Source organism: Rugamonas rubra, assembly GCF_900114705.1.
In the GTDB taxonomy this organism is placed as follows: Bacteria; Pseudomonadota; Gammaproteobacteria; order Burkholderiales; family Burkholderiaceae_D; genus Rugamonas; species Rugamonas rubra.
In genome coordinates this window covers 57,672-104,622 of the sequence record NZ_FOTW01000027.1, presented here as the reverse complement: position 1 = coordinate 104,622, position 46,951 = coordinate 57,672, and the positions used below count along the sequence as shown (strand labels likewise).

Below are 46,951 nucleotides of genomic sequence, written 5' to 3'. Positions count from 1 at the left end.
CCGGCCGTCATTTTGACCGGGTCGTCAAATCAAAGGCACAGCGCTACCCATATAAGAAGTCAAAAGCTTAAGTCAACGGCATTAGGGTCTGACCCTCGTTTTGGGCCGCGCAACACTACATCAACTCCTCCAACACCGCGCGCAACTGCGCCATGTCGTCGACCACGCGCAGCGCGCCGGGAAAATCATAGTGCCGTGTCAGCGCGTTGCGCAGGACGATGCAGCGCAGCCCGGCGGCGCTGGCCGCCTGCAGGCCGCGCGGCGAATCCTCCACCACCACGCACTGCGCCGCGTCCAGGCCGAGCCGCTCCAGGCCGAGCAAATAGGGCTCGGGCGAGGGCTTGCTGTTGACGTAGGACTCGTGAGTCAGCACGAACTCGAAGTGCTGGCGCAGCGGCAGGCGGGCGTGGATGATGTCGAAGTGCTCGGCGCGCGAGCTGGTCACCACCCCCATGCGCAGCCGCGGCGCCAGCGCCGCCAACAGCTCGGCCACGCCGGCGATGGCCGGAATATGCTCGGCCGCCAAACGCTCGCTGTACTGGCGGTTGCGGCCCTCGCGCAGCGCGGCGATCTGCGCCGCCGTGACGCCGCGCGCCGCCAGCAGATGCCAGGCGCCGCAATTGTCGACCAAATACCAGTCGAAGAACTGGCGCTCGCTCAGCACGATCCGGTGGCGCGCGAACAGCTCGCGGTTCGACTCGTAGAACAGCTGCTCGGTGTCGACCAATACGCCGTCGTTGTCCCATAAAACCCCAGCTAACATAGGCGGCATCCCTTCCAGCGCATGGCAAAAACGGCAATTGTACCTGCTCGGCCAGGCATTGGTGGTCTTCGCTTGCCGTGTGTGCAATACTCCGTGCTGTGCTCCAAGAAAACAGCTATATGGCCGTCACAGCGCTCTTCCCCCGCAGTCTCAAATTCCGCCTGACCGGCGTCGTCGTCCTGCTGGTCCTCGCCGCCACCGTGGTGGTGACCTGGGTCGCGTTGATGCTGGCCGAGCACGACATGAAGGCCATCATCGGCGACCAGCAGTACGCGCTGCTGTCGGGCGCCGCCGCCAACATCGACGAGCAGCTCGGCGCCCGCCGCCAGATGCTCGCCGCGCTGGCCGAGTCGGTGCCCGACGCGGTGCGCGACCAGCCCGGCCGCATGCAGGACTTCATCGAGCGCCATCCGACCGCGCGCAAGGCCTTCTACAACCTGGTGGTGTTCGACGCCAAGGGCGAGCTGGTGCACGACGCGCGCCACAACAAAACGGACGCCCCCATCAACGTCGCCGACCGCCAGTACTTCGACGACACCCTGGCGCTGAAGGCCGGCGTGATCTCGGCGCCGTTCCGCAGCCAGTTGTCGAACATGCCGGTGGTGCTGATCACCCAGCCGATCTTCGACCAGCGCGGCGAGGTGGCGCTGGTGCTGGCCGGCAGCATCGACCTGGACAACGCCACCTTCTTCGAACAGATCAGCGCGCAAAAGCCGGGCAAGACCGGCTTCATGTTCATCATGACGGCCGACGGCATCCTGGTGCAGCATCCCACCCGCGCCCGCCTGCTACAACACATCAACGCGCGCGCCGGCCGCAACGACGCCACCGAGATGGCGCTGCGCGGCTTCGAGGGTTGGACCGAGGCCAACAACAAGGACGGCAGCCCCGGCATCTACTCCTACAAGCGGCTCAAATCGATCAACTGGATCGTCGGCGCGCGCTTCCCCTCCGACGAGGCCTTCGCGCCGATGATCGCCATGCGCCACCAGGCCCTGTTGGCGGCCACCGGCTTCGCCGCCGTGGCCGGCGCGCTGGCCTGGCTGGTGATCCTCACGCTGCTGCGGCCACTGGGCCGGCTGCGCCGCCACATCGCCGACATCCGCGCCGGCCGCGCCGCCATCGGCGTGCTGCAGCGGCGCCGGCGCGACGAGATCGGCGAGTTGAGCACCGCCTTCCACGAACTGATGGCCGAGCGCGAGGCGGCGCAGGAGCGCACCCGCATGATCGCCGACTCGATGCCGGCGCTGATCGCCTACCTCGACCGCGACCTGCGCTACCGCTTCACCAACGCCCACTTCCGCGAGATGATGCAGGTGGAGCCGGACAGCATGCTCGGCAAGACCGTCGCCGAGACCTTCGGCGAGCCCTTCTACCAGATGCTCAAGGAGAAGCTCGACGCCGTGCTGCGCGGCGAGCGCGTGCACTACGAGCGCGAGGGCGTCAACCAGGGCCGCGTGGTGCAGCTGATGGGCGACATGCTGCCCGACTTCGGCAGCGACGGCAGCGTGGCCGGCATGTACCTGATGGTGATGGACATCACCGAGCGCAAGAACGCCGAGCTGACCCAGGCCGCCAGCGAGCAGCGCCTCAAGCTGTTGACCGACAACCTGCCGGTGCTGATCTCCTACCTCGACGGCGAGCGCCGCTTCCGCTTCGTCAACGCCACCTTCCGGCAATGGTTCGGCCTCGACCCGGCGCGGCTGATCGGCCAGCACCTGTTCGACGGCATCGGCGCCGAGCACTACCGCAACGCCGAGCAGCACCTCGACCAGGCCTACCGGGGCCGCCGCGTCACCTACGAGCTGAAGGCGCGCATGGCCGACGGCATACACACGCTGGAGACCACCTTCGTGCCCGACCAGCGCGCCGACGGCAGCGTGGCCGGCGTCTACTCGCTGACCCACGACACCACGCGCATGAAGGAGATCGAGGAGCGCCTGATCCAGCTGGCCCGCGTCGACACCCTGACCGGCATCGCCAACCGCCTGATGTTCGAGGAGATCCTGCAGCTGGCGCTGGGCCGCGCGCGGCGCAACCGCCAGCCGATGGCGCTGGCCTACCTCGACATCGACAACTTCAAGACCATCAACGACACCCTGGGCCACGGCGCCGGCGACGAGGTGCTCAAGGAGTTCGCCGCCCGCCTGGTCGGCAACGTGCGCGCCACCGACACCGTGGCCCGCCTGGCCGGCGACGAGTTCGTCATCATCTACGAGCAGGTGCACAACGGCGACGAGGCGCTGCGCCTGGCCGCCAAGATCGTCGAGGCGGTGCGCTGCGACTTTTGCGTGGCCGGCGCGCCGATGCGCATCACCACCAGCATCGGCATCGCCCTGCGCGACAACGACGACGAAACGCCGGCCGCGCTGGTGGCGCGCGCCGACGCCGCGCTCTACCGCGCCAAGCGCGACGGCCGCGACGGCTACGCGCTGGACGGCATGGCCTGAGGCGAGCTAACTATTCGCTGAGGTCGTCCTTGTAATTCGAATTGGGATAAATTGGTTGCGTTGGAGGTGGGGTCGGCACAGGGAAACGATGCTTTACCGCCCATTCCGTGATGTCGTGGATGATGCCCGGCTTTTCGCCAACTGGGCAATCAAGCAGGCATAGCCAAGTTTTTCCTTGCAGGCCAATGATGGGTTTTGGTGGATCGGTGAACCGCGACCAACCGACAAATTTACCGATGAAGCTGCCGCACTTCGAGTAGGAAGTGACATCGATGTAGGGCTGCGCACGATTGTAAAGCTGGGCGGTCCACTCGCGGCAGCCGAAGCTTCCGTGATAGTGGTCATCCTTATCCCACCCGTCCGCGTAGCGCGCATCGTCTATCCTCGTACAAATCGCAGGTGAAAAACTGTCATCGCCGGGGATGCCTTGCGACCAGTCGGCAAGACCATATCCTCGTTTTACAGTTGACCCATCAAATGTGAGAACAAGGCGACCAAGCATGCTAAATTTGGCGGTTAATCGTCTAAGGCGCGCGTTTCCAGACACTACCTTTCCCGATGGATCAAACATGATAAGCACGGCCGCGAGGGACTCTTCACCCGGGACCTCGAACGTGATTGTCGGCTCGAGCAGTTCCGCCCCAAGAAGATACACTTTCTCACGTCCCTTTTTTTCCAGCGCAACATTCATATCGCGGGCAGATCTTGCGCTGTTTCTTACTGACCTAGCTTCGGCCAAGAACACAACATAGCGTATCTCCCACGGCCGGACGAGCCATTCGCGGGAGATGTCACGTCCGAGAACTGGGTTTGCTGATAATGCTTCGTTCGAAGTCGACAACAATGCTGCGGAAATCAAAACCAACTGCCCCCTTAGGTTTGTCATAGTATTTTCGGCTCTTGGATCGTTATGTGGAGATGGTTGTTGTGAGTCTTTTCGTTCGCACTGCGCTGCTCATTTGGCACTGGTGGAGCGCCGCTCTTCGTGTTGACATCCATGTACCACGGATCAAGAACCTGCTTGACATACTCGTTCCCGTGCAGTCTTCCACGCAGGACGCTTATCAAACTTGCCTCATTTTTGTTGCGTTCCTTGTTCCATGAATCATATGCGATCTCCAAGCGCTGATCACTGGTGTCCGTCCGTGATTTAGCAACCCGCAGGCGCTCTTGTAAGCGCGCCTTATCGTCATTATCGTGGCTGCGCGCCAGCTCGCTTTCTATCGACTTCAATTCCTTCTTCCTTACCTCATTTTCTGCCTTCTCTCGCTCGTACTCGGCGTACAGTTCCCGCTCCTTGGCACTGACGTTTTTGTCCGGCTTGGCCTTGGTGTTCGTCAACACCGCGCGGTTGATATTCACGCGCTCCTTGTCCCGCTCGGCGTAGTTGATGTCCAGCCCCAGCCCGGCGCGGTGGACGATCGAGCCGAGCATCGGCCGCCAGCCCGACGTGACGCGCATCTCGGTGATGCCGACGGCGCCCGCCTCGGCCAGCAGCGCCGCGTAGGCGCGCGGGTGCGTGCGCGTCAGCACGCCCCGTACCTCGGACACGTAGGCGGTGTTCTCGCGCACGTTCTGCGCCTCCTCGAAACGCACGCGCAGGGTGTGCTTCGGGGCCGAGTCGCTGGCCGGGAACTCGACCACCAGCTCGGGCGACGGCAGCCCCGCATAGATTCTGCGCACGGCGGCGCGGATGGTCGGCGTGGTGTCGGCGGGCAGCATGGCGTCGGCATCGGCCACCGTGTAGAGATTCGAGACGAGCGTCCAAATGTCGCCGGTCAACGAGGTCTTGTAGATGTCGACCAAGGTCTTACCATTCCTGCGGCAGTCGCACGGTTGGCCCAACTTCCCCTTCAAATGGGTCTCGCTGCGGCCCTTCTTCTCCGTGATGAGAACCTCCACGTCGTTGTCCTCGGCGACCACGGCGTAGACGGGGTAACGCCGGAAATCCGGGTGGACGTCGCTGTTGAGGTAGAGCTCCACCTTGTTGCCCCGAGCGACCGTTACGACGATCTGGCGCTGCTTGGCGCTGAGCGCATGTGGCTTGCCGTCGTCGGCCGGGTGCACGCGGCCGTTGATGGCCACCAGGTAGCGCAGCGCCAGATCGGAATTGGTCGCGCTGGTGTCGAATTGATAGGTGATCTTGCGCATCCCGCTGAGCCTGACGATGGTGAACTTGCCCTCGTCGTTGAAGACACAGGTGGCGGTGATTTCTTTCGCGGCCATCGCTTCGCTCCCTCGGCGCGCTAGGCGCCATCGGACGGCGTGTCGCCGCCCAGCTGCAAGGTCGCCGTTGCCCGTTCGTGCGCGGTCAACGCCATGGTCCTGCCGTCGGCGTCCGTTACGCCTTGCCGGCTGCTGCCGTCCGGCAGAACGATGCTGTATCGAATACCCGACAGGGGTAGGCCCGTGCCTTCGGCGACGACGAGGAAGCTGGCGAGCAGATCGCTGTTCTCGGGCGCGGACGCTTTTTCGGCGGCTGGCTCGCCCCCCTCCCCCGCGCCGTCGTCAATCAGCATCGCATGTTGCGAGGCGATAATCGTTGCACCGCACGCGGCCTTCATGCCGTCGACCACCACCGCGTCGCCGAACATGAAGGAGGCGATGCCGTCGTCGATGGGGAACTTGCCCTTGCACTGGGGACAGAACGTCATGTGGCCGCGCCGCGTAATCGCGCGGCCATCGGTGGTGCAGGTATCGTCGCCTTCGATCACTTCGCCACCGTGGGAGGTGCGATCGCCTTTACAGATTACGGCACGTAACATGATGGGCTCCGTTTGACGGGGGAACAATCACTGTAGGACGCTCACTGTTCAGTCCGTTGACTTGGCGCAAACCGGAATGCGCCGACGACGCGGCTGTGCAATTGCGCGACAGCCGAACGCATTGGCCGCCTCAGGCCGATAGTTGCGACCGATAACGGTATAGTGAGTCGGCAACAATGTGATGGACCAGGTGGTTTGTAGATGAACACCTGAACTCCACCGTATCGAAATCCACTTGCCCGAATTTTAATTCGTGTAAAATGCCTCCCATGAAACCGAAAGACACGGAAAAACTGAGGAAGATCGTCCAGGCCACCTACGCCCTGGTGCAGCAGCGCGGCCTGGCCGCCCTGACGCTGGCGGAGATCGCCCGCGCCGCCGGCATCGCCACCAGCACGCTGTACATCTACTTCGACTCCAAGCAGGCCCTGCTCGACCAGCTCTACCAGGACGCCAAGACAGCCACCTTCGAACGGCTGGTGGCCGATGCCGCGCCGACGCCGCCGCTGAAGGCGCGGGTGCGCAGCATCTGGCTCAACATGCTGGCCAACCGCCTGGCCAACCCGGCCGAGATCATCTTCATGGAGCAGTACACCAGCTCGCAGTTCATGAGCGAGGCCAACCGGGAGCTGGGCGGCCGCCTGGCCGGCTTCTTCCACGCCATCCTGAAAAACGGCCAAGACGAGGAGACGCTGAAGGCGGTGCCGCTGCCCTTCCTGATGGCGCTGTTCCTCGGCTCGGTGCAGGAGACGGCGCGCCTGGTGCGGCAAGGGGTTCTGGCCGACGACGAGCAGACCCGCGCCACCGGTTTTTTGCTGTGCTGGGACGCGATCAAGGCCTGAAGCCGGGCTGGATCGTGTTTTTTTAACTTTTTACCGAATAGGAATTCACTTAAAATGAAAAAAATCGCCCTCATCACCGGTTGTTCCAGCGGCATCGGCCGCGCCGCCGCCACCTTGTTCGCCGCCCACGGCTGGCAGGTGGTGGCCACCATGCGCGATCCGGCCAAGGCCGGCGAGCTGGCCCGCCTGCCCAACGTCAGCATCGGCAAGCTCGACGTGACCGAGCCGCAGTCCATCGCCGCGCTGGTCAAGCAGACCCTGGATACCTGGGGCCGCATCGACGTGCTGGTCAACAACGCCGGCTTCGGCGCCTTCGGCCCGTTCGAGACCGCCAGCGACGCGCTGATCGAGCGCCAGCTGGCCACCAACCTGAAGGGCGTGTTCGACCTGAGCCGCGCCGTGCTGCCGGCCATGCGCCGGCAAGGCGAAGGCGCCATCGTCAACATCGCCTCCATCGGCGGACTGACCACCATGCCGCTCAACGCCATCTACCACGCCACCAAGTACGCCGTGGTCGGCTTCACCGAGGGTCTGGCCTACGAGCTGGCGCCATTCGGCATCCGCGCCAAGATCATCGCGCCGGGCGGCGTGCGCACCGAGTTCGCCGCCGGCTCGTTGGCGCTGACCTTCAGTGACGACCAGCACCCGTATGCCGGCATGGTCGGACGGGTCAGGCAGGCCTTCGCCGGCCGCGCCGGCCAGCACTCCGAGCCGGAGGACATCGCCAAGGTGATCTACCGCGCCGCCACCGACGGCAGCGCGCAGATCACCTACGTCGCCGGCGCCGACGCCGAGGCCCTGCTGGCGGCGCGCGCCAAGCTGGGCGAGCAAGGCTACGTCGCCATGATGAACGAGCGCTTCAACGTGGCGGGGCCGGCGTCGCACTAACGAGACGACGTCCCCCACCCCGCAGAAAAAGGGGTCAGACCCCGTACGGGGTCTGACCCCGGCCTTAGCGCTTTGCGGGGTTATCGGCGAACGGGCCCGCCGGCAGCACGCGCCGCAGCCGCGCCATCTCGTCATACAGCACCGCCATGTGGTTGAGCCGGCCCCAGGACTCGGCGCAGCCGACCATATACAGCCGGCATTTGGCCCGCGTGATCGCCACATTAAGCAGGTTTGGCTTTTCCAGCGCCCAGGCGCGCGCGCCGGCGCCGGCCTTGCCCGCCGCCGTCCCCAGCACCAGGAAAACGATCTCCGCCTCCTTGCCCTGGAAGGTGTGAACGGTGCCGCACTCGACGCCCTTGATGCCGGCCGCCCGCACGCGGCGGGCGCAGGCGTCCTTCACCTTGCGGAACGGCGAGATCACGTAGATCTTCACCGCCCTTGGCTTGCCGTCGGCGCCGCGTTCGCCGGCCACATGCGCCGGCTGGTCCTGCAAACGGCGCAGCAGCTCGACCAGCACATCAATCTCCTCGTCCACCACCGGATGCTGCGCCTTGGCCGCGCGCACGTCGAACCAGGCGCTGGCGCCGAGCACACAACGGAAGTCGACCGCCTCGCCCTGGCCCTGCGGGTCCACCCTGCCCTGCACCATCTGGCCGCCGTAGGCGATGCGGTTGGCCACCGAGAACATCGGCTCGTCGCAGCGCCGGTGGGTGCGCAGCGGCATGCCAGTCCAGATGCGGCGCGGCTCCAGCCCCGGCCCGTCGTCCTGCGCCACCCACGAACCAAAGGCGGTGACGCGGTCGGCCAGCGTCTGCACCGACTGCTCGGCCGGCGACCAGATGGCCGCCACGCCGCGCCGCCGGCGCAGGTCCTCGGCCACCGCCAGCGGCACCGTGAACACCGGCTCGATCTGCAGCGGATCGCCGATCAACACCGCGCGCCGGCTGCGCCAGATGGCGCCGGCGGTCGATTGCGGCGTCGCCTGGCCCGCCTCGTCGACCAGCAACCAGCCCAGCGACTCCTGCCCCATGCCCTGGAACAGGCGGTCGAACGAGGCCATGGTGGTCGACACCACCGGCACGATGAAGAACAGGATGTCCCACAGGATGGGGCGCTGTTCCGGCAGCAGCTTGCCCCGGCTGGCGCCGGTCAGCATGGCGCTGACGGCGCGCAGGTTGCCGATGAAGCGGCCGGCGTTGGCCAGCACGGTGAGCCGGTGCAGCTCCATCGATTGCAGGAATATCTTGGCGCGCAGCGTGTCCAGCGCGGCGCAGACGCCGACCGACAAGCGGTGGCGCTGCTCGGCCGGCAGCGCCCAGAAGCCGGCGTCCGGGAAGTGGCGCACGCCGATCTGGTAGCCGGCCTGCAGGTCCAGCTGGTGCTGGCGGAACTGCGCCTCGGTTTTCTGCTTCTCGGCCGCGTCGGCCTCGCGGCGCTGCCGCTTGGTCTGCGCCACCGCCTCGCAGGACATGGCGGCGCGGGCCAGCTCCGCCAGCGCCTCGCTGGCTTGTGCCAGCGCCGTGGTCGGCTCGTCCAGGCTGCTGCGGCGTGCCGCCATGGCCGCCGTCTCGCGGCCTAGCCAGGCCATCAAGCGGTCCCACAGGCCCGGCCGGGCGCGCTCGCGCAGCTGCTCGAGCAGGGCGCGGCGGCCGTCGATCAGGGTGCGCTGCACGGCCATCGCCTCGCGGCTGGCGGCCAGTTCGACCTTGGCCGCCTCGATCTGCCGGTCCCACTCCTGCAGGCCGGCCAGCTGCGCTGCCAGCCGCCCGCGGCAGGCGTCCAGGCCCAGCGCGGCCTGCTCGGCCTTGAGCAGCAGCGCGCGCTTGGCGTCGAACTCCTCGACCAGTGCGCGCAGGGCATGGCGCGCCTGCTGCCACTCGTTTTGGTAGCGGGCGTAGTCGGCGGTGGCCGCCTCGAGCAGCTGCTTCATCGACGGCGGCGCCGGCTTGGCCGATTCGGCGGCCGCTGCCGCCGGGGCGGACGGCGTGGATCGAGTTGACGGAGTGGCCGGCGCGGACAGCGTGGATGACGCGGACTGCGAGAATGGCGGCGTTTGCGTGGACTGCGCCGCAGGCGTCGCCGGCGTATCGAACAGCTGGCCGTTTGCGCCGCCCGTGGCAGCTTTGGCGGGGTTGGTCGCGTTGGCCGCGTTGGCCGCGTGGGCCTCGGGCTTGCTGAACTCGTCGCGGAAGAAGCCCTGCGCGAACGAGCGGCGGTTGCCGGCGTTGCCCAGCGCCGCCGCCACCATGCCCCAGCAGGCGATAGTCGCGCCGTCCTCGCCCTGCACCTTCTGCGCCGCGAACACGGCGCCGATCACCTCGTCGAAATAGCTGGCCGGGCCGAACTCGGCCGACACCTTTTTGCGCGCCGGCAGCTCCTGCGTGATGTTCTTGACGGCGTTGTTGTTGGTGCTGGCGACGACGATGGAGCTGCCGTCCATGATCTCGGCGCGCAGCGGGAAGACGTTCTTGCCGGCCACCTCGACGGTGTCGGCGAAAACGTCGGCCGGCCGCTGCAGTTCCATCAGGCGCAGCGCGCGCTGCGTGACCACGTCGGCGATCACGTCGCACAGCAGCGTGGTCTTGCCGGTGCCGGGCGGGCCGTTGACGCCGACCACGCCGCCCGCCGGGCCCAACACGCGCAGGATCTGCGCCACCGCCGCCTGCTGCGCCAGCACCAGCGGGAACTTGGCCGGCGCCGGCCAGCGCGCGCGCGGCAGGTGGGCCACGCTGAGCAGGCCGGTCATGGCCGCCTGGTCGGCCAGAATGTCGCGCCGCGCCGCCAACGCCAGCGGCGCGCCCAAATAGGCGCCCAGCGCCTGGCCGAAGGGCTCGCCGCGCTGCGCCTGGCCGATCAGGCGGTCCAGGTCGTCGAGGTAGAAGGAGTTGAGGAAGTCGCCGGCGTTCTGCAGGTCGGCCTCCATGTACTTGCGGTTGACGCGGGTCGAGCGCACCACCAGGCGCCAGTCCAGGCGGGCGTCGTCGGCGCCGGCGCCGATCCGCCGCAGCAGCAGGCCCAGCTCCTCGTCCAGCTCGACCCAGCCGAGGCCACGGGGCTTGGCGGCGCGCGCCTCGGCGCCTGTTGCGGCGGCGGGGCGCCCGGTGGGCGCAATCGGCGCACGGTCGACGGCCGCGTCAGTGTCAACGGCGCCCAGCACCCCGCCCGAAGGCCCGCCTTCGACCGCCGGCGGCCGTTGGCGGCGCTGGGCGAACTCCTCGCGCGCGCCGGCCAGCCGGGCGCTCAGGCCCTCCAGCGCCTCGTCCTTGCGCAGCAGGTCGACGCCGTACACGTAGCTGGCCGCCAGATAGCTGTCCGGCTTGGCCGCGCCGTCCTCGCCGACCACGAAGGCGCCCAGCCAACCGGTGCCGCCGGAGCGCTCGCGTTCGCGCTCGCTCAACTCGGCCGCCTCGCCGCGCGGCGCCATCGCCTTCAGCAGCAGGCCCTCCAGTTGCTCGGTGTCGGCCACGCCCAGGTAGACCAGGTGGATCCAGCCGTGCGTGGCGCTCGGCGCGTACTCGCGGCGGCGCCAGGGCAGCACCTCGCCGCGCCGCAGCGTCAGCACATGGCTGCTGGCGGTCGCCTCGCGCGCGCCGGGCGCGGCGGGAATGTTGAAGATCTCCAGATCGCGCCAAAAACTAAGAATGGGAAGTGGACCAGCTGCCGGATTTGTCAAAAAAATGCCTCGTGGGTGCGGACCGGCGCGGCGGCCGCGCGGCCGGCGCCAAAGTCGAAAGGCGCAATCTTACTCCCAAGGCAAGGCCGCCGTACAGCCGGCGCGCCGCCGAGGCTGCCGCGCCACACTCGCGCCGCGCCGGTGCCGGTGGCGCGGCCGATTTCGCCGGCAAACCCGGCCGTCCCGGGCGGATGATGATTCTGGTCAATATCGGGCGGCGGCCGGCGGGTGACGATAGATGCGGCATTGCAAGAAATTCCGTCCTTCCCGTCCACTCCCGGAGACCGCCGTGGCAAACACCTTCACACTCAAGCAACTGTTCGCCTACCTGTCCGGCCTGGCCGCCGTCATGGGCCTGTGCCTGCTGGCGGCGCTGCTGGCGATAGCGCAGAAACAGGACGAGCTGGCCAAGGTGACCGACACGCGCTACCAGTCCTACCTGCTGGCCGACGAGCTGCGCCAGGGCTCCGACGACCTGACCCGGCTGGCGCGCACCTACGTGCTGACCGCCGACCCCGCCTACGAGCAGCAATACCTCGACATCCTCGCCATCCGCAACGGCAGCAAGCCCCGGCCGCAGCAATACCAGCGCATCTACTGGGATTTCGTCGCCGCCGGCAAGGCCAAGCCGCGTCCGGACGGCGCCACGGCCTCGCTGGCCGAGCTGATGAAACGGGCCGGCTTCACCGAGCAGGAGTTCGCCAAGTTGAAGCAGGCCCAGGCCAACTCGGACGCGCTGGTCAAGACCGAGGTCGTCGCCATGAACGCGGTCAAGGGCCAGTTCGACGACGGCAAGGGCGGCTTCAGCCTCAAGGGCGTGCCGGACCTGGAGCTGGCCCGCAAGCTCATGCACGACAAGAACTACCACCAGTACAAGGCCAACATCATGGCGCCCATCGACGAGTTCTTCGTCCTGCTCGACCAGCGCACCCAGGCCGGCGTCGACGCGGCGGCGCGCGCCGGCGGCCAGGTCTTCGCGCTGGCCGTGGCCCTGCTGGCGCTGCTGTGCGGCGGCCTGGGCGCCGCCCTGCTGCTGGTCTACCGCCGCCTGCGCGGCCAATTGGGCGGCGAGCCGGCCTACGCCGCCGCCGTGGCCGACCGCATCGCCGCCGGCCAGCTGGCCTTCGCCGTCGAGCTGCGCGACGGCGACCGCGCCAGCCTGCTGTTCGCCATGGGCGCGATGCGCCAGCGCCTGGCCGAGATCGTCGGCGAGGTGCGCAACGGCACCGACAGCATCGCCACCGCCGCCGGCCAGATCGCCGCCGGCAACCTCGACCTGTCTAAGCGCACCGAGGAGCAGGCCGGCTCACTCGAGCAGACCGCCGCGTCGATGGAGCGGCTCACCGCCACCGTCAAGCAGAACGCCGACAACGCGCGCCAGGCGCGCCAGCTGGCCGAGTCGGCCACCGACGTCGCACTCAAGGGCGGAGCGGTGGTCGGCCAGGTGGTCGAGACGATGAGCTCGATCAACGACTCGTCCAAGCAGATCGCCGACATCATCGGCGTCATCGACGGCATCGCCTTCCAGACCAACATCTTGGCGCTCAACGCGGCGGTGGAGGCGGCGCGCGCCGGCGAGCAGGGCCGCGGCTTCGCCGTCGTCGCCAGCGAGGTGCGCAACCTGGCGCAACGCGCCGCCGCCGCCGCCAAGGAGATCAAGGACCTGATCGTTGACTCGGTCGACAAGGTCGGCGCCGGCGCCCGACTGGTCGACCAGGCCGGCGCGACGATGCAGGAGATCGTCGCCAGCGTCAAGCGGGTCACCGACGTGATGAGCGAAATCGCCGCCGCCAGCGGCGAGCAGACCGCCGGCATCGAGCAGATCAACCAAGCCGTCAACCAGATGGACCAGGCGACGCAGCAGAACGCCGCGCTGGTCGAGCAGGCCGCCGCCGCCGCCGGCTCGCTGCGCCAGCAGGCCGGCCACCTGGCCGGCGTGGTCGGCGTGTTCCAGCTCGCCGAGGCCGGCCGCGCCCCGGCCCGGCCGGCCGCCGCCGCGCGCGCCGCCGTCGCGGCGCCGCCCGCCGGGCCCGCCCTGGCGAGCGGCAAGCCCGGCGCGCAGGTCCTTGGCCAGCAGGCCGCCGGCAAAGCCGGCGCGACGGCCGGCAGCGCCAAGAAGCGCCGCCCGGCGCTGGCCACTGCGGAGAGCGAATGGGAAGAGTTCTGACAGCGCCAAGTCACGACCGAACGGCCGCGAACAGCGCTCGGGGTCAGTGCCGACAATCGGACATTCACGCGCTGAATGTCCGATTGTCGGCACTGACCCCGCCTGCTATTCTGCGGCTATACTTCCAGCCACTCCTTGCGCACGGCGGCGTCGGCGCGCAGCTGCTGCGGCGTGCCTTCGAAGACGATGGCGCCGTGGCCCATCACGTAGACGCGCTGCGAGATGTCGAGCGCGATGGCCAGCTTTTGTTCGACCAGCAACACCGAGACGCCCTTCTCTTTCAGCGCCTGTAGATACTGCGCCACCAGCGCGACGATCTTCGGCGCCAGGCCCTCGGTCGGCTCGTCGATCATGATCAGGTCGGGGTCGCCCATCAGGCTGCGGCACAAGGTCAGCATCTGCTGCTCGCCGCCGGACAACACGCCGGCGGCCACCTGGCGCCGCTCTTGCAGGCGGGGAAACATCGCGTACATGTCGTCCAAACGCCAGCGTCCAGATTGGACGTTCTTCTTCTGCCCGAGGATCAGGTTTTGTTCGGCCGTGAGCGTGGCAAAGATGTCGCGGTTCTCCGGCACGTAGCCCAGGCCCAGGTGGGCGATCTGGAAGGCCTTCAGGCCGAGGATCTCGGCGCCCTTGAAGCGCACCGAGCCGGTGGCGCTGACCTGGCCCATCGCCGCCTTGACCAGCGTCGAGCGGCCCACGCCGTTGCGGCCGAGCAGGCTGACGATTTCGCCCGCGCCGACCCGCAGGTCGACGCCGTGCAGCACGTGGCTCTTGCCGTAGTAGGCGTGCAGGCCGCGTATGTCGAGCAGATCCGTCATGCCGCCTCCTCGTCGGCGCCGCCCAGGTAGGCGGCCTGCACCGCCGCGTTGTTGCGGATGTTGGCCGGCGTGTCGCAGGCGATCATTTCGCCGTAGACCAGCACGGCGATCCTGTCGGCCAGGCCGAATACCACGCTCATGTCGTGCTCCACCATCAAGAGGGTCTTGCCGATAGTTACCTTGCGGATCAGCTCGACGGCGGCGTCGGACTCGGAACGGCTCATGCCGGCGGTCGGCTCGTCGAGCAGGATGACGTTGGCCCCGCCGGCGATGGTGATGCCGATCTCCAGCGCGCGTTGCTCGGCATAGCTGAGCACGCCTGCCAGCACGGCGCGCTGGCGTTGTAGGCCGATCTGTTCGAGCACGATTTCGACCCGCTCGTGGGCGTCGCGCAGGCCGCCGAGCCGCTGCCAGAAGGAGTATTTGTAGCCCAGCGACCACAATACGGCGCAGCGCAGGTTCTCGTAGACGGACAAATGGACGAACAAATTGCTGATCTGGAAGCTGCGGGCCAGCCCGCGCCGGTTGATTTGGTAGGGTTTCAGGCGCGTGATGTTCTCGCCGTTGAGCACGATCTCGCCGGAACTGGCCGGGAAGCGGCCCGAAATCAGGTTGAACAGCGTCGATTTCCCGGCACCGTTGGGGCCGATCACGGCCAGCCGCTCGCCCTGCGCCACCGCCAGGTTGGCGCCACGGATGATCTGGGCGGCGCCGAATTGCTTGCGCACGTCTTTCAGTTCGAGGGCGTTCATCGGCCGGCGCTCCCTGTTTTCAAGGCGATCTCGGCGTTGGCCGTCTGCCAGGCGCTCTGGAAGGACGGTTGGCAGCGGCGCCAGGCCAGCACGCCGAGCAGCACCATTGCGCCGGCCACGCACCAGGGCAGGGCCGTCGCCGTGTCCGCGTTCAAGCCGAACAGGCGCTTGACGCTGCCGTCGGCCGAGTCCAACGTCAGGTGGTAGAGCATTTCCACGGCGCCGATCAAACCCAGCAGGCCGGGCAGCACGGCCAAGCCCATCATTCCCAGCGAGGGGCCGACCCGGCCCAGCTTGCCGTGCAGCGCAAGCCGCAGCAACTGCATCAACAGGCTGGCCAGCCCGGCCGGCGCGTAGCGCACCAGCAACACGAAGAACAGCCCCAGATACAACTGCCAGGCCGGCGTGAAGTCCGACAGCAACACGGCGAACAGGACGCCGACCACGGCGCCCAGCAAGGGCCCGAAGAAGAAGCCGATGCCGCCGATGAAGGTGAACAGCAGCACGCTGCCCGAGCGCAGGGCGCTGACGTTCTCCGCGCTGACGATCTCGAAGTTGATCGCCGCCAAGCCGCCGGACACGCCGGCGAAAAAGGCCGACAGGATCAAGGTCAGGTAGCGCACCCAGCGGGTGTCGTAGCCGATGAACTCGACCCGCTCGGGGTTGTCGCGCACGGCGTTGATCAGCCGGCCCAGCGGTGTGTGGGTGAAGGCGTACATGGCGACGGTGCAGACGAACAACCATGCGGCGATCAAATAGTAGACCTGGATCTGCGGCCCGAACGTGATGCCGAACGGCGCCGCGCCCATGACGCGGTTGGTGGTCACGCCACCCTCGCCGCCGAAGAAGCCGGGGAACATCAGCGAACTGGCAAACACCAGTTCGACCAGCCCCAGCGTGATCATGGCGAAGGTGGTGCCGGCCTTGCGCGTGGTGACATAGCCGAACACGACGCCGAAACCCATCCCCGCGACGCCGCCCACCAGCGGCACCAGGCTGACCGGCAAGCCGGACCAGACGCCGCCGGAAGCGGCGGCCGCGTTCATCGCGTGGATGGCGAAGAAGGCGCCGAGGCCGGAATATACCGCGTGGCCGAACGACAACATGCCGCCCTGCCCCAGCAGCATGTTGTAGGACAGGCCGAAGATCATCACCGTGCCCATTTGCGACAGCAGGGTCAGCGCGCCGCCCTTGGCGAAGACCAGCGGCGCCAACAACAGCAGCGCGGCGTAGCCGCCCCAGGCCAGGTGGCGGCCCAGGTTCAGCGGCGCGAAGCTGAGCCGGCTTTCGTTGTGACGTTTAACTCGGCCTTCAAGCGGGCCGTCAAGCTGGCTGCCCATGCCGTTTTCGATGTGTCCCGCCTTCATTCCCGCGTCCCCATCAGCCCCTTGGGCCGGAAAATCAGTATCAACACCAACAGCAGGAAGGGCAGAATGGCCGCGCTCTGGGCGATGGTGACGTTGAGCAAGGCGAAGCCGGGCGTGGCCGGCGTGACTTGCGCGCCGAGCCGGCCCAGCACGCTTGCCAGGGAGTAGTCCAGCGCCACCGCCGTCGTCTGCATGATGCCGATCAGTATCGAGGCGACGAAGGCCCCGGCCAGCGAGCCCATGCCGCCGACCACCACCACCACGAAGATGATGCTGCCGACGGTGGCCGCCATGGCCGGCTCGGTGACGAAGGCGTTGCCGCCGATCACCCCGGCCAGCCCCGCCAGCGCGCTGCCGCCGCCGAACACCCACATGAAGATGCGCGGCACGTTGTGGCCCAGCGCCTCGGCCGCCTCGGGGTGGGTCAGCGCCGCCTGGATCACCAGTCCGACCCGCGTGCGCGTCAGCAGCAGGTAGACGCCGCCCAGCATGGCCAGCGCCACCAGCATCATGAAGCCGCGATACTTGGGGAAACTGGTGCTAAACAGCGTGAACAAGGGGCCGTCCAACTCCTTGGGAATGGGATAGTTGAGCGCCGCGCGGCCCCAGACCAGTTGCACCAGTTCGACGATCAGGTAGGACAGGCCGAAGGTGAACAGCAGTTCCGGGATGTTGCCCAGCTTGTGCAACGGCCGCAGGCCGTAGCGTTCGACCAGCGCGCCGAACAGGCCCACGGCCAGCGGCGCCAGCAGCAGCGCCGGCCAAAAACCGATGCGCGCGCTGATGCTGCAGGCGATGTAGGCGCCCAGCATGTAAAAGCTGGCGTGGGCGAAATTGAGCACCCCCATCATGCTGAAGATGAGCGTCAGCCCGGACGACAGCATGAACAGCAGCAGTCCGTAACTGACGCCGTTCAGCAGTGTAAACAGCGTGAATTCCATCGAATGGCGCCCGGTTTAGCCTGGGCGCTTCATCTGGCAGGAGGTCGGCTGGCCAGATACATAGGCGTCGATCTTCTTGTCCAGTTTCCAGCCGTAGCCGGTGTTTTCCTGGTCGAAGCGCACATCTTTGCCGTTGACCTTGCTCCAGGTGCCGATATACAGCGCCTGTTGCAACTGGTGGTCCTTCTTCTGCATCCACACCTCGCCGTTGATCGACTGCACCTTCATGTCCTCCATGGCGAAGGCGACCTTGACCGGATCGGCCGTGCGTGCGGTTTTGATCGCCTGCGACAGTATGGTGATGATGCTATGGGTTTGCGCGGCGTAATAGTCGTCGTTGTATTTGGCCTTGAAGGCGGTGACGATCTCCTTGCCGGCGAAGGTTTCGTTGTTGGCCATCCAGTTGCCGACGATCTTGGTGCGCTCGGCGCCGGCCGCCCCCATGGCCGTCGGCACGCCGGTGGTGATGCCGTAGTAGGTGTAGAAATTGGCCTTCAGGTCGGCGTCCTTGGCGGCGCGGATCAGCAAGGCCAGGTCGGCGCCCCAATTGCCGGTGATGACGGTGTCGGCACCGGCCGCCTTGATCTTGGCGATGTAGGGCGAGAAGTCCTTCACCTGGGCGATCGGGTGCAGGTCGTCGCCGACGATGCGGATGTCGGGCCGCTTGCGCGTCAGGTACTCGCGCGCGGCGCGGGCGACGGCGTGGCCGAAGGCGTAGTTCTGGCCGATGATGTAGACCTTCTTGATGCTGGCGTCCGGCGCCATGAAGCTGGTCAGCGCCTCCATCTTCATGTCGGAATTGGCGTCGAAGCGGAAATGCCAGAAGCTGCACTTGCTGTTGGTCATGTCCGGGTCGACCGCCGCGTAGTTCAGGTAGACCACTTCCTTGCCCGGATTACGCTCGTTGTGCTTGTTGACGGCGTCCAGCAACGCCAGGCCGACACCCGAGCCGTTGCCCTGGGTGATGTAGCGGTAGCCCTGGTCGATCACGCCTTTCAGCTGGGTCAGCGACTCCTGCGGGCTGCCCTTGTTGTCGAAACCCACCACTTCGATCTGCTTGTCGCCCGCCCACTTGCCCTTGTTGGCCATGTCGGCGATCAACTGGAAGCTTTTCAGCTGGTTCTGCCCGACCGGTGCGAACGGGCCGGACAGCGGGTCGATGAAGGCGATCTTCACTGTTTCCGCCGCCGCCGTTCCAATGGCGAGGCAGGAGGTGAACACGGCAGCAAAAGCGGTGGTACGAACAACAACGGCGCGCGAGCATTTCGTCATGGTGTCTCCATTGATTTTGTGGTTGGCCGGGTCGTGGCGCCCGGCCTGGTTTGCTACCGTGCAGCGAAAACTAAATCGTCGGCAGTTTGTGCTCCTTGTACTGGTCGCGCAGCTTGTTCTTCTGGATCTTGCCGGTGCCGCCGACCGGCAGCGCGTCGGTGAAGACCACGTCGTCCGGCAACCACCACTTGGCGATCTTGCCGTCGAAGAAGAGCAGCAACTCCTCGCGGCTGACCTGCTGGCCGGGGCGCAACACCACCACCAGCAGCGGGCGCTCGTCCCATTTCGGATGGGCAACGCCGATGCAGGCGGCCTGCAGCACGGCCGGGTGGGCCATGGCGATGTTTTCCAGGTCGATGGTGCCGATCCATTCGCCGCCGGACTTGATGACGTCCTTGCTGCGGTCGGTGATCTGCATATAGCCGTCCGGATCGATGGTGGCCACGTCGCCGGTCGGGAACCAGCCGTCCTGCAACACGTCGCCGCCCTCCTCCTTGTAGTATTTGGCGATGATCCACGGCCCGCGCACCAGCAGGTGGCCGTAGCCGACGCCGTCCCAAGGCAGCTCCTTGCCGTCGTCGTCGACGATCTTCATGTCCACGCCGTACACCGCATGTCCTTGTTTTTGCAGGATTTTGCGCTGCCCGTCCCGGTCCAGTTCGAGATGCTTGGACATCAAGGTGCAGGTGGTGCCCAACGGCGACATTTCCGTCATGCCCCAGGCGTGCACCACCTCCACACCGAAGTCGTCGATCAAGGTGTTCATCATCGCCGGCGGGCAGGCCGAGCCGCCGATCACCGTGCGGCGGAAGGTGGAGAACTTCAGATTGTTCTGCTTGGCATAGTTGATCAGGCCCAGCCAGACCGTCGGCACGCCGGCGGAGAAGGTCACGCCCTCGTTCTCGAACAGCTCGTAGACCGACTTGCCGTCCAGCGCGGCGCCGGGGAACACCAGCTTGGCGCCGGACAGCGGCACCGAGTACGGCAGGCCCCAGGCGTTGACGTGGAACATCGGCACGACCGGCATCACCGTGTCGCGCGAGGAGACGTTGAGCGCGTTCGGCATCGCCGAGCCGTAGGCGTGCAGCACGGTCGAGCGGTGCGAGTACAAGGCGCCCTTGGGGTTGCCGGTGGTGCCGGAGGTGTAGCACAAGGTGGCGGCGGCGTTCTCGTCGAACTGCGGCCAGCTGTAGTCGTCCGAGTGCGAGTTGATCAAGTCCTCGTAGCACAGCAGGTTGGGGATCTTGCTCTCGGCCGGCATGCGCGCGCGGTCGCACATCAGGATGAACCCCTTGGTGGTCTTGCAATGCGCCGCGATCGCCTCGGCCACCGGCAGGAAGGTCAGGTCGAGCAGCAGATACTGGTCTTCCGCGTGGTTCATGATGTAGGCCACCTGCTCGGGGTGCAGCCGCGGATTGATCGTGTGCAGCACGGCGCCCGAACCGGACACGGCGTAGTAGGCCTCCAAGTGGCGGTAGCCGTTCCAGGCCAGCGTGGCGACGCGGTCGCCCATGCGCACGCCCAGGCCGTGCAGCGCGTTGGCCAGCCGGCGGGCGCGCTGGTGGCACTCGCGGTAGGTGTAGCGGTGCATATCACCCTCCACCCGGCGCGAAACGATCTCGCTGGCGCCGTAGTGGCGGGCGGCGAATTCGAGGATATTCGAAATGAGCAAAGGCTGGCTCATCATCTGGCCCATCAGGGGACTCATCGGTAAAGACGGCATTGATGCTCCTGCAAAGTGAACGAATGCGGCTGAGTTTGGAACGACCGTGCTAAAACCGTCAACTTTTTTCGATGCTGCGCCGCAATAACTGCGCACATTCGAAGAAGTATTTGACAAACATGGCGAAATAACAGTGTTAGCGAGTGTAACGGTACTGCAAAAAACCATTTGCGCCCAATACAATTCGCCCGGTAGGTTAGAATTCCCCATTTGGCCGTTGTGATCGCCGACACCGGCCGCCACTGAAACAGCCTCCGACTGGAACTGCCATTACTGCCGCCACTGCCGCCACTGCCGCCAAACTGCCGCTGGACAACTCCTTCGCGTCCCTGCCCGCTGTTTTCTACACCCGGCTGATGCCGACCCCGCTGCCGGCGCCGTACCTGGTAGCCGTCAGCGACACGGCCGCCGGCCTGCTCGGCCTCGACCCGGCCCTGCTGGCGCGCCAGGACTACCTCGACACCCTGACCGGCAACGCCGTGCCCGAACGCGCGCAACCGCTGGCGGCCGTGTATTCCGGCCACCAGTTCGGCGTCTGGGCCGGCCAGCTGGGCGACGGCCGCGCCATCCTGCTGGGCGAGATGGACGGCCCCGACGGCCCGATCGAGCTGCAACTGAAGGGCGCCGGCCTGACGCCTTACTCGCGCATGGGCGACGGCCGCGCCGTGCTGCGCTCGTCGATCCGCGAATTCCTCTGCTCCGAGGCGATGCACGCGCTCGGCATCCCCACCTCGCGCGCGCTGTCCGTCACCGGCTCCGACCAGGGCGTGATGCGCGAAACGGTCGAAAGCTCGGCCGTGGTGCTGCGCATGGCGCCCAGCTTCGTCCGCTTCGGCTCCTTCGAGCACTGGTTCCACAAGCGCCAACCGGCCCATCTGAAAGTGCTGGCCGACTATGTGATCGCGCGCTTTTACCCGCAGTTGTTGGACGAAGAGAATAAGTACGAGGCCTTGCTGGCCGAAGTGACGCGCCGCACCGCCCACATGATCGCCCATTGGCAGGCGGTCGGCTTCATGCACGGCGTGATGAACACCGACAACATGTCGATCCTCGGCCTGACCTTGGACTACGGCCCCTTCGGCTTCATGGAGTCCTTCGACGCCGAGCACATCTGCAACCACACCGACCAGCAGGGCCGTTACTCCTACGCCATGCAGCCGCAGATCGGCCACTGGAACTGCTACGCGCTGGGCCAGGCCTTGCTGCCGCTGATCGGCGAGGTCGAGGCGGCGCAGGCGGCGTTGGACATCTACCAGGGCGAGTACGCCGCCAAGATCAGCGAATTGCTGCACGCCAAACTCGGCCTGGCCGCCGAGCAGGCCGGCGACCAAGCCCTGTTCGACGCGATGTTCGCGCTAATGCAGGCCAACGGCGTCGATTTCACGCTGTTCTTCCGCCGCTTGGGCAATCTGCAGCGCGACCACGCCGGCGCCGACGAGCCGCTGCGCGACCTGTTCATCGACCGCCCCGCCTTCGACGCCTGGGCGCTGCAGTACCGCGCCCGCCTGCACCAGGAAAGCCGCGGCGACGCCGAACGCAAGGCGGCGATGGACGGCGTCAACCCCAAGTACGTTTTGCGCAACTACCTGGCGCAAGTTGCCATTGAAAAAGCACAGAACAAGGACTTTACTGAAGTGGCGCGCCTGCTGTCGGTTTTACAGCGCCCCTACGACGAACAGCCGGAGCACGAGTCCTACGCGGCGCTGCCGCCGGACTGGGCCAGCGAGCTCGAAGTCAGCTGCTCTTCCTAATACTTCATTCATTCAAGAAAGTCGATCATGACCACCGATAAAGTACATAAGACCGACGCCGAGTGGCGCGCCATGCTCGACCCCATGCAGTTCGAGGTGAGCCGCCACGCCGCCACCGAGCGCGCCTTCAGCGGCCAGTTCTGGGACCACCACGAGCACGGCGTCTATACTTGCGTCTGCTGCAACACGCCGCTGTTCCGCTCCGACGCCAAGTTCGACTCCGGTTGCGGCTGGCCCAGCTATTTCGAAGCGATCAACCCCGACAACGTCGGCGAAATCGTCGACCGTAGCCATGGTATGCTGCGCACCGAGATCATCTGCGCCGTCTGCGACGCCCACCTGGGCCACGTCTTCCCCGACGGGCCGCCGCCAACCGGCTTACGCTATTGCATCAATTCGGCCTCGCTACGCTTCGATCCGCAATAGAGTCCACCACACAATCCCACAATAACTACTCAGAGCACGCAGAATAACCATGAAATTCTTGTTCGACTTCTTCCCCCTGCTGGTCTTCTTCGGCGCCTTCAAATGGGGCGGCGCCAACGCCGAACTGGCCACCAACTATATCAACACCCATCTGAGCGGCATCATCTCCGGCGGCTCGATCACCGCCGACCTGGCGCCGATGATCGTCGCCACCATCGCCGGCGTGGCCGCCACGGCCGCGCAAATCGGCTATCTGCTGGCGCGCGGGCGCAAGGTCGACACCATCTTGTGGATCTCGCTATTGCTGTTCGTGTTCTTCGGCGGCCTGACCATTTATTTCCACGACGAAAATCTGATTAAGTGGAAGCTGACGATCTTCTATTGGGGCTCGGCGATCGCCTTAACCGGCGCGCAGTTGATCTTTAAAAAGAATCTGATGCGCAAGTCGATGGAGGCGATCATGCAATTGCCCGATCCGATCTGGCAGCGCTTGAACCTGATCTGGATCAGCTTCTTCACCTTTATGGGCTTCCTCAACCTGTACGTCGCCTTCGTGCTGTTTAAGGGCGACACGGCGGCCTGGGTCAGCTTCAAGGCCTTCGGCTCGACCGCGATCATGTTCGCCTTCATCATCGGCCAGACTTTCTATTTGTCCAAACACATGAAGGAAGAGGCATGAACAGCGTAAACAACGGCGGCGACGGCCGCATCGAACGCATCCGCGCCGCCCTGCAAGCCGCCCTGGCGCCGCTGGAATTGCTGCTCGACGACGACTCGGCCAAGCACGCCGGCCACGCCGGCGCCGCCTCGGGCGGCGGCCACTACAACTTGCGCATCGTTTCGGCGCAATTTGAGGGGCTCAAACTCGTCACAAGACATCGACTCGTGTATGATTCCGTGCACGATATGATGCATAAAGAAATTCATGCATTGGCCATTACCGCACTGGCACCGTCCGAAGTATGATGTAGCGCAAAGTTTGGCGAATGATTCAGATAGGCCTTAGAATAATCGAACAGATTCGGCCGATGCAGGATCCAAGCTTTTGACTAGCACTTTTCACGAAAACTTTCCCTCTACAGGAATTAATAATGACTTTCAAGCCAGCCCGTTTGCTGATCGCACTTATCGCAGTTGTCGCCGCACCAGCGTTCGCACAAAACATTGCTGTGGTCAACGGCAAAGCCATCCCGACCTCGCGCGTCGATGCTGTAGTCAAGCAAGTAGTTGCCCAGGGCCAGCAACCAGATTCCCCGCAACTGCGTGAACTGATCAAGAAAGACCTGATCGGCCGCGAAGTCATGATGCAGGAAGCGGAAAAGCAAGGTTTCGGCAAGGATGCCACGGTCAAGACGCAACTGGAAAACGCCCGCCAAGCCATCATCATCAACGCCCTGGTGGCCGACTTCGTCAAGAAGAACCCGGTCAAAGACGCCGACATCAAGGCTGAATACGACAAGTTCACGGCCCAGGCCGGCGACAAGGAATTCCATGTCCGCCACATCCTGGTCGAGACCGAAGCCGAAGCCAACGCCGTTATCGCCAAGCTGAAGGGCGGCGCCAAGTTCGAAGAACTGGCCAAGACCTCGAAAGACACCGGTTCGGCATCGAACGGCGGCGATCTGGACTGGGCGACCCCGTCGTCCTTCCCGAAAGCGTTCTCCGACGCCTTCGTCGCGCTGGCCAAGGGCCAAGTCACCGAGAAAGCCGTGCAAACCCCGAACGGTTTCCACGTCATCAAAGTGGACGACATCCGTCCAGCCAAGCTGCCTACCCTGGAAGAAGTGAAACCGCAAATCGCGGAAGCGCTGACCCAGAAGAAGCTGCAAGCCTTCCAAGAAGAAATGGTCAAAAAGGCCAAGGTTCAGTAATGCTGTGATCGCCGGCGCCCCCAGGGGCGCCGGTTTCGATTCGGCCTTAGACTATGCGCCCCCGCCGCGCACTTACTCGTTTTATAGGATCTGATAATGATGTTGAAGCCTGCTCGCCTGTTGTTAGCCCTGATCGCTGTTATCGCAGCACCAGTTTTCGCCCAGAACGCGGTCACCGTCAACGGCAAGGCCATTCCTGCCGCCCGCGTCGACCAGATGGTCAAGCAAGTCGTGGCCCAGGGCCAACAGCAAGACAGCCCGCAGCTGCGCGAGGCCATCAAGAAGGAACTGATCGGCCGTGAAGTGCTGATCCAGGAAGCCGACAAGCAAGGCTACGGCATGCGTCCGGAAGTCAAGTCGCAGATCGAGAACACCCGCCAAAGCGTCATCATCAACGCCATGCTGGCCGACTACGTGAAGAAAAACCCGGTCAAGGACGCCGAGATCAAAGCCGAGTACGACAAGTACAAGGCCGCCATGGGCGAGAAGGAATACCACTCGCGCCACATCCTGGTCGGCACCGAAGCCGAAGCCAAGGACATCATCGCCAAGCTGAAGGCCGGCGGCAAGTTCGAAGAGCTGGCCAAGGTCTCCAAGGACGGTTCCGCCAACAACGGCGGCGACCTCGGCTGGATGGCACCGGGCAAGCTGGTCAAGCCTTTCGCCGACGCCATGGTGGCCCTGAAAAACGGCCAATACACCGAAACCCCGGTCAAGACCGAGTTCGGCTTCCACGTCATCAAGATGGAAGAGTCGCGCGCGACCAAGCTGCCTTCGCTGGAAGAAGTCAAAGGCCAGATCGCCGAAGCGATGCAACAGAAGAAAATCGCCGCCTTCCGCGACGATCTGATGAAAAAAGCCAAGATCCAATAAGATCGCCCTGGCATTAAAAAGCGCTTCCTCGGAAGCGCTTTTTGCATTTATGCGCCGGCGTTTCCACGTCGGCGCTTTTAGGGGCCGGGTTTGGCTAGCGCTCGGTGCCGGCCGCAGGGGTGCGGTAGTCCTCGGCCACCAGATTGTACTTTTGCATCTTGTGGTACAGGGTCTGCTTGGGCAGGCTGAGCACGATGCAGGCCTCGGCGACGTTGCCGGCCACATTGCGCAGTTCGCGCTCGATCAGCGCCTTTTCGAAGCCGTTGACCTGCTCGGACAGCGGCGCCGGCGCGGCGTCGCGCGCCGCCAGGATGCCCTCCCCGCCGCTCGACAAGCCCAGCACGAAGCGGTCGGCGATGTTGCGCAGCTCGCGCACATTGCCCGGCCAGGCGTGCGCCATCAGCGAATGCATCATCGCACCGGAAATAATGGGCGCCGGCCGCTTGTAGCGCGCCGCCGCGTCCAGCACGAAATGCTCGAACAGCAAGGGAATGTCCTCGCGCCGCTCGCGCAGCGGCGGCAGGTGCAGCACGATCAGGTTCAGCCGGTAATACAGGTCGCTGCGGAACTTTTGCTGGTCGGACAGCTCCTTCAAATCGGCCTTGGAGGCGGCGATCACCCGCACGTCGACCGGCAGCAGGTTGTTCGAGCCCAGCCGCTCGACATAGCGCTCCTGCAGCACGCGCAGCAGCTTGACCTGCAGGGCCATCGGCAGGCTCTCGATCTCGTCGAGGAACAGCGAACCCTGGTCGGCGTGCTCGATCTTGCCGATCTGCCGCTTGGCGGCGCCGGTGAAGGCGCCCGGTTCGTGGCCGAAGACCTCGCTCTCGAATATGCTCTCCGGAATCGCGCCGCAGTTGATGGCGACGAAGTTGTGCTTGGCGCGGCGGCTGTGCTGGTGCAGGCAACGCGCCACCATCTCCTTGCCGGTGCCGGTTTCGCCGTAGATCAGCACGTCGGCCGGCTCGTCGGCCAAGTCGAGGATCAGGCGGCGCACGTCGCGGATGGCCGCCGAGTTACCCAACAGCATGGCCTCGATACCCTCGTTGTGCTCCAGCTTGCGGCGCAGGCTGTGCACCTCCAGCATCAGCCGGCGCGTGGCGACGGCGCGCTGCACCACATCGACCAGTTGCTCGGATGAATAGGGTTTGGCGATGAAGTCGTAGGCGCCGTCGCGCATGGCCTGCACGGCCATGGTGATGTCGCCATGGCCGGTGACTATAATCACCGGCAACTCCGGATCGATCAACTTGACCGCCGCCAGCAGCTCCAGTCCGTTCATGCCGGGCAGCCGCACATCGCTCACCAGCACGCCGGCAAAACCCGGCGTGATCAGCTTGTAGGCCAGTTCGGCCGAGTGAAAGGAGCGCACCTCCAGCCCTGCCAGCTCGAGCGCCTGCTCGCTGCCGGCGCGCACGGTGGCGTCGTCCTCGACCAGCAGGACCTGCAGCGGCAGCTGCGCCGACAATGCGTCAATCATGTCCAAGCTCCTGCTCCGCGACCTTCAATTCGATGGCGAACTGGGCGCCACCGCCCGGGGCTGATTCCGCCCTCAATATACCACCGAACTCACGCACTATTTGCTCCGAAATGGCCAAGCCCAGGCCCAACCCCTGTCCCTGCGGCTTGGTGGTGAAAAAAGGTTCGAACAGATGGCTGCGCATCTCTTCCGTCATGCCGGGGCCGCTGTCGGCCACCCGGATCAGCACCCGCGCGCCGGCGCTGTCGACGCTGACGGTCAGTTGCCGCAGCTCGCTGTCGGCCATCGCGTCGAGCGCGTTGTTGAACAGGTTGACCAGCACCTGCTCCAAGCGGTTGCTGTCGCACAAGGCGTTGGCGCCGGGGCTGCGCATGTGCAGGCGGAAATCGACGCGCTCCAGGTCCATGCGCCGCTCGACCAGGAACAGCGCGTTGGCGATCGCCGTCTGCAGCGCCACGGCGCTCGGCGGCGCCGTCGATTTGCGCGCAAACACCTTCAACTGCCCGGTAATCGTCCCCATCCGGCCGACAATCTGCGAGATCGTCACCAGGTTGCTCTTGACCACCTCGAGCCGGCCGCGCTCCAGCAACACCACGGCGTTGTCGGACATGGTGCGCAGCGCCGTCAGCGGCTGGTTCAGCTCGTGGGTGATGCCGGCCGACATCTGGCCGAGCACCGCCATCTTGCCGGCCTGGAACAGCTCGTTCTGCGTCACCTGCAGCTTTTGCTCGGCCTGGCGGCGCACGGCGATCTCCTCGCTCAGGTTTTGCGTCATCTGGCGCAGGCTATAGGTGCGTTCGGCCACCATGATTTCCAGATTGTCATAGGCGTGCTGCAAGTCCTCCCTGGCCTTGCGGCGCTGGCGGGTGGCGCGCAGCCGCTGCCGCACGTAGAGGAACAGCATGACGAGGAAACCCTCGGCCACGCAGGAGAAGATAAAGGCGGCCTGGGCGTTGGAGCGCGCCTGGCTGAGGTCGGAAAGATAGATGAACTCCCAGTTGCGCGGCGCCAGGGAGCGCCGCTGCATCAACATGCCGGAGGCGCGCCCCTCCTTGCCGTTGATCTGGGCCTGCTCCGGCACCTGCACCTTGCGCGTGCCGTCGTCCATTTCCGGCTGGTAGGCGAAGCCCAGCGGTTCCAGCGGGTGGGAGAAGTATTGCCGTGTCTTCTCCAGGCGGTGGCGCACATCGGCCGACAGCGGCGCCAGCGTCCGGTACTTCCACGATGGTACGGAACTCAGGAAAACCACGCCATGCTCGTCGCTGAGCATGACCTTGTCGCCGCCCTGCACCCAGGTCTTCTCCAGTTTTTCGATGTTGACCTTGACCGTGGCCACGCCCAGCATCTGGCCGTCGTGGTAGATGCCGTGGGCGAAGAAGTAGCCGGGCTCCAAGCGAGTGGTGCCGACGCCGTAGAAGCCGCCCGGCGTGCGCTGCAAAGCATCGCGCACATAGGGGCGGAAGGAAACGTTATCGCCGACGAAGCTGTCTTTTTCGCGCCAATTGCTCGACGCCTGGGTGATCCCCTTGAGATTCACGACGTAGATGGTGGTAGAGCGGGCCTGTTGGTTGACCCGCTCCAGATAGACGTTGACGGCCGCGCGCAGCGCCGGGTCGTCGGGCTGCTTGAGCAAGGCGATCACATCCTTGTTCAACTCCAGCGTGCGCGGCAGGAAATCGTACTTGTCGAGCAGGTTCTCCAGGCTGGCGGCGTAGGCGTTGAGCCTTTGCGCGCCGCTTACCCGCAGCCTGTCGGTGGTGATTTTTCCGGCCCAGTAATAGGCCAGACTGGCCAGCGCCAGACAGAACAGCAATACGCCGCCCCAGGCCAGCACCTGGCCACGCGACCAGCGTGCGCGGCCATGTCGGCTCGGGCCGGCATTCGTGTGTTGGGTGGAGGACTGCATAGGACTCTCTTTGGGCGCCTTGAAACGGTGAGGCCATACTGTAATCGCTATCGCGACCGGCGGAGGGGTTTCGGCGCGAAAACTGTTGCGCCGAAGGCACTGAGCGCCCGTTTCAACGCGGCTGACTGGAAAACAGAACGCCGTCGCGGCTTGGACCGCGACGGCGTGGTGGCCTGCGTGTAGCGGACGTTTAGAACGAGTGGCGCATGCCCAGGTTCACACCGGTGTGGCCGCTGCCGTTGTCGGTCGCATTGCCGACCTTGAAACTGGCGCCGTTGCGATTGTTGATGTGGGCATAGGCGGCGTACAGCTCGGTGCGCACCGACAGGCGGCGCAGATAGCCGATGGCGTACTGGCGGGCGTCCTGGTCCAGCGCGCTGTCGTCCTGGTGCAGGATGACCGAGGCCAACACCTTGTTGGCGCCCGAGGTGGCGCTCAGGCCCAGCAGCGTATCCTTGCTCTCGTTGCCGAGCAGGTCGCGGTTGAGGGCGCGGGCCAGGCTGGCGCTCCATGCGTCGACGCAGTAGCGCGCCACGATCATGGTGTTGCGCGCGTGCGCCGTGGCCAGGGCGTTGTCCTTGACGTGGTGGGCCAGCACCACGGTCAGCGGGCCGCGCACGTAGCTGGCGCTGCCGCTCAAGCTGCGGTTGGCGGCGCTGTTGCCAGCTGTTTCACCGGCGCCATAGGCCAGGTCGGCGGTGAAGCCGGCCACGGTCGGGCTGGTGTACTCGGCCAGGTTGTCGACGCGGGTGTTGGTCGCCATCAAATTGCTGGCGGTGCCGGCGAAGCCGACTTCGAAGGGATCGGCCACGTCGCGCACCACCTTGTAGTAAGGCGAGTACTGGCGGCCCAGCGAGACGGCGCCGAAGGAGCCGGACAGGCCCAGCGCGGCTTGGCGGCCGAAGGCCAGGCCGCCTTGGCCGGAGGCGCCGTTGTCGAGGCCGATGCCGCTCTCCAGGATGAAGCGGGCGCTCAGGCCGCCGCCGAGGTCTTCCTTGCCCTTGAAGCCCAGGCGCGAGCCGGAGCCGACGCCGCCGCCCAGGGTGTTGACGTTGCCGGCGGCACCACCGCGCTCGAGCACCAGGCCGGCATCGGCCACGCCGTAGACGGTGACGCTCGATTGGGCCAAGGCGGCGCCGGAGCACAGGGTCAGGGCGATGGCGGAAATAGCGAATTGTTTCATATGGGTCTCCTGTTGCTAGTTGTTTTATGCTGCGTGAATATGTACTGGCTTTTCAACGACGGTCAGATGCGCCTCGGTGTCGAGCGCGCCCTCCCACTTGGCCACGACGGCGGTGGCGATGGCGTTGCCGACGGCGTTGGTGGCGGAACGGCCCATGTCGAGGAACTGGTCGACACCCATCAGCAGCAGCAGGCCGGCCTCGGGGATGTTGAACTGGTTCAGCGTGGCGGCGATCACCACCAGCGAAGCGCGCGGCACACCGGCCATGCCTTTGGAGGTCAGCATCAACAGCAGCAGCATGGTGATCTGGGTGCCCATCGACAACTCGATGCTGTAGGCCTGGGTGATGAACAGCACGGCGAAGGTGCAATACATCATCGAGCCGTCCAGATTGAACGAGTAGCCCATCGGCAACACGAAGCTGGAGATCTTGCGCTGCACGCCGAACTTGTCCAGCGAGTCCAGCAGTTTCGGATAGGCCGCCTCCGAGCTGGCGGTCGAAAATGCCAGCAGGAAGGGTTCGCGGATCAGGCCGATCAAGCGGAACACGCTCTTGCCGAGGAAGATGAAGCCGCCGCCGATCAACAGAATCCACAGGCAGAACAGACCCAGGTAGAAGCCGCCCATGAACTTGGCGAAGGTGACCAGGATGCCCAGGCCGTTGGTGGTGACCACCGACGCCATGGCGGCGAACACGGCCAGAGGAGCCAGGGTCATGATCGCGCCGGTGATGCGCAGCATGACTTGTGCCAACTCGTCGATGACGGCCGTCAGTTTCTTGCCGTGCTCGCCCAAGGCGCCCAGCGCGCTACCGAAGAAGATCGAGAACACCAGAACTTGCAGAATCTCGTTATTGGCCATCGCCTCGATCGGCGACTTCGGCACCATGTGGGAGACGAAATCTTTCAACGTGAAGGCGGAAGTCTTCAGGCCGGTAACGGCGTCAATCGGCGGCAATGGCAGGCCCAAATTGGCACCCAGTTGCATCCAGTTCGACAGCACCATACCCAAGGTCAAGGAAACCAGCGAGGCGGAAACAAACCAGCCCATGGCTTTTGCGCCGATACGACCGGCGGCTTTGCCGTCGCCCATATGGGCAATACCCACCGTCAGCGTCGAGAATACCAACAGGGAGATGATCATTTTGATCAAACGCAGGAATACATCCGTCGCGATCGAAATATGCGCGGCGATATCCGTGGTGATTTTTTTGTCGGGGAAGGTGTCATGGCAGACGTAACCGACTGCTATGCCCAATACCATCGCGATCAGGATGTATAGGGTTAATGGGCGTTTCTTTTTCATCTTGACTCTCCAATTGGGGTAGCGATTGGGCACGGCATTGGCACCCATCTTTGTTTTAACAACCCCGCCGCCAGTGGCTGCGGGTTGGAGGCTACATAGCAAGCGGCATGCCTGCCATGAACAAACAGTCAATTTTTCACTAAGACATTGTTTTCAAACGACATTCTTTATGGAAACTTCCTGGCCGCACGAAATTTCGTCCAATTAGTTGGACGCCAAAAGCGGCCCGCGTATGACTTATTGGACTGGCTGGAAGAACCTGGCCGGCGGCGCAGGAAACGGCCGCCGCGGGCCGCTCAGCTTGCATCGATTAAGCTAACGTTGAGTTTGTTCAAGCCAGAAATGAGCATATCGGCAACTCACCGTTCGCACCCGCTCATAGGGGAAGGCAGGGCGAAGTGGTGAACGGATGCAAAGCGACCTATACTTGCGCGGAAGATGTTGCCGCAAACCCAACAGCCTTGGACTCCTAGACGATGACCGATTCCTTCCACGCAGAACTCGCCGCCGCGCTCGCCAGCGCGGCCGACTCCGACCGCATTGCCGGCATGCGCGCCTACATGCGCGAGCAGTTTGATTTTTTGGGTGTGCCGACGCCGGCGCGCCGCGCGGCCGTCAAACCGATATTGAAGTCGTTGAAAGGAATCGGTGCCGCCGCCCTGCTCCGCCACGCCAATGAATTGTGGGAATTGCCGGAAAGGGAATTTCAATATGTCGCCATCGATCTATTGGCGATGCATAGCAAGGAATTGGAAACCCGCCATGTGGCGAATTTACTCCAGTTGGTGCAAAAGAAATCGTGGTGGGATAGCGTGGATGGATTGGCCTCGCTGATTGGCGATGTATTGCGCGGCAAGCATGAGGGAATGGACGATTGCGTGCGCCATTCGAATATGTGGCTGCGTCGGATCGCCCTGCTGCATCAATTGGGCTGGCGCGAGCACGTCGATCAACAACGTCTTTTCGCCTATTGCCTGATGCTGGCGCCGGAAAAGGAATTCTTCATTCAAAAAGCCATCGGCTGGGCCTTGCGCGATTACGCCCACCATAACCCCGACGCGGTGCGGGCTTTCCTTCAGGAGGAATCCTACCGCTTGCCGGCCTTGAGCTATCGCGAAGCAAACAAACACCTGAAAATCGTCTCAGTTTGAATGGGATGTCGGGTCTGGGTTGCGCAAACGCCAGTGGCGCGGCGTGAGATTGAACCAGCGCAGAAATGCCCGGTTGAATGCGCTCTGCTCCGAATAGCCCAATAGCAGAGCCACCTCGGGCAAGGCCAGGCGGCTGTCGCGCAGATAGTCCTCGGCGAGATGCTTCCGGGTGTCGTCCAACAAGGCGCGGTAGCTCCAGCCGTGCTGGCTCAAAAGACGCCGCAGCGTGCGGCCGCTGGTGTTGAGCTCGGCGGCCAGATGGCGCAGGCCGGGCTCGCCTTGCAATAGGTGGCGGGAGATGCGCTGGCGGACATCTTGCTCAAATGGATCTTTTGTCGGCAAGGCGGCGAAGCCGGCCTGCACTTGTTGTTCCAACATTGCCGCCAACGCTGGATCGGCTAGACGCAGGGGCAGGCTGAGCAGGGACGCCGGCAGGATGATTCTGGTGGCGTCCTGCGCGAACCGGACCGGGCAGCCGAAGAAATCACGGTAGGGGGTGGCATCGTCGGGTGGCGATTCGACAAAATGCACCGCCTCCGGCGCGATCGCCTCCCCAGTGACGTTGCGCGCGAACTGGATCACGGCGGCCAGACCGCATTGGTTGACCAACAAGCCCACGCTGCGCGACTCGGCATCCCATTCCAGGACCACCTGACCGTTGTGCTGCAGGCATCGAACGGGGCTGACGTCGTGCACCAGCCGCTGGTAGCGAATGTAACGCTCGATGGCGGCCGGAACCGAACTCGACGATAACAAGACGTAACCGAGTGGTCCGAGGTGGGCAGCGGTGATGGTGGCGCCGATGCGCAAGCCCAGTGTCGGGTCGTGCAGATGGTCCGCCGCCCGCTCCAGCATTGCGCGCCATTGCGACGCCGGATAGGCGGCCTCAGCCGTGGCGCCGACCGGAACTGCCAGCCCCAACAGCGCGCCGGCGTCATGGCCCTGCCGCGCCAGATACTCGAACAACAGACGCACATACGAGGCCGGCACGCTGCCTTCAGGCGCGGCGCGCGCCGATCTATCACTGTGATTGGTATACATGGCCCCAATTGTCAAAATTGTGACCCGCCCTGTCAAGCAATGATTGCATGCCGACACCTACAATCGGCACACCCCCCACTTCCAGGAACAACACCATGATTGCAGCATCCGCCGCCCAAGCTCAGGCTTTGGTGCGTAACTCCGCCCATTTCCAGTGGTACGTCATCCCCTTGCTGCTGATGGTGGTCTACGCCTATGGCGAGCAAGCCGCCGCCAAGCGTTGGAATGTGGTGCTTGCCGGCACAGCATTTTGGCTGATGGACTGGATCAACGAGATTTGGAACGGTCTGCTGTTCCATTTTTCCGGCTTCGCGCCGGCCTGGGGCACGCCGGGCAGCTCGGCCTATGTGATTCTGATCGGTCTGAACATCGAGATCTGCTTCATGTTCGCCATGATGGGCCTGTTCGCGGCGCGCACCCTGCCCGCCGACCGGCATTTGCGCATTCTGGGTGTCAACAACCGCTGGCTGCTGGCCGGCGCCAACTCGGTACTGTGCGTGTTTGTCGAATTGTGGCTCAACAGCATAGGTGCGCTGACCTGGGAGTGGCGCGGCTGGAACGCCGGCGCACCCTACCTGGTCTGGCTGGTCGGCTATGTTCCCTTCTTCGTGGTCGCCTATTGGGTACACGACATGCCGCAACGCAGCCGGCAGATCGGCGTGGTGGCGGGACTGGCCGGCCTCGTCGGCGCCGCCCTCCTGCTGTTCGCCGGCGTGCTGAAGTGGATTTGAGCCGCCAAAACGGTCAAATCAAACCAAAAACTAGCGTAAAAAGGGGCTCTTCACGGTCTGCCGGGATGCCGGCCTTACCCCGTAAGCAAAGGGGTCTGACCCCGGATGGGGTCAGACCCCGGCTTCCGCGTCCCGGGGTAGGGGCAAAAAAAGAGCCGAACCTCGCGGCACCGGCTCTTTCTATGGAAGTTCGCGGCTTAGCCGACGAACTTGCGCGCGTTGCGGAACATGCGCATCCATGGCGAATCCTCGCCCCACGATTCCGGGTGCCAGGATTGCTGCACGGTGCGGAAGACGCGCTCGGCGTGCGGCATCATCACGGTGAAGCGGCCGTCGGCCGTGGTCACCGAGGTCAAGCCCTGCGGCGAACCGTTCGGGTTGTACGGATACGCTTCGGTGGCCGAACCACGGTTGTCGACGAAGCGCATCGCGGCGACCGCCTCGGCGATGTTGCCGGTCTGGCTGAAGTCGGCATAACCTTCGCCGTGGGCGATGGCGATGGCGCTCTGCGTGCCGGCCATGCCTTGGAAGAAGATCGACGGCGAATCCTGCACTTCCACCATCGCGAAGCGGGCTTCGAACTTCTCCGACTTGTTGGTGGTGAACTTAGGCCAGGCGTGCGCGCCGGGGATGATGGACTTCAGATTGCTCATCATCTGGCAACCGTTGCAGACGCCCAGGCCGAAGCTGTCGCTGCGGCCGAAGAAGCGGGCGAACTGCTCGGCCAGCGCGGCGTTGAACAGAATCGTCTTGGCCCAGCCCTCGCCGGCGCCCAGCACGTCGCCGTAGGAGAAGCCGCCGACGGCGATGATGCCCTGGAAGTCGTCCAGCTTGACGCGGCCGGCGATGAGGTCGCTCATGTGCACGTCGACGGCGGTGAAGCCGGCTTGATGCATGACGTAAGCGGTTTCTATGTGCGAATTGACACCCTGTTCGCGCAAGATCGCCACGCGCGGACGCACCCCGGTGGCCAGGAACGGCGCCGCCACGTTGTCGGCCAGGTCGAAAGTGATCTTCGGCGTGATGCCGGGATCGTTCTCGTCCAGCAGACGGTCGTATTCGGCGTCGGCGCAGGACGGGTTGTCGCGCAGACGGGAGATGCGCCAGCTAGTTTCGCTCCACAGGCGGTGCAGCTCGAAGCGCGGCTGGCTGTAGATGGTCTTGGCGTCGCGGGTGAACTCGATCACGCCACGGTCGTTCGGCTTGCCGATGATGTGGCTGCAGGCGCCCAGGTTGAAGGTGCGCAACACGTCCATGACCAGCGACTTCTCTTCGGCGCGCACCTGGATGACCGCGCCCAGCTCTTCGCTGAACAGCGCGCGCAGGGTTTGCTCGTTGCGCCGCTCGGCGACCTGGCCGGCCCAGTTTTTGGCGTCGCCCTGGTCGGCGCCGTGGCCGGCTTCCAAGGTCAGGATGTCGAGGTTGATCGACAGGCCGGCGCGGCCGGCGAAGGCCATTTCCACCAGCGTGCCGTAGAGGCCGCCGTCGGAACGGTCGTGGTAGGCCAGCAGTTTGCCGTCGTTGTTGAGTTGCTGGATGGCGGTGAAGAAGCCTTTCAGGTCTTCCGCGCTGTCGACGTCCGGCGTTTCATTGCCCAGCTGGCCCATGACCAGCGACAGCGCCGAGGCGCCCATGCGGTTCTTGCCACGGCCCAGGTCGATCAAAATGATCGATGTTTCACCTGCGTCGGTCTGGATCTGCGGGGTCAGCGACTTGCGCACGTCGTACACGGGCGCAAACGCCGAAACGATCAGCGACACCGGGCTGGTGACCGCCTTGGCCTCGTCGTTGGCGTCGTCGCGCCAGGTGGTGCGCATCGACAACGAATCCTTGCCCACTGGAATGCTGATGCCCAGCGCCGGGCACAACTCCATGCCGACCGCCTTGACGGTGTCGAACAGGGCCGCGTCCTGGCCCGGTTGGCCGCAGGCGGCCATCCAGTTGGCCGACAGTTTGATGTCGGAAATATCCTTGATCGGCGCGGCGGCGATGTTGGTGATCGCCTCGCCGACGGCCATGCGGCCCGAGGCCGGCGCGTTGATGGCGGCCAGCGGGGTGCGCTCGCCCATAGCCATCGCCTCGCCGAGGTAGCCCTCGAAGCTCATCGCGGTGACGGCGCAGTCGCCGACCGGCACTTGCCACGGGCCAACCATCTGGTCGCGCACGCTCATGCCGCCGACCGTGCGGTCGCCGATGGTAATCAGGAAGGACTTGTCGCCGACGGTGGGCAGCAGCAGCACGCGCTTGGCGGCCTCGTCCAGGTCGATGCCGGTCAGGTCGATGGCCGGGAAGTCGTTTTGCACGTGGTGCACGTCGCGCAGCATCTTCGGCGGCTTGCCAAGCAGCACGTCCATCGGCATGTCGACCGGCTCGTTGCCCAGTTCCGGGTCGATCAGCTTGAGTTGGCGTTCCTCGGTGGCCACGCCGACCACGGCGAACAGGCAGCGCTCGCGCTGGCACAGCGCCTGGAAGCCGGGCAGGCTGTCCGGCGCGATGGCCAGCACATAGCGTTCCTGCGATTCGTTGCTCCAGATTTCCTTCGGCGCCATGCCGCTCTCTTCCAGCGGAATCTTGCGCAGGTCGAAGATCGCGCCGCGTTTGGCGTCGTTGGTGATCTCCGGGAAGGCGTTCGACAGGCCACCGGCGCCGACGTCGTGGATCGAGATGATCGGATTGGCCGCGCCCAGTTGCCAGCAGCCGTTGATGACCTCCTGCGCCCGGCGTTCCATCTCGGGATTGCCGCGCTGCACCGAGTCGAAGTCCAGGTCGGCGGTGTTGCTGCCGGTGGTCATCGACGAGGCGGCGCTGCCGCCCATGCCGATGCGCATGCCGGGACCGCCCAGCTGCACCAGCAGGCTGCCGACCGGAATGTCGTTCTTGTGGGTGTGCTGGCCGGAAATGTTGCCGATACCGCCGGCGATCATGATCGGCTTGTGGTAGCCCAGCACGGTGTCGTGCGCGCCGGCGAACTGGCGGCCGATGTTTTGCTCGTAGGTGCGGAAGTAGCCGCCCAGCACCGGACGACCGAATTCATTGCTGAACGCGGCGCCGCCCAGCGGACCCTCGATCATGATCTGCAGGGCCGAGGCGATGCGCTCCGGCTTGCCGTAGGCCTTGGCCGAAACGCTGCGCGCGGCCAGCGGCGCGGTGACGTCGGCGTCGTTTTCCCAGGCCTGGACGGCGCCCGGCAGCATCAGGTTCGACACGGTGAAGCCGGCCAGGCCGGCCTTCGGCTTGGCGCCACGGCCGGTCGCGCCCTCGTCGCGGATCTCGCCGCCGGCGCCGGTGGAGGCGCCGGGGAATGGCGAAATCGCCGTCGGGTGGTTGTGCGTCTCGACCTTCATCAAGGTGTGCGTCAGCTCGCTCATGGCGCTGTACTCTTGGCCGGCGCCCTGCGGGAAGAAGCGCATCACTTCGGCGCCTTCCATGATCGAGGAATTGTCGCTATAGGCGACGATGGTGCCTTTTGGCTGCAGTTGATGGGTGTTCTTGATCATCTGGAACAGCGACTTGTCCTGCGCCACGCCGTCGACGATCCAGTCGGCGTTGAAGATCTTGTGGCGGCAATGCTCGCTGTTGGCCTGCGCGAACATCATCAGTTCGACGTCGGTCGGGTTGCGGCCGGCCTTGGTGAAGGCGGCGTCCAGGTAGTCGATCTCGTCGTCCGACATGGCCAGGCCCAGGTCCGTGTTGGCTTTTTCCAGCGCGGCCTTGCCGGCGCCGAGCACGTCGATCGATTCGAGCGGGCGGGCGTCCAGGGTGCGGAACAGGCCGGCGGCCTCGTCCGGATGGCGCAGCACGGTCTCGGTCATGCGGTCGTGCAACAGCGCGGCGATGTCCTGTACCTGCGCGTCGCTCAGCTTCTTGGCCGCGCCGATGCTGCTGCCCAGAATGCCGGCCTTCAGGTTGACGCGGAAGGCGACGCCCCGTTCGACCCGCTTGATGTGGGCCATGCCGCAGTTGCGCGCGATGTCGGTGGCCTTCGAGGCCCACGGCGAAATGGTGCCGAAGCGCGGAATGACGAAGAACTCTTCGACCACGCCTTCGGCGTGCTCGGCGTGGGCCGGTTCGCCATAGGTCAGCAGCGCGCCGAGGCGGCTGCTGTCGTCTGTGCTCAGCGGTGCGCCGGCGTCGATGAAGTGGACAAAGCGCGCCTGGACCGCGACGACGGCGGGTAGCACGCTTTGCAGTTGGGTTAACAGGCGTTGGCTACGGAATGCGGACAGGGCGTTGGAGCCCGGCAGAATCAACATGGTTGGGAGATGGTTGATGCAGCGAGGCTGCGGATTAAAGGTAGATGTGGCACGAGTGGGTTTTGCTGAAATTCCTTTGCGCGCATTATACCTCTTCCGCCCTCCGCATAGCAGACACCGGCTGGGCCGGAAGTGCTGCGGAAGCAACATTTTTGCCATCTATTGCGCCAAAATCAAGCTTCCGCCGAGCAATCCCCCTGTTTTTCGCGCAAAAACGTATTACCTTGGAGTATGCTAGTTCGAAACTAGCTGACGCCTGCCGTTGATACATGACGTTGATACATGAGTAGCCGCGCAAAGCATGGCCGCCCGACCTACGAAAGTAAAAAATGCCAGAATATAGCGACCTGTCGGTGTTGATCGTCGACCCCAACCCGGGCATGCGCGCCAGCCTGCACAATATGCTGAACCTGTCGTCGATCAGCAAGATCGAGTACGCGGTCAGCTCGGGCACGGCGATCCGCCAACTGGGCAAGAAATCCTTCGACATCGTGCTCTGCGAGTACGACCTGGGCAGCGGCAGCAACGACAACGGCCAGGACGGCCAGCAGCTGCTCGAGGACTTGCGCCTGCACAAGCTGATCGGCCAGTGGACCATCTTCATCATGCTCACCTCGGAGGGCGTGTACAGCAAGGTCATCAGCGCGGCCGAGCTGACGCCGACCGACTACATCCTGAAACCGTTCACCGTCGACGTGCTGATCCAGCGCATCACCCGCGCCGTCGACCGCCGCGCCGTCTTCATGCCGGTGTTCCACCTGGTCGGCCTGGGCAATCTGCGCAAGGCCATCGCCAACTGCGGCGAGCTGGAGCTGCAGCATCCGCGCTACGCCATCGACTTCGCCCGCCTGCGCGCCGAGATGCACGTCACCTTGGAAGAGCTGGCCGAGGCGGCGCTGATCTACCAGACCATCCTGATGCAAAAACCGCTTGGTTGGGCCCACCTGGGGCTGGCGCGCTGCCAGTACGGCCTGGGCCGCTACGAGGAGGCGCTGCAAAGCCTCGACGCGCTGATCGAACACAACCCCAAGTTCATGGCCGCCTACGACCTGCTGGCCAAGACCCACGTGGCGCTGGGCCAGGCGGTGCAGGCCAAAAAGATCCTCGAGGACGCCGTGGCGATCTCGCCGCACATGGTGGCGCGCCTGCGCCACCTGGGCGAGGTGGCCTTCGAGACGGGCGACGTCGGCGTCGCCGAGAAGGCCTTCAAGCAGGTGGTGGCCAAGGCCAAGTATTCCGAATTCCGCGACCCGGAGGACCACGTCAACCTGGTCAAGACCCTGGTCAAGAAGGGCGACGCCAACCAGGCCGGCGGGGTGATCCGCGACCTCGAGCGTTCGCTGCGCGGCAACGCCAACACCGACGCCTGCCGCGCCATCGCCTCGGCCCTGCTGCAGGAGATGACCGGCAACCTGCCGGCCGCCGCCGCCGAGCTGGCCACCGCCGTCACCGCCGTCGGCACCAGCCGGGGCCTGTCGACGGGGCTGAAGGTCGGCCTGGTGCACAGCTGCCTGAAGAACAAGCTCGACAGCCAGGCCTCGGAGTTGATGATCAACCTGATGAACGACACCGACAGCGGCATCACCACCGACGACGCGGTCGACGTGTTCGAGAAGGCCGGCCGCCACGATCTGGCGCAGGGGGTCGGCGACACCGTCGCCCGCCAGGTACAGGAGCTGCTCAGCGACGCCGCCGACCGGCGCAGCCAGGGCGACCTGCGCGCCGCCGTCGACGTGCTCAACATCGCGCTGCGAAAGACGCCCGGCAACGTGCCGCTGCTGGCGGCGGCCGCCTCGGCCATTCTCAAGCAGCTCGACGACCTGGGTTGGGAAGCGCCGCTGGGCGAGCGCTGCGGCCAGTTGATCGAGCGCGTGCGCAGCCTGGCGCCGACCCATCCGGCGCTGGCCACGCTGCACGCGCAGTACACCGCGACCCAGCGCAAGTACGGCATTTCCACCACCGCCTAGCGACGCGGGCGACTCACCGCCCTACCCCACAATGCGGCTGGGAGGGGTCTGACCCCGGCGGGGTCAGACCCCAGCGTCCGGGCTGCGGGTCAACGCTACATCATGCGTCGGCCACGCCGTAACCGCCACCGCCCGGCGTCTCGATGATGAACACATCGTCGACCTGCATCGCGCACTTGCCGATGTGGCCCAACTCCTCGACGCTGCCGTCGCTGCGCTGCACCAGGTTGCGGCCGGTGGCGCCGGGCTCGCCGCCGGCCATGCCGAAGGGCGCGTGGACGCGGTTGTTCGACAAAATCGCCGCCGTCATCGGCTCGAGGAAGCGCACCTTGCGCACGCCGCCGTCGCCGCCGTGCCAGCGTCCCGCCCCGCCGGAGCCGGCGCGGATCTCGTAGCTGTCCAGGCGCACCGGGAAGCGGAATTCGAGGATCTCGGGATCGGTCAGGCGCGAGTTGGTCATGTTCGTCTGCACCACGCTGGTGCCGTCGAAGCCCGGGCCGGCACCGGAACCGCCGCTGATGGTCTCGTAGTACTGGTAGCGCTCGTTACCGAAGGTGAAGTTGTTCATCGTCCCCTGCGAGGCCGCCATCACGCCCAGCGCGCCGTACAGCGCGTTGGTGATGCAGGTCGAGGTTTCCACATTGCCCGACACGACCGAGGCCGGATAGTGCGGGTTGAGCATCGAGCCCGGCGGGATCAACACCTTGAGCGGCTTCAGGCAGCCGGCGTTGAGCGGAATGTCGTCGTCGACCAGCGTGCGGAACACGTACAGCACCGCCGCCATGCACACCGCCGACGGCGCGTTGAAGTTGTTCTCCAACTGCGCCGAGGTGCCGCTGAAGTCGATCTCGGCACTACGCTTGGCACGGTCGACCCGCAGCGCCACCTGGATCTGCGCGCCGTTGTCCAGCTGGACCGTGTAGCTGCCGTCGGCCAGCGTGCCGATGACGCGGCGCACCGCCTCCTCGGCGTTGTCCTGCACGTGGCCCATGTAGGCCTGCACCACCTCCAGGCCGAAGTGCGCGACCATCTTGCCCAGTTCGTCGACGCCCTTCTGGTTGGCCGCCACCTGGGCGCGCAGGTCGGCCATGTTCTGGTCGGGGTTGCGCGCCGGGTAGGTGGCGCCGCTCAGCAGCGCGCGCGTCTCGGCCTCGCGCAGCTGGCCGCCGGCGGCGCCGTCGACCAGCTTGAAGTTGTTGATCAGGACGCCCTCCTCGACGATGCTGCGCGAGTCCGGCGGCATCGAGCCGGGCGTGGTGCCGCCGATGTCGGCGTGGTGGCCGCGCGAGCCGACGTAGAACAGGATGGCCGCGCCGGCCTGGTCGAACACCGGCGAGATCACCGTCACGTCGGGCAGGTGGGTGCCGCCGTGGTAGGGGTCGTTGAGCATGTAGACGTCGCCCGGCCGCATCTGGCCGGCGTTCGCCTGCATCACCGTCTTGATGCTCTCGCCCATCGAGCCCAGGTGCACCGGCATGTGCGGCGCGTTGGCGATCAGGTTGCCGGCGGCGTCGAAGATGGCGCAGCTGAAGTCGAGCCGCTCCTTGATGTTGACCGAGTAGGCGGTGTTCTGCAGGCGCAGGCCCATCTGCTCGGCGATCGACATGAACAGCTTGTTGAAGATCTCCAGCATCACCGGGTCGGCCGTGGTGCCGATGGCGCGCCGCGCCGGCAGCGCCTCGACGCGGGTCAACACCAGGTGGTCGTTCGGCGTCACCTCGGCCTGCCAGCCCGGCTCCACCACGGTGGTGGCGTTGGCCTCGGCGATGATGGCCGGCCCCTTGACGATGTCGCCGATGCGCGTGTCGGCGCGCTGGTACAGATTGGTGTCGCGCCATTTGCCGGCGCAGTACATCGGCACCACCGCGTGCGGCGCCAGGCCGCGCAGGCGCCGTGGCGCCGGCGTCACCGTCTCGGCCGGCGCGTCCGACTTGCCCAGCGCCTCGACCGAGACCGCCTCGACGATCAGCGCCTTGGCCGGCATCAGGAAGGAGAAGCGCTTCTTGTAGGCCGCCTCGAACTGCGCCTGCATCGCCGCCGGCGGGCCGAACAGCACGATCAGCGCCGAGTCGGTGCCCTCGTAGCGCAGGTGGACCCGCTCGATCAGGCTGATGCGCGCGTCCGCCACGCCCTGGTGCTGCAGCTCGGCGCGCGCCTGGCGGCCCAGCGCGTGCAGGCGCGCGGCCAGCTCGGCCTCGATCGCGCCGGCCAGCTTGAGCTCGACGGCCGCCTCGCGCATCGCGCTCTGGTCGGCCAGGCCCATGCCGTAGGCCGACATCACCCCGGCCAGCGAATGGACGAACACCGTCTTCATCCCCAGCGCGTCGGCCACCAGGCAGGCATGCTGGCCGCCGGCGCCGCCGAAGCTGGTCAGGGTGTATTCGGTGACGTCGTGGCCGCGCTGCACCGAGATCTGCTTGATGGCGTTGGCCATGTTGCCCACGGCGATCTCGATATAGCCCTCGGCCACCTGCTCCGGGCTGCTGTGCTGGCCGGTGGCGACGCCGATGCGGGCGGCCAACATGGCGAACTGGTGGCGCACGGTGGCCACGTCGAGCGGCTGGCGGCCTTCGGCGCCGAACAGCTGCGGGAAGTGGGCCGGCTGGATCTTGCCCAGCATGACGTTGCAGTCGGTGACCGCCAGCGGCCCGCCGCGGCGGTAGCTGGCCGGGCCGGGATTGGCGCCGGCGCTGTCCGGGCCGACGCGGTAGCGGCTGCCGTCGAAGTGCAGGATCGAGCCGCCGCCGGCGGCGACGGTGTGGATGCTCATCATCGGCGCGCGCATGCGCACGCCGGCCACCTGGGTCTCGAACACCCGCTCGAACTCGCCCGAGAAGTGCGACACGTCGGTCGAGGTGCCGCCCATGTCGAAGCCGATCACACGCTCGAAGCCGGCCAGCCGGCTGGCGCGCACCATGCCGACGATGCCGCCGGCCGGCCCGCTGAGAATGCTGTCCTTGCCGTGGAAGGTGCGGGCGTCGGTCAGGCCGCCGTTGGATTGCATGAACTGCAGGTTCACGCCGGGCAGCTCGACGGCGACCTGCTCGACGTAGCGCCGCAGGATGGGCGACAGGTAGGCGTCGACCACGGTGGTGTCGCCGCGCGCCACCAGCTTCATCAGCGGGCTGACCTGGTGCGACACCGAGATCTGGGTGAAGCCGATCTCGCGCGCCATCTCGGCCACCTTGGCCTCGTGGGCGTGGTAGCGGTAGCCGTGCATGAAGACGATGGCCAGCGAGCGCAGGCCCTGCTCGTACAGCGCCTGCAAGGCGGCGCGGGCGCTGTCGGCGGCCAGCGGCGTGACCAGCTCGCCGTGCGCGCCGATCCGCTCGTCGATCTCGACCACATGCTGGTAGAGCAGCTCGGGCAGCACGATGTGGCGGTCGAACAAGCGCGGCCGGTTCTGGTAGGCGATGCGCAGCGCGTCGCGGAAGCCGCGCGTGACGGCCAGCGCGGTGGCCTCGCCCTTGCGCTCCAACAGCGCGTTGGTGGCCACCGTCGTGCCCATCTTCACCGCCTCGATGCGCTCGACCGGAATCGGCGCCTTGGCGGCCACGCCCATCAGGTGGCGGATGCCGGCGATGGCGGCGTCGCGGTACAGCTCCGGATTTTCCGACAGCAGCTTGTGGGTGCGCAGGCTGCCGTTGGGCAGGCGCGCCACGATGTCCGTAAAGGTACCGCCCCGGTCGATCCAGAATTGCCAATCCATGCACACCTCGCCATGTTGAAAGAATAGCTATTGTAGTGCTAGAGACCGCCGTTGCGCAGGCGGCACAGCCGCACCGGACAAATTATTTCGATGCCATATTTGTATTATCATTAAGACAGACCGCGCGCCGCGCCATGGATCGATTAACATACACACTCCACGGGCACATCATAGGCACATCGACGCCACGGGCGCCGCGCGCCGCCGTGCCAGCAGAACCCGCAGAAGCCGCAACAACCGATGCGCTCGCCAGCGCGAGCACGCCCATCAACCAGCCGGTAGAGCCGATGAATCCACTGTACAGCGTCGCCGAGATCCGCGCCATCGAACAACGGGCCGCGCCCCAACTGCCGCCCGGCGCCCTGATGCAAAGGGCCGGCCAGGCCGGCGCCAACGCCGCGCTCGACCTGCTGCCCTTTTCCACCTCCAAGGCCCGGGTGTTGATCCTGGCCGGCCCCGGCAACAACGGCGGCGACGCGCTGGAGACGGCGGCCCACCTGGCCCACGCCGGCGCCCAGGTCAGCGTGCTGCACTTCGCCCCGGCCGGCGCGGCCGCGCCGGAGCGCGAGGCGGCGCTGCAACGGGCCCGCCTCAGCGACGCCCGCTTCGTCGACCTGGACGGCGCCGCCATCGGCGCCACGCCGTGGAGCCTGGTGGTCGACGGCCTGTTCGGCATCGGCCTGCAACGCCCGCTCGACGGCGCCCTGCGCAGCGTGGTCGAGACCATCAACCGGCTCGACTGCCAGGTGCTGGCGCTAGACCTGCCCAGCGGCCTGGACGCCGACACCGGCGCCATCGTCGGCCCGGACGGCGTGGCCGTGCGCGCCAGCCACACCATCACCTTCATCGGCGACAAGCCCGGCCTGCACACCTGCGACGGGCGCGACCACGCCGGCCTGGTTGACGTGTCGCGGCTGGACCTGGAGCCGGCGCTGCTGCCGCCGACGCGCACGCACATGAACGCCGTCGAGTTCTTCGCCCGCCACCTGCACAAGCGCAGCCACAACAGCCACAAGGGCAGCTTCGGCGACCTGGCGGTGCTGGGCGGCGCGCACGGCATGAGCGGCGCGCCGATTTTGGCGGCGCGCGCCGCGCTGCACAGCGGCGCCGGCCGCGTCTTCGTCGCCTTCGCCGAGGACGCGCCGGCCTACGACAGCGCGCAGCCCGAGCTGATGTGCCGCCTGGCGGCCGACTTCGACCTCGACAGCGCGACCCTGGTGGTCGGCCCCGGCCTGGGCACGGCGCGCCTGTCGCAGGAGCTGCTGGCGCGCGCGCTGGCCAGCGGGCGCGCCCTGCTGGCCGACGCCGACGCCCTCAACATGCTCGCCGCCGACGCCGAGCTGCTGCAACAACTGGCGCGGCGCGGCGCGCCGACCGTGCTGACGCCGCATCCGCTGGAGGCGGCCCGCCTGCTCGGCGTGACGGCGGCCGAGGTGCAGGCCGACCGCATCGGCGCGGCGCGCCGGCTGGCCGAGCGCTGCCGCGCCGTCGTCGTCTTGAAGGGGTCGGGCACGGTGATCGCGCAGCCGGACGGCGCCGTCGTCATCAACGGCACCGGCAACCCGGCGCTGGCCACGGCCGGCACCGGCGACGTCTTGTCCGGCCTGTGCGGCAGCCTGCTGGCGCAGGGCTGGCCGGCCTGGGAGGCGGCGCTGGCCGCCGTCTGGCTGCACGGCATGGCGGCCGACGTGCTGGTCACCGAGGGCAGCGGGCCGATCGGCCTGGCCGCCGGCGAGTTGATCCCGGCGATCCGCGTCGCCCTCAACCGCATGGTCCAGTACCAGGCGCACTAGATGCGCCGGGGCGTTGGCCTCGGGGCTTTAAGACGCCAGGAATGCCCAATCCACCCAGTTGCGTCAAGCCAGGGTCAGACCCTAGGGTCTGACCCTCGATTTCCACCGTTGGGTGGTGTTGTAGCCGCTGGCGCCTTAACTGCTCGCCGAGGCCTCAGACCAAACGGCCGGCGGCGATGGTGATGGTGCGGCCGCAGCGCGCCGCGATGTGCGGATCGTGCGTCACCAGCACCAGGGTCGAGCCGCGCTCGCGGTTCAATTCGAACATCAGCTGAATCACCGCCTCGCCGGTGGCCGCGTCCAGGCTGCCGGTGGGCTCGTCGGCGAACAACAGCGGCGGCGCCGTGACGAAGGCGCGCGCCAAGGCCACGCGCTGCTGCTCGCCGCCCGACAGATACTTCGGATAATGGCCCAGCCGCGCCGCCAGATTGACCCGCCCCAGCATCGCCTCGGCCTTGGCGCGCGCCTGCGCGTCGCCGCGCAGTTCGAGCGGCAGCATGACGTTCTCCAACGCCGTCAAATGGGCCAGCAGCTGGAAGGACTGGAACACAAAGCCCAGCTGTTCCATGCGCAGCTTGGCGCGGCCGTCCTCGTCGAGGGCGAAAATATCCACGCCGGCCAGCTCCACCTTGCCGCCGCTGGGCGTGTCCAGGCCGGCCAGCAGGCCCAGCAAAGTCGACTTGCCCGAGCCGGACGCCCCGACAATTGCCAACGTCTCGGCCGGTTGCACTGTAAAATCGAGTGGATGCAGGATCGTCAGCTCGCCACCGGCGTCGGCGACGCGCTTGCTCAAGGCGCTGACGGCGATGGCCGGCGCACGCGCCGTGGCCGCCGCCGACTGGCCGGAAGCGGCGCTGCGGGTGGCCGCAGCCGGCGCATCTGGAATGAAACTGGAAGTCGTTGGAGGGAACTCTGGCATGCTGATTATGGATGACTATGCTGAATAAACTGATGAAGCTCGTGACAAGCCGGGTGGCGCTGGCCGCCCTACTGTTGTTGACCGGCGCCGCAAGCGCCCATTCTGCACCAAAAACCATCCTCGTGCTGGGCGACAGCCTATCGGCCGAATACGGCCTGAGCCGGGGCG

Annotated in this window: 34 protein-coding genes (1 of these 34 running past the window's edge); 15 read left to right on the top strand and 19 right to left on the bottom strand. The window is 65.8% G+C overall.

Annotation, left to right across the window (positions count from 1 at the left end; all coding sequences use genetic code 11):
• Positions 1 to 115: 115 nt before the first annotated feature.
• A complete protein-coding gene (locus tag BM252_RS24785; RefSeq protein ID WP_093390346.1) occupies positions 116 to 763 on the bottom strand; it encodes an HAD family hydrolase in 648 nt (215 codons plus the stop codon).
• A 119-nt stretch (positions 764 to 882) separates the two neighbouring features.
• On the opposite strand from BM252_RS24785, the gene BM252_RS24780 reads away from it, so the two are divergent.
• On the top strand, positions 883 to 3,213 hold the full coding sequence (locus BM252_RS24780) for a diguanylate cyclase domain-containing protein (RefSeq protein WP_093390345.1): 2,331 nt from the start codon (positions 883 to 885) through the stop codon (positions 3,211 to 3,213).
• Between the two features lie 10 nt (positions 3,214 to 3,223).
• Here the strand turns inward: BM252_RS24780 and BM252_RS30485 are convergent, their stop codons facing one another.
• From BM252_RS30485 to BM252_RS24770, 3 genes are read right to left on the bottom strand one after another with little or no spacing between them, the layout of a single operon-like run.
• Positions 3,224 to 4,099: a hypothetical protein gene (locus BM252_RS30485; protein ID WP_139236742.1), complete on the bottom strand. Its 876-nt coding sequence runs from the start codon at positions 4,097 to 4,099 to the stop codon at positions 3,224 to 3,226.
• Complete coding sequence (locus BM252_RS24775; protein WP_093390344.1) at positions 4,096 to 5,439, bottom strand: hypothetical protein; 1,344 nt, start codon at positions 5,437 to 5,439, stop codon at positions 4,096 to 4,098. Before BM252_RS24775 ends, BM252_RS30485 begins: the two co-directional genes overlap by 4 nt.
• A 20-nt stretch (positions 5,440 to 5,459) precedes the next feature.
• On the bottom strand, positions 5,460 to 5,978 hold the full coding sequence (locus tag BM252_RS24770; RefSeq protein WP_139236741.1) for a PAAR domain-containing protein: 519 nt from the start codon (positions 5,976 to 5,978) through the stop codon (positions 5,460 to 5,462).
• A gap of 269 nt (positions 5,979 to 6,247) precedes the next feature.
• Between BM252_RS24770 and BM252_RS24765 the strand changes: the two genes are divergently transcribed.
• Both BM252_RS24765 and BM252_RS24760 read left to right on the top strand, forming a co-directional pair.
• Entirely contained in the window at positions 6,248 to 6,820 is a 573-nt protein-coding gene (locus BM252_RS24765; RefSeq protein ID WP_093390342.1) for a TetR/AcrR family transcriptional regulator, read from the top strand.
• A 54-nt stretch (positions 6,821 to 6,874) separates the two neighbouring features.
• Entirely contained in the window at positions 6,875 to 7,708 is an 834-nt protein-coding gene (locus BM252_RS24760) for an SDR family oxidoreductase (protein ID WP_093390341.1), read from the top strand.
• 64 nt (positions 7,709 to 7,772) lie between these two features.
• Here BM252_RS24760 and BM252_RS24755 read toward each other — a convergent pair whose 3' ends face one another.
• The gene (locus BM252_RS24755) at positions 7,773 to 11,381 is read right to left on the bottom strand and encodes a DEAD/DEAH box helicase (RefSeq protein ID WP_093390340.1); all 3,609 of its coding nucleotides are present in this window, start codon (positions 11,379 to 11,381) and stop codon (positions 7,773 to 7,775) included.
• Positions 11,382 to 11,619: 238 nt separating this feature from the next.
• Here BM252_RS24755 and BM252_RS24750 point away from each other — a divergent pair, with 238 nt between their 5' ends.
• On the top strand, positions 11,620 to 13,548 hold the full coding sequence (locus BM252_RS24750; RefSeq protein WP_281249389.1) for a methyl-accepting chemotaxis protein: 1,929 nt from the start codon (positions 11,620 to 11,622) through the stop codon (positions 13,546 to 13,548).
• Positions 13,549 to 13,664: 116 nt separating this feature from the next.
• On the opposite strand, the gene BM252_RS24745 is transcribed toward BM252_RS24750, so the two are convergent.
• From BM252_RS24745 to BM252_RS24720, 6 genes are all read right to left on the bottom strand, one after another.
• Positions 13,665 to 14,369, bottom strand: coding sequence for an ABC transporter ATP-binding protein (locus BM252_RS24745; RefSeq protein ID WP_174900673.1), 705 nt, complete (start codon positions 14,367 to 14,369; stop codon positions 13,665 to 13,667).
• Positions 14,366 to 15,121, bottom strand: coding sequence for an ABC transporter ATP-binding protein (locus tag BM252_RS24740; protein ID WP_093390339.1), 756 nt, complete (start codon positions 15,119 to 15,121; stop codon positions 14,366 to 14,368). Before BM252_RS24740 ends, BM252_RS24745 begins: the two co-directional genes overlap by 4 nt.
• Complete coding sequence (locus BM252_RS24735; protein ID WP_093390355.1) at positions 15,118 to 16,461, bottom strand: branched-chain amino acid ABC transporter permease; 1,344 nt, start codon at positions 16,459 to 16,461, stop codon at positions 15,118 to 15,120. The genes BM252_RS24740 and BM252_RS24735 overlap by 4 nt, the downstream gene beginning before the upstream one ends.
• Before the next feature lie 23 nt (positions 16,462 to 16,484).
• Positions 16,485 to 17,429: a branched-chain amino acid ABC transporter permease gene (locus BM252_RS24730; protein ID WP_093390338.1), complete on the bottom strand. Its 945-nt coding sequence runs from the start codon at positions 17,427 to 17,429 to the stop codon at positions 16,485 to 16,487.
• A 15-nt stretch (positions 17,430 to 17,444) separates the two neighbouring features.
• Positions 17,445 to 18,701 (bottom strand): branched-chain amino acid ABC transporter substrate-binding protein, encoded by a 1,257-nt coding sequence (locus BM252_RS24725; protein ID WP_093390337.1) that lies wholly within the window; start codon positions 18,699 to 18,701, stop codon positions 17,445 to 17,447.
• Positions 18,702 to 18,771: 70 nt separating this feature from the next.
• Positions 18,772 to 20,424, bottom strand: coding sequence for a 3-(methylthio)propionyl-CoA ligase (locus BM252_RS24720; protein ID WP_093390336.1), 1,653 nt, complete (start codon positions 20,422 to 20,424; stop codon positions 18,772 to 18,774).
• 269 nt (positions 20,425 to 20,693) lie between these two features.
• Here BM252_RS24720 and BM252_RS24715 point away from each other — a divergent pair, with 269 nt between their 5' ends.
• From BM252_RS24715 to BM252_RS24690, 6 genes are all read left to right on the top strand, one after another.
• On the top strand, positions 20,694 to 22,175 hold the full coding sequence (locus BM252_RS24715; protein ID WP_174900674.1) for a protein adenylyltransferase SelO: 1,482 nt from the start codon (positions 20,694 to 20,696) through the stop codon (positions 22,173 to 22,175).
• A gap of 27 nt (positions 22,176 to 22,202) precedes the next feature.
• Positions 22,203 to 22,601, top strand: a complete 399-nt coding sequence (gene msrB / locus BM252_RS24710) for a peptide-methionine (R)-S-oxide reductase MsrB (protein WP_093390334.1) — start codon at positions 22,203 to 22,205, stop codon at positions 22,599 to 22,601.
• Between the two features lie 49 nt (positions 22,602 to 22,650).
• Positions 22,651 to 23,280, top strand: coding sequence for a septation protein A (locus tag BM252_RS24705; RefSeq protein ID WP_093390333.1), 630 nt, complete (start codon positions 22,651 to 22,653; stop codon positions 23,278 to 23,280).
• Positions 23,277 to 23,567, top strand: a complete 291-nt coding sequence (locus tag BM252_RS24700) for a BolA family protein (protein ID WP_093390332.1) — start codon at positions 23,277 to 23,279, stop codon at positions 23,565 to 23,567. The genes BM252_RS24705 and BM252_RS24700 overlap by 4 nt, the downstream gene beginning before the upstream one ends.
• 125 nt (positions 23,568 to 23,692) lie before the next feature.
• Positions 23,693 to 24,472, top strand: a complete 780-nt coding sequence (locus BM252_RS24695) for a peptidylprolyl isomerase (RefSeq protein ID WP_093390331.1) — start codon at positions 23,693 to 23,695, stop codon at positions 24,470 to 24,472.
• Positions 24,473 to 24,568: 96 nt separating this feature from the next.
• Positions 24,569 to 25,345 carry a peptidylprolyl isomerase gene (locus tag BM252_RS24690; protein ID WP_093390330.1) on the top strand — a complete coding sequence of 259 codons (777 nt, stop codon included), beginning with the start codon at positions 24,569 to 24,571 and terminating at the stop codon, positions 25,343 to 25,345.
• Between the two features lie 94 nt (positions 25,346 to 25,439).
• Here BM252_RS24690 and BM252_RS24685 read toward each other — a convergent pair whose 3' ends face one another.
• From BM252_RS24685 to BM252_RS24670, 4 genes are all read right to left on the bottom strand, one after another.
• Entirely contained in the window at positions 25,440 to 26,825 is a 1,386-nt protein-coding gene (locus BM252_RS24685) for a sigma-54-dependent transcriptional regulator (RefSeq protein ID WP_093390329.1), read from the bottom strand.
• On the bottom strand, positions 26,818 to 28,731 hold the full coding sequence (locus BM252_RS24680; protein WP_093390328.1) for a sensor histidine kinase: 1,914 nt from the start codon (positions 28,729 to 28,731) through the stop codon (positions 26,818 to 26,820). Before BM252_RS24680 ends, BM252_RS24685 begins: the two co-directional genes overlap by 8 nt.
• A gap of 190 nt (positions 28,732 to 28,921) precedes the next feature.
• Positions 28,922 to 29,914 (bottom strand): porin, encoded by a 993-nt coding sequence (locus BM252_RS24675; protein WP_093390327.1) that lies wholly within the window; start codon positions 29,912 to 29,914, stop codon positions 28,922 to 28,924.
• Between the two features lie 24 nt (positions 29,915 to 29,938).
• A complete protein-coding gene (locus BM252_RS24670; protein ID WP_093390326.1) occupies positions 29,939 to 31,219 on the bottom strand; it encodes a dicarboxylate/amino acid:cation symporter in 1,281 nt (426 codons plus the stop codon).
• 476 nt (positions 31,220 to 31,695) lie between these two features.
• Between BM252_RS24670 and BM252_RS24665 the strand changes: the two genes are divergently transcribed.
• On the top strand, positions 31,696 to 32,370 hold the full coding sequence (locus BM252_RS24665) for a DNA alkylation repair protein (RefSeq protein WP_093390325.1): 675 nt from the start codon (positions 31,696 to 31,698) through the stop codon (positions 32,368 to 32,370).
• Here BM252_RS24665 and BM252_RS24660 read toward each other — a convergent pair.
• Complete coding sequence (locus BM252_RS24660; protein WP_139236740.1) at positions 32,362 to 33,411, bottom strand: AraC family transcriptional regulator; 1,050 nt, start codon at positions 33,409 to 33,411, stop codon at positions 32,362 to 32,364. The two genes, BM252_RS24665 and BM252_RS24660, sit on opposite strands and share 9 nt — an antisense overlap.
• Positions 33,412 to 33,506: 95 nt before the next feature.
• Here BM252_RS24660 and BM252_RS24655 point away from each other — a divergent pair, with 95 nt between their 5' ends.
• Complete coding sequence (locus tag BM252_RS24655) at positions 33,507 to 34,142, top strand: hypothetical protein (protein ID WP_093390323.1); 636 nt, start codon at positions 33,507 to 33,509, stop codon at positions 34,140 to 34,142.
• A 197-nt stretch (positions 34,143 to 34,339) separates the two neighbouring features.
• Here BM252_RS24655 and purL read toward each other — a convergent pair whose 3' ends face one another.
• The gene (purL, locus tag BM252_RS24650) at positions 34,340 to 38,395 is read right to left on the bottom strand and encodes a phosphoribosylformylglycinamidine synthase (RefSeq protein WP_093390322.1); all 4,056 of its coding nucleotides are present in this window, start codon (positions 38,393 to 38,395) and stop codon (positions 34,340 to 34,342) included.
• A 329-nt stretch (positions 38,396 to 38,724) separates the two neighbouring features.
• On the opposite strand from purL, the gene BM252_RS24645 reads away from it, so the two are divergent.
• A complete protein-coding gene (locus tag BM252_RS24645; protein WP_093390321.1) occupies positions 38,725 to 40,362 on the top strand; it encodes a tetratricopeptide repeat protein in 1,638 nt (545 codons plus the stop codon).
• A 100-nt stretch (positions 40,363 to 40,462) separates the two neighbouring features.
• On the opposite strand, the gene BM252_RS24640 is transcribed toward BM252_RS24645, so the two are convergent.
• The gene (locus BM252_RS24640) at positions 40,463 to 44,071 is read right to left on the bottom strand and encodes a hydantoinase B/oxoprolinase family protein (RefSeq protein ID WP_093390320.1); all 3,609 of its coding nucleotides are present in this window, start codon (positions 44,069 to 44,071) and stop codon (positions 40,463 to 40,465) included.
• Positions 44,072 to 44,358: 287 nt separating this feature from the next.
• Here BM252_RS24640 and BM252_RS24635 point away from each other — a divergent pair, with 287 nt between their 5' ends.
• Entirely contained in the window at positions 44,359 to 45,864 is a 1,506-nt protein-coding gene (locus tag BM252_RS24635; protein ID WP_093390319.1) for an NAD(P)H-hydrate dehydratase, read from the top strand.
• 154 nt (positions 45,865 to 46,018) lie between these two features.
• Here the strand turns inward: BM252_RS24635 and BM252_RS24630 are convergent, their stop codons facing one another.
• Positions 46,019 to 46,783 (bottom strand): ABC transporter ATP-binding protein, encoded by a 765-nt coding sequence (locus BM252_RS24630; protein ID WP_174900672.1) that lies wholly within the window; start codon positions 46,781 to 46,783, stop codon positions 46,019 to 46,021.
• A 32-nt stretch (positions 46,784 to 46,815) separates the two neighbouring features.
• Here BM252_RS24630 and BM252_RS24625 point away from each other — a divergent pair, with 32 nt between their 5' ends.
• Positions 46,816 to 46,951, top strand: the 5' portion of a protein-coding gene (locus BM252_RS24625; RefSeq protein WP_245774428.1) for an arylesterase. It continues 494 nt past the right edge of the window; only the first 136 of its 630 coding nucleotides appear in the window; its start codon is at positions 46,816 to 46,818; its stop codon lies off the right edge, out of view.

Excerpts from the sequence above, each read along its gene's own strand:
- BM252_RS24670 (WP_093390326.1), bottom strand. The coding sequence starts at position 31,219 with ATGAAAAAGAAACGCCCATTAACCCTATACATCCTGATCGCGATGGTA.
- BM252_RS24685 (WP_093390329.1), bottom strand. The coding sequence starts at position 26,825 with ATGATTGACGCATTGTCGGCGCAGCTGCCGCTGCAGGTCCTGCTGGTC.
- BM252_RS24635 (WP_093390319.1), top strand. The coding sequence starts at position 44,359 with ATGAATCCACTGTACAGCGTCGCCGAGATCCGCGCCATCGAACAACGG.
- BM252_RS24730 (WP_093390338.1), bottom strand. The coding sequence starts at position 17,429 with ATGGAATTCACGCTGTTTACACTGCTGAACGGCGTCAGTTACGGACTG.
- BM252_RS24645 (WP_093390321.1), top strand. The coding sequence starts at position 38,725 with ATGCCAGAATATAGCGACCTGTCGGTGTTGATCGTCGACCCCAACCCG.
- BM252_RS24630 (WP_174900672.1), bottom strand. The coding sequence starts at position 46,783 with ATGCCAGAGTTCCCTCCAACGACTTCCAGTTTCATTCCAGATGCGCCG.
- BM252_RS24740 (WP_093390339.1), bottom strand. The coding sequence starts at position 15,121 with ATGAACGCCCTCGAACTGAAAGACGTGCGCAAGCAATTCGGCGCCGCC.
- BM252_RS24770 (WP_139236741.1), bottom strand. The coding sequence starts at position 5,978 with ATGTTACGTGCCGTAATCTGTAAAGGCGATCGCACCTCCCACGGTGGC.
- BM252_RS24775 (WP_093390344.1), bottom strand. The coding sequence starts at position 5,439 with ATGGCCGCGAAAGAAATCACCGCCACCTGTGTCTTCAACGACGAGGGC.
- BM252_RS24780 (WP_093390345.1), top strand. The coding sequence starts at position 883 with ATGGCCGTCACAGCGCTCTTCCCCCGCAGTCTCAAATTCCGCCTGACC.
- BM252_RS24695 (WP_093390331.1), top strand. The coding sequence starts at position 23,693 with ATGACTTTCAAGCCAGCCCGTTTGCTGATCGCACTTATCGCAGTTGTC.
- BM252_RS24745 (WP_174900673.1), bottom strand. The coding sequence starts at position 14,369 with ATGACGGATCTGCTCGACATACGCGGCCTGCACGCCTACTACGGCAAG.
- BM252_RS24750 (WP_281249389.1), top strand. The coding sequence starts at position 11,620 with ATGCGGCATTGCAAGAAATTCCGTCCTTCCCGTCCACTCCCGGAGACC.
- BM252_RS24785 (WP_093390346.1), bottom strand. The coding sequence starts at position 763 with ATGTTAGCTGGGGTTTTATGGGACAACGACGGCGTATTGGTCGACACC.
- BM252_RS24735 (WP_093390355.1), bottom strand. The coding sequence starts at position 16,461 with ATGGGCAGCCAGCTTGACGGCCCGCTTGAAGGCCGAGTTAAACGTCAC.
- BM252_RS24675 (WP_093390327.1), bottom strand. The coding sequence starts at position 29,914 with ATGAAACAATTCGCTATTTCCGCCATCGCCCTGACCCTGTGCTCCGGC.
- BM252_RS24700 (WP_093390332.1), top strand. The coding sequence starts at position 23,277 with ATGAACAGCGTAAACAACGGCGGCGACGGCCGCATCGAACGCATCCGC.
- BM252_RS30485 (WP_139236742.1), bottom strand. The coding sequence starts at position 4,099 with ATGACAAACCTAAGGGGGCAGTTGGTTTTGATTTCCGCAGCATTGTTG.
- purL (WP_093390322.1), bottom strand. The coding sequence starts at position 38,395 with ATGTTGATTCTGCCGGGCTCCAACGCCCTGTCCGCATTCCGTAGCCAA.
- BM252_RS24655 (WP_093390323.1), top strand. The coding sequence starts at position 33,507 with ATGATTGCAGCATCCGCCGCCCAAGCTCAGGCTTTGGTGCGTAACTCC.
- BM252_RS24640 (WP_093390320.1), bottom strand. The coding sequence starts at position 44,071 with ATGGATTGGCAATTCTGGATCGACCGGGGCGGTACCTTTACGGACATC.
- BM252_RS24765 (WP_093390342.1), top strand. The coding sequence starts at position 6,248 with ATGAAACCGAAAGACACGGAAAAACTGAGGAAGATCGTCCAGGCCACC.
- BM252_RS24680 (WP_093390328.1), bottom strand. The coding sequence starts at position 28,731 with ATGCAGTCCTCCACCCAACACACGAATGCCGGCCCGAGCCGACATGGC.
- BM252_RS24705 (WP_093390333.1), top strand. The coding sequence starts at position 22,651 with ATGAAATTCTTGTTCGACTTCTTCCCCCTGCTGGTCTTCTTCGGCGCC.
- BM252_RS24725 (WP_093390337.1), bottom strand. The coding sequence starts at position 18,701 with ATGACGAAATGCTCGCGCGCCGTTGTTGTTCGTACCACCGCTTTTGCT.
- BM252_RS24660 (WP_139236740.1), bottom strand. The coding sequence starts at position 33,411 with ATGTATACCAATCACAGTGATAGATCGGCGCGCGCCGCGCCTGAAGGC.
- BM252_RS24690 (WP_093390330.1), top strand. The coding sequence starts at position 24,569 with ATGATGTTGAAGCCTGCTCGCCTGTTGTTAGCCCTGATCGCTGTTATC.
- BM252_RS24665 (WP_093390325.1), top strand. The coding sequence starts at position 31,696 with ATGACCGATTCCTTCCACGCAGAACTCGCCGCCGCGCTCGCCAGCGCG.
- msrB (WP_093390334.1), top strand. The coding sequence starts at position 22,203 with ATGACCACCGATAAAGTACATAAGACCGACGCCGAGTGGCGCGCCATG.
- BM252_RS24760 (WP_093390341.1), top strand. The coding sequence starts at position 6,875 with ATGAAAAAAATCGCCCTCATCACCGGTTGTTCCAGCGGCATCGGCCGC.
- BM252_RS24720 (WP_093390336.1), bottom strand. The coding sequence starts at position 20,424 with ATGCCGTCTTTACCGATGAGTCCCCTGATGGGCCAGATGATGAGCCAG.